The organism is Corynebacterium sp. HMSC064E07 (genome assembly GCF_001815745.1).
In the GTDB taxonomy this organism is placed as follows: domain Bacteria; phylum Actinomycetota; class Actinomycetes; order Mycobacteriales; family Mycobacteriaceae; genus Corynebacterium; species Corynebacterium jeikeium_D.
Map to the genome: position 1 here is coordinate 115344 of NZ_KV821815.1, position 44556 is coordinate 159899.

The 44556-nt window shown below is 60.1% G+C and carries 45 protein-coding genes and 1 tRNA gene (1 of these 46 cut by a window edge); 21 read left to right on the top strand and 25 right to left on the bottom strand.

Annotated features, from left to right (window positions below):
- Positions 1-1265, bottom strand: partial view of a type I DNA topoisomerase gene (gene topA, locus HMPREF3053_RS06275; protein WP_070767438.1) — the 5' end (the start) only. It extends 1696 nt beyond the left edge of the window; 1265 of the gene's 2961 nt are visible here — the first part of the coding sequence; it begins with the start codon at positions 1263-1265; its stop codon lies off the left edge, out of view.
- 270 nt (positions 1266-1535) lie between these two features.
- Here topA and HMPREF3053_RS11075 point away from each other — a divergent pair, with 270 nt between their 5' ends.
- Positions 1536-1685: a hypothetical protein gene (locus tag HMPREF3053_RS11075; RefSeq protein WP_168166693.1), complete on the top strand. Its 150-nt coding sequence runs from the start codon at positions 1536-1538 to the stop codon at positions 1683-1685.
- Between the two features lie 253 nt (positions 1686-1938).
- Here the strand turns inward: HMPREF3053_RS11075 and HMPREF3053_RS06280 are convergent, their stop codons facing one another.
- A complete protein-coding gene (locus HMPREF3053_RS06280; RefSeq protein ID WP_005511370.1) occupies positions 1939-2142 on the bottom strand; it encodes a cold-shock protein in 204 nt (67 codons plus the stop codon).
- Positions 2143-2457: 315 nt separating this feature from the next.
- Between HMPREF3053_RS06280 and HMPREF3053_RS06285 the strand changes: the two genes are divergently transcribed.
- On the top strand, positions 2458-4794 hold the full coding sequence (locus HMPREF3053_RS06285; RefSeq protein ID WP_070549775.1) for a DEAD/DEAH box helicase: 2337 nt from the start codon (positions 2458-2460) through the stop codon (positions 4792-4794).
- Here HMPREF3053_RS06285 and HMPREF3053_RS06290 read toward each other — a convergent pair.
- From HMPREF3053_RS06290 to HMPREF3053_RS06320, 7 genes are all read right to left on the bottom strand, one after another.
- On the bottom strand, positions 4778-5143 hold the full coding sequence (locus HMPREF3053_RS06290) for an Rv3654c family TadE-like protein (protein ID WP_016421937.1): 366 nt from the start codon (positions 5141-5143) through the stop codon (positions 4778-4780). The genes HMPREF3053_RS06285 and HMPREF3053_RS06290 overlap by 17 nt on opposite strands.
- Complete coding sequence (locus HMPREF3053_RS06295; RefSeq protein ID WP_016421936.1) at positions 5140-5493, bottom strand: TadE family type IV pilus minor pilin; 354 nt, start codon at positions 5491-5493, stop codon at positions 5140-5142. Before HMPREF3053_RS06295 ends, HMPREF3053_RS06290 begins: the two co-directional genes overlap by 4 nt.
- Entirely contained in the window at positions 5486-5758 is a 273-nt protein-coding gene (locus HMPREF3053_RS06300) for a DUF4244 domain-containing protein (RefSeq protein ID WP_016421935.1), read from the bottom strand. Before HMPREF3053_RS06300 ends, HMPREF3053_RS06295 begins: the two co-directional genes overlap by 8 nt.
- A 206-nt stretch (positions 5759-5964) precedes the next feature.
- Entirely contained in the window at positions 5965-6618 is a 654-nt protein-coding gene (locus HMPREF3053_RS06305; protein WP_016421934.1) for a type II secretion system F family protein, read from the bottom strand.
- A complete protein-coding gene (locus HMPREF3053_RS06310; protein ID WP_070429254.1) occupies positions 6615-7505 on the bottom strand; it encodes a type II secretion system F family protein in 891 nt (296 codons plus the stop codon). The genes HMPREF3053_RS06305 and HMPREF3053_RS06310 overlap by 4 nt, the downstream gene beginning before the upstream one ends.
- 66 nt (positions 7506-7571) lie before the next feature.
- Positions 7572-8717 (bottom strand): TadA family conjugal transfer-associated ATPase, encoded by a 1146-nt coding sequence (locus HMPREF3053_RS06315; RefSeq protein ID WP_080969542.1) that lies wholly within the window; start codon positions 8715-8717, stop codon positions 7572-7574.
- Positions 8710-10110 (bottom strand): CpaE-like family protein, encoded by a 1401-nt coding sequence (locus HMPREF3053_RS06320; protein WP_246815966.1) that lies wholly within the window; start codon positions 10108-10110, stop codon positions 8710-8712. The genes HMPREF3053_RS06315 and HMPREF3053_RS06320 overlap by 8 nt, the downstream gene beginning before the upstream one ends.
- Positions 10111-10776: 666 nt before the next feature.
- Here HMPREF3053_RS06320 and HMPREF3053_RS06325 point away from each other — a divergent pair.
- On the top strand, positions 10777-11676 hold the full coding sequence (locus tag HMPREF3053_RS06325; protein ID WP_083317225.1) for an HAD family hydrolase: 900 nt from the start codon (positions 10777-10779) through the stop codon (positions 11674-11676).
- Positions 11677-11700: 24 nt separating this feature from the next.
- On the opposite strand, the gene HMPREF3053_RS06330 is transcribed toward HMPREF3053_RS06325, so the two are convergent.
- A complete protein-coding gene (locus HMPREF3053_RS06330; RefSeq protein ID WP_083310812.1) occupies positions 11701-12708 on the bottom strand; it encodes a Fic family protein in 1008 nt (335 codons plus the stop codon).
- 204 nt (positions 12709-12912) lie between these two features.
- On the opposite strand from HMPREF3053_RS06330, the gene HMPREF3053_RS06335 reads away from it, so the two are divergent.
- Together HMPREF3053_RS06335 and HMPREF3053_RS06340 are read left to right on the top strand one after the other, a co-directional pair.
- Entirely contained in the window at positions 12913-13413 is a 501-nt protein-coding gene (locus HMPREF3053_RS06335) for a phage holin family protein (RefSeq protein ID WP_070767439.1), read from the top strand.
- A 93-nt stretch (positions 13414-13506) separates the two neighbouring features.
- Positions 13507-14484 (top strand): alpha/beta fold hydrolase, encoded by a 978-nt coding sequence (locus HMPREF3053_RS06340; RefSeq protein WP_070767440.1) that lies wholly within the window; start codon positions 13507-13509, stop codon positions 14482-14484.
- Positions 14485-14567: 83 nt separating this feature from the next.
- On the opposite strand, the gene HMPREF3053_RS06345 is transcribed toward HMPREF3053_RS06340, so the two are convergent.
- Genes HMPREF3053_RS06345 through nth form a run of 4 tightly spaced genes read right to left on the bottom strand, consistent with a single transcriptional unit; the run spans position 14568 to position 18337 of the window.
- The gene (locus HMPREF3053_RS06345) at positions 14568-15764 is read right to left on the bottom strand and encodes a MarP family serine protease (protein ID WP_070767441.1); all 1197 of its coding nucleotides are present in this window, start codon (positions 15762-15764) and stop codon (positions 14568-14570) included.
- Positions 15761-16633, bottom strand: coding sequence for an NUDIX hydrolase (locus tag HMPREF3053_RS06350; RefSeq protein ID WP_070767442.1), 873 nt, complete (start codon positions 16631-16633; stop codon positions 15761-15763). Before HMPREF3053_RS06350 ends, HMPREF3053_RS06345 begins: the two co-directional genes overlap by 4 nt.
- Positions 16630-17388: a TlpA family protein disulfide reductase gene (locus HMPREF3053_RS06355; RefSeq protein WP_070767443.1), complete on the bottom strand. Its 759-nt coding sequence runs from the start codon at positions 17386-17388 to the stop codon at positions 16630-16632. Before HMPREF3053_RS06355 ends, HMPREF3053_RS06350 begins: the two co-directional genes overlap by 4 nt.
- A 16-nt stretch (positions 17389-17404) precedes the next feature.
- Positions 17405-18337 carry an endonuclease III gene (gene nth, locus HMPREF3053_RS06360; RefSeq protein WP_370550406.1) on the bottom strand — a complete coding sequence of 311 codons (933 nt, stop codon included), beginning with the start codon at positions 18335-18337 and terminating at the stop codon, positions 17405-17407.
- Positions 18338-18837: 500 nt separating this feature from the next.
- Between nth and glxR the strand changes: the two genes are divergently transcribed.
- Entirely contained in the window at positions 18838-19521 is a 684-nt protein-coding gene (glxR, locus tag HMPREF3053_RS06365) for a CRP-like cAMP-activated global transcriptional regulator GlxR (RefSeq protein ID WP_005511668.1), read from the top strand.
- Positions 19522-20140: 619 nt separating this feature from the next.
- On the opposite strand, the gene HMPREF3053_RS06370 is transcribed toward glxR, so the two are convergent.
- The 4 genes from HMPREF3053_RS06370 to HMPREF3053_RS06380 form a co-directional block, all read right to left on the bottom strand.
- On the bottom strand, positions 20141-20956 hold the full coding sequence (locus HMPREF3053_RS06370; RefSeq protein WP_070432015.1) for an MBL fold metallo-hydrolase: 816 nt from the start codon (positions 20954-20956) through the stop codon (positions 20141-20143).
- A 135-nt stretch (positions 20957-21091) separates the two neighbouring features.
- The gene (locus HMPREF3053_RS06375; protein WP_070767444.1) at positions 21092-21568 is read right to left on the bottom strand and encodes a RidA family protein; all 477 of its coding nucleotides are present in this window, start codon (positions 21566-21568) and stop codon (positions 21092-21094) included.
- 135 nt (positions 21569-21703) lie between these two features.
- The gene (locus HMPREF3053_RS10995) at positions 21704-21865 is read right to left on the bottom strand and encodes a Sp36 family protein (protein ID WP_005511670.1); all 162 of its coding nucleotides are present in this window, start codon (positions 21863-21865) and stop codon (positions 21704-21706) included.
- 73 nt (positions 21866-21938) lie between these two features.
- On the bottom strand, positions 21939-22301 hold the full coding sequence (locus HMPREF3053_RS06380; RefSeq protein ID WP_038627417.1) for a WhiB family transcriptional regulator: 363 nt from the start codon (positions 22299-22301) through the stop codon (positions 21939-21941).
- Between the two features lie 370 nt (positions 22302-22671).
- On the opposite strand from HMPREF3053_RS06380, the gene HMPREF3053_RS06385 reads away from it, so the two are divergent.
- Complete coding sequence (locus tag HMPREF3053_RS06385) at positions 22672-25080, top strand: transglycosylase domain-containing protein (protein WP_070767459.1); 2409 nt, start codon at positions 22672-22674, stop codon at positions 25078-25080.
- An 80-nt stretch (positions 25081-25160) separates the two neighbouring features.
- On the opposite strand, the gene HMPREF3053_RS06390 is transcribed toward HMPREF3053_RS06385, so the two are convergent.
- Positions 25161-25622 carry a GatB/YqeY domain-containing protein gene (locus HMPREF3053_RS06390; protein ID WP_070767445.1) on the bottom strand — a complete coding sequence of 154 codons (462 nt, stop codon included), beginning with the start codon at positions 25620-25622 and terminating at the stop codon, positions 25161-25163.
- Between the two features lie 39 nt (positions 25623-25661).
- Here HMPREF3053_RS06390 and HMPREF3053_RS06395 point away from each other — a divergent pair, with 39 nt between their 5' ends.
- The 10 genes from HMPREF3053_RS06395 to HMPREF3053_RS06440 all read left to right on the top strand — a co-directional run bounded on the left by HMPREF3053_RS06395 (position 25662) and on the right by HMPREF3053_RS06440 (position 35080).
- Positions 25662-26597, top strand: coding sequence for a metallophosphoesterase (locus tag HMPREF3053_RS06395; protein ID WP_016421919.1), 936 nt, complete (start codon positions 25662-25664; stop codon positions 26595-26597).
- A gap of 171 nt (positions 26598-26768) precedes the next feature.
- Positions 26769-26845, top strand: a tRNA-Pro gene (locus HMPREF3053_RS06400).
- 764 nt (positions 26846-27609) lie between these two features.
- Positions 27610-30516, top strand: a complete 2907-nt coding sequence (locus tag HMPREF3053_RS06405) for a DUF4040 family protein (RefSeq protein ID WP_070767461.1) — start codon at positions 27610-27612, stop codon at positions 30514-30516.
- On the top strand, positions 30513-30995 hold the full coding sequence (locus tag HMPREF3053_RS06410) for a sodium:proton antiporter (protein ID WP_038627412.1): 483 nt from the start codon (positions 30513-30515) through the stop codon (positions 30993-30995). Before HMPREF3053_RS06405 ends, HMPREF3053_RS06410 begins: the two co-directional genes overlap by 4 nt.
- 23 nt (positions 30996-31018) lie before the next feature.
- A complete protein-coding gene (locus tag HMPREF3053_RS06415) occupies positions 31019-32560 on the top strand; it encodes a monovalent cation/H+ antiporter subunit D family protein (protein WP_070767460.1) in 1542 nt (513 codons plus the stop codon).
- Positions 32560-33042 (top strand): Na+/H+ antiporter subunit E, encoded by a 483-nt coding sequence (locus HMPREF3053_RS06420; RefSeq protein ID WP_016421915.1) that lies wholly within the window; start codon positions 32560-32562, stop codon positions 33040-33042. The genes HMPREF3053_RS06415 and HMPREF3053_RS06420 overlap by 1 nt, the downstream gene beginning before the upstream one ends.
- On the top strand, positions 33039-33329 hold the full coding sequence (locus HMPREF3053_RS06425) for a monovalent cation/H+ antiporter complex subunit F (protein ID WP_005511667.1): 291 nt from the start codon (positions 33039-33041) through the stop codon (positions 33327-33329). The genes HMPREF3053_RS06420 and HMPREF3053_RS06425 overlap by 4 nt, the downstream gene beginning before the upstream one ends.
- 24 nt (positions 33330-33353) lie before the next feature.
- Complete coding sequence (locus tag HMPREF3053_RS06430; protein ID WP_016421914.1) at positions 33354-33695, top strand: monovalent cation/H(+) antiporter subunit G; 342 nt, start codon at positions 33354-33356, stop codon at positions 33693-33695.
- 588 nt (positions 33696-34283) lie between these two features.
- Entirely contained in the window at positions 34284-34592 is a 309-nt protein-coding gene (locus HMPREF3053_RS06435; protein WP_016421913.1) for a hypothetical protein, read from the top strand.
- Positions 34593-34732: 140 nt separating this feature from the next.
- Positions 34733-35080 (top strand): hypothetical protein, encoded by a 348-nt coding sequence (locus HMPREF3053_RS06440; protein WP_016421912.1) that lies wholly within the window; start codon positions 34733-34735, stop codon positions 35078-35080.
- Between the two features lie 224 nt (positions 35081-35304).
- Here HMPREF3053_RS06440 and HMPREF3053_RS06445 read toward each other — a convergent pair whose 3' ends face one another.
- Positions 35305-36834: a catalase gene (locus tag HMPREF3053_RS06445; protein ID WP_070606866.1), complete on the bottom strand. Its 1530-nt coding sequence runs from the start codon at positions 36832-36834 to the stop codon at positions 35305-35307.
- Positions 36835-37195: 361 nt separating this feature from the next.
- Here HMPREF3053_RS06445 and HMPREF3053_RS06450 point away from each other — a divergent pair, with 361 nt between their 5' ends.
- From HMPREF3053_RS06450 to HMPREF3053_RS06465, 4 genes are all read left to right on the top strand, one after another.
- Positions 37196-38281, top strand: coding sequence for an efflux RND transporter periplasmic adaptor subunit (locus HMPREF3053_RS06450; protein ID WP_070767446.1), 1086 nt, complete (start codon positions 37196-37198; stop codon positions 38279-38281).
- A gap of 9 nt (positions 38282-38290) precedes the next feature.
- Positions 38291-39028, top strand: a complete 738-nt coding sequence (locus HMPREF3053_RS06455) for an ABC transporter ATP-binding protein (RefSeq protein WP_070767447.1) — start codon at positions 38291-38293, stop codon at positions 39026-39028.
- Positions 39015-40448: an ABC transporter permease gene (locus HMPREF3053_RS06460; protein ID WP_070767448.1), complete on the top strand. Its 1434-nt coding sequence runs from the start codon at positions 39015-39017 to the stop codon at positions 40446-40448. The genes HMPREF3053_RS06455 and HMPREF3053_RS06460 overlap by 14 nt, the downstream gene beginning before the upstream one ends.
- Before the next feature lie 102 nt (positions 40449-40550).
- Complete coding sequence (locus HMPREF3053_RS06465; protein ID WP_172954594.1) at positions 40551-41135, top strand: RNA polymerase sigma factor; 585 nt, start codon at positions 40551-40553, stop codon at positions 41133-41135.
- 58 nt (positions 41136-41193) lie between these two features.
- On the opposite strand, the gene HMPREF3053_RS06470 is transcribed toward HMPREF3053_RS06465, so the two are convergent.
- The 5 genes from HMPREF3053_RS06470 to HMPREF3053_RS06490 all read right to left on the bottom strand — a co-directional run bounded on the left by HMPREF3053_RS06470 (position 41194) and on the right by HMPREF3053_RS06490 (position 44059).
- Entirely contained in the window at positions 41194-41745 is a 552-nt protein-coding gene (locus HMPREF3053_RS06470; RefSeq protein WP_070767449.1) for a hypothetical protein, read from the bottom strand.
- On the bottom strand, positions 41742-42197 hold the full coding sequence (locus HMPREF3053_RS06475) for a hypothetical protein (RefSeq protein WP_049192916.1): 456 nt from the start codon (positions 42195-42197) through the stop codon (positions 41742-41744). The genes HMPREF3053_RS06470 and HMPREF3053_RS06475 overlap by 4 nt, the downstream gene beginning before the upstream one ends.
- Positions 42184-43272 carry an Asp23/Gls24 family envelope stress response protein gene (locus HMPREF3053_RS06480; RefSeq protein WP_016421904.1) on the bottom strand — a complete coding sequence of 363 codons (1089 nt, stop codon included), beginning with the start codon at positions 43270-43272 and terminating at the stop codon, positions 42184-42186. Before HMPREF3053_RS06480 ends, HMPREF3053_RS06475 begins: the two co-directional genes overlap by 14 nt.
- On the bottom strand, positions 43269-43466 hold the full coding sequence (locus tag HMPREF3053_RS06485; RefSeq protein ID WP_016421903.1) for a hypothetical protein: 198 nt from the start codon (positions 43464-43466) through the stop codon (positions 43269-43271). Before HMPREF3053_RS06485 ends, HMPREF3053_RS06480 begins: the two co-directional genes overlap by 4 nt.
- 65 nt (positions 43467-43531) lie before the next feature.
- Positions 43532-44059 (bottom strand): Asp23/Gls24 family envelope stress response protein, encoded by a 528-nt coding sequence (locus HMPREF3053_RS06490; protein WP_016421902.1) that lies wholly within the window; start codon positions 44057-44059, stop codon positions 43532-43534.
- Positions 44060-44556 lie beyond the last annotated feature (497 nt).

Sequence of the window (44556 nt, forward strand, 5' to 3'; positions counted from 1 at the left end):
TCGGCCATCTGCGAGGCGACGGTGCGCTGCCAGATTAGTTCGTAGAGTTTGAACTCCTCGGCATCCAGCGAGCCAGCCAGCTGCCCCGGTGTTGCGAACGTCTCGCCCGCCGGGCGAATCGCCTCGTGCGCTTCCTGCGAGTTCTTCACCTTGCGCGAGTACTGGCGCGGCGCATCGGCGACGTACTCCGAGCCGTAAAGCTCCAACGCCTGCTTACGCGCGGCGTCGATACCGGCCTTGGACAGCGTCGTGGAGTCAGTACGCATGTAGGTAATATGACCGTTTTCGTACAGACGCTGCGCCACACGCATCGTGCGCTCAGAGGTGTAATGCAGCTTGCGGCCGGCCTCCTGCTGCAGCGTGGACGTCATAAACGGCGGGTACGGCCGGCGGGTGTACGGCTTCTCCTCCACCGACGCGACCTTGAGCTCGGAGCCCACGAGGTCCGCCGCCAGAGTTTCGGCGAGCTGCTTATCGACGACCCGAATGCCCTCAGACTTCTTCAGCTGGCCACGGTCATCGAAGTCGCGGCCCTGCGCTACGCGCTGACCATCAACGCTGGTCAGGGTTGCGACAAATTCCTTCGGCTGGTTGGCATCAGCAGAAGCCGAGCCGGTGTCCAAAGTTGCGGCGACATCCCAGTACTCAGCGGAGATAAACGCCATGCGCTCGCGCTCACGCTCGACGATGACCCGCGTTGCCACCGACTGCACACGACCTGCCGACAGGCGCGGCATGACCTTCTTCCACAGCACCGGGGAGACCTCGTAGCCGTAAAGACGGTCGAGGATACGGCGACCTTCCTGGGCATCGACCAGGTTCTGGTCCAGCTCACGGGTGTTGGCAGCGGCCTCCAAGATGGCCTGCTTGGTGATCTCATGGAACACCATGCGGCGCACCGGCACCTTGGGCTTCAGAACCTCCAGCAAGTGCCAGGCAATCGCCTCGCCCTCACGGTCGGGGTCCGTTGCGAGATAGAGTTCGTCGACCTCCTTGAGCTTGGCCTTCAGGTCGGCGACTTTCTTCTTCTTATCAGCGCTGACGACATATAACGGAGCGAATCCGTTGTCGACATTCACACCCAGACGAGCCCAGGGTTCCTTCTTGTAACGAGCCGGAACGTCGGCTGCGCCACGGGGCAAGTCGCGAATGTGGCCCACCGACGCCTCCACGATGTAATCATCGCCGAGATACGGCTGAATCTTGCGAGCTTTCGTCGCCGACTCGACAATTACAAGGCGCTTGAGGCCGTCTGAATTCGCCATAGAAGTTTTTCTATCCTGCAACGTTGAATGTTTTTGACTGTTTAGATTCTTGTTTTCGTTTAAATCTTGGGGTTCTTGGCCGGACTCTGGCTGGGCTTCAGCTGTGAGAGGCCCGCAATCGGTTCCAACCGGTTCCGATCAGTGCAAATCAGTTCCCGGCCGCGTTCTCCCCGGAAGATTATCTGGAAAGAATATGAAGAATATAAGGAATACCGTACACACAATCTAGTTTGTCGCGTGGATTCCTCAAGTATCGGGCGGATTTTGGGTGTGACTGAAGGGGCTGCTGTGGGGGATCCCCGGTGGCCGGCAGTTGCCGACCCGACGACTGCTGTGCGGCTGGCCATGATTATCCCAGTGGCTGTCAGTGGCTGGCCACGACAGGCCACAGCGGGCGCAGCCGCCGCAGCGGCCGCGTGATTGCGGGCTGCAAATGTGAAACTGTATGAGTTTATGACACTTTCAAGCCATTTTTCGGGCCATTTTTGTCATAAACGTAGTCAGTAACTCGGATTGACCCACTGCCCCCAGAAATACAAAAATCCCACGCAGAAATCACTTTCCACGTGGGAGAATCAAGGCTCACCCCATGAACACAACATGGACCTTGAAAAGCCAAAAACTCCGCGCGACAGACTAGGCAAAAGCCCAGTTCAACCCGGAAACGGTTGACTTACAGAGGCTTCACGTCCAGAGCCTGCGGACCCTTCTGGCCCTCACCAATCTCGAACTCGACTGCCTGGTTCTCTTCCAGCGTCTTGAAACCAGTGCCCTGGATCTCTGAGTAGTGAACGAACACGTCGTTGCCACCGTCAGCTGGGGCGATAAACCCGAAGCCCTTCTCCGAGTTGAACCACTTCACAGTACCCTGTGCCATTACAAAACTTCCCAACTTCAGGATTCGATAAAACAAGTATTCGCCACGCACATCCGGCCACACACGATGGGGTAAACACGGCCAAAGCACCCTTTCGCCTCGTGCGAGTTTTTGCTGGGTGCCCGTTGGCGGGCGATACACTCAAAAAGTCTGCCACGTTTGGGGCGCGAGCGCCGATTAGGAACAGCTTCTTGCCACCCCCGTAAACCCGTGTTCGGAGTCCGGAGAAACTGGGGTGTCGAATAGCGAGAATGTGGCTGATAGGAAGCGTCGTCAAGCATATGAAGTGCGCGTTTACAGGAAAGGGTGGTGTCGGTGGAGTCGTTTGGGCGGGAGCTGCTGGGGCCGGTTATTCGTGCGCATCCGCGGGCGACGGTGACGCACATTGCGGATCTTCCTGCACGCGCTGGCGTGACTGCGCCTTGGCCTGAGTGGGTGCTAAGTTGGCTGAGAGAAGTGCTGGTAGATCGCGGAATTGAGAACCTGTGGACTCATCAGGCGACAACCGCGAACCTCGCCCGCGAGGGCGTGCACTGCGTCGTCGCGACGGGCACGGCGTCGGGTAAATCGCTCGGCTACCTGCTGCCCGTGCTCACAGAACTGTCCGCCACCCCCGCGGCCACCGCGCTGTACCTCTCCCCGACCAAGGCGCTGGGCGCCGATCAGCTGGACACTGCACGCGCGATGGCACCGGCGTCACTGAGTTCGCTGATTTCGCTTTACGACGGCGACACCCCACAAGACGCCCGGCGCGCCATCCGCGACCACGCCCGTTGGGTGTTTACCAACCCCGATATGCTGCATGTTTCGGTGCTCGGCAACCATGTTCGATGGACGCGGATGCTGCGCAACCTGCGCTATATCGTCGTCGACGAATGCCATGCCTATCGAGGCGTGTTCGGCGCCAACGTCTCCCAAATTCTGCGTCGCCTCCTGCGGCTATCCCGCGAGTACGGCGCCTCGCCGACCGTGATTTTTGCCTCTGCGACGACCAACGACCCCGCTGACCAGGCTCGTCGCCTCATCGGCGAGCCTGTCGAGGCCATCACCGAAGACGGCGCCCCGGTCGGCGAGCGAACTATCGCCCTGTGGGAACCCGGCCTGCTCCCCGACCTCCAAGGCGAGAACGGCGCACCCGTGCGCCGCCCCGCCCCGACCGAGGCCGCGGATATCATGGCCGACCTGCTTGTCGAGGGCGCCCGCACCCTGACCTTCACCCGTTCGCGAAGCAGTGCTGAGAAGGTAGCGCTCGGCGTGCGCGAGCGCCTGGAGAAGCGCCACCGCAGCGATATCGCCGAGCGCATCGAGTCTTACCGCGCCGGCTACCTGGCCGAAGAGCGCCGCGACATCGAGCGCATGCTCGATGACGGCACCCTGCTAGGTGTGGCCACCACCAATGCACTGGAACTGGGCATTGACGTCGGCGGCCTCGACGCGGTGGTACAGGCCGGTTTCCCGGGCACGGTCGCTTCATTCTGGCAGCAGGCCGGCCGCGCGGGTCGTCGTGGTCAGGGCGCACTGGTGGTGTTGGTGGCTCGCGATGACCCCATGGACACGTACTTGGTCCACAACCCGTCCGCACTGCTGGGCAGGCCGGTGGAAAAGACCGTCTTCGATCCCCGCAACCCGCATGTGGTGTGGTCACATCTCTACTGCGCGGCTGTGGAGAAACCCGTAACCACCAGTCAGCTTCAAGCGTGGGGAACCATGCCCGTAGCCGAAGACATGGTGGCCGCGGGATGGTTGCGCAAGCGCACCTGGGAAGGACAAGAGCCCGTCTACTACCCAACCGACCGCGATGAAGGGCCGCGTATCGCCACTGCTCACGATGCCGTGAACGTCCGTGGCGGCGATGGTCAGGAAGTGGCTATCGTCGACCAGACCGATGGCCGACTGCTTGGCACCATCGATCTTGGCCGTGCGATGCAGCAGGTTCACGACGGTGCCGTCTACTTGCACCGCGGCGAGTCCTACCTTGTCGACCAGCTGGACTTCGACAGCCTCGTCGCCCTGGTCCACCCCGAGCAGCCGCGCTATTCCACCAGCTCACGCATGGACACCACCATCCGCATCCTCGATGTTGACGATATGCGCCACTACCAGGGCCTACAGGTCGCTTCCTGCCAGGTCGAGGTCTTTCACCAGGTCACCTCCTATCTTCGTCGCCTGGATACCGGCGAGATTCTCGACAGTGTTGAACTTGACTACCCTCCGCAGCGTTTGGTCACGCGCGCCGTGGCCTACACAATGCCCGAGTCCACCCTGCGCTCCTGGGGCGTGGGCTCCGACATCGCGCCGGGGGCTCTTCACGCAGCCGAGCACGCGGCTATCGGCATGCTGCCACTGATTGCCACCTGCGACCGCTGGGACATCGGCGGTGTTTCCACGGTCATGCACGCCGATACCCAGCAGCCCACCGTTTTTGTGTACGACGGGCACCCTGGTGGTGCGGGGTTTGCCGACCGTGGCTACGAGGCCTTCGCTCAGTGGATTCGCGCAACCCGCGATGCCGTCGCCGCCTGCGAGTGCGAATCCGGCTGCCCATCGTGCATCCAGTCGCCCAAGTGCGGCAATGGCAACGATCCGCTGGACAAGGCCGGCGCAATCAAGGTGCTCAGTGGGGTGTCGCGCGCGCTTAACGACGGCCAGTAGCAGCATCCTCCACCGCTACCGGCCCTGCCCTGGACGTGGCTTTTCTCTCCTTTCGTTGGACGCTGACCTGCACGTCCTCCCCATCAATCTCGCAGGCCACAATGCGTGCATGATTAGCTTTTGCGATTGACCCCGCAGCTTTGCAGGCGTCGTCGCTCTCTTGCGCAGCCACGGCGCCGGCCACCGCGGCCAGATCCGCTGCTACCGCTGCCTGCCGCGCCTGCACCACCCTCACCCCGGCCGTAACTCCGACCAAAGTCAGAACGACGAAAGCGGCGATGAACAGTGCGGCTGCGACTGTGGTGGAACCTTCTTCTTCGCGGAGAAGGCGGGCTGTCACGTTTCTCATGACGATGCCGCTCTCTCCCGCAGTGCAACCGCGCGTGCTTCCAGCGAAAATGGCCCCGCTGAGCGCCGAATGGTCACGCGCACGGTACCGGAGGTTTCCGATATCGCGACCTGCCCATCTGCGTCGGCGCGGAGCTCGGCTACTGTCTCCGCATCGCCCCGTGCCTCAGCCCGTGCGATGGCTCCGGCTGCGTCGGTAAGCCCTAGGTACATTGCGATGGTGACCAGCCCGGACAGAGCCGTGGCCATGACCGTGACCAGTGCCGCGAGACCGAAAGCGGTTTCTACCGTGGTTTGGCCTTCGTCGCCGACGCACAGGCGATGAAGCGTAGAGCGGATGCGGCTAGACATCGGTGTTGAGCGCCCTTTCGATGATATCGGTGAGCGCCTGGGTGATATCGCCGCCGGTCACGACGGTGTAGAGCAGGGCTCCGAAAGCTGCGGCCGCAATAGTTCCGAGAGCATATTCCACGGTTGACATGCCGTTTTCCTCAGTTGCCAGAGCGTGCAGACGCTTGTGCAAATACGAGCGCAGCTGGGACTGCGCAGCGGTCAGCGGATTGGTTGAAGAGTTGGTTGGAAGGTTGGTCGGATGGTTGGAGTTTTGAGTGGTCATGAGTGTTTCCCCCTGTGTGGATGTCGAGTGACAGGTCAGTTGTGAGGTGTGATGTGCATTGACGCGCGTTGATGCGGGTTGATGCGTGTTGGAATGCGGCGCGGCAGGCGGACCACGCGCACAACCGAAGTCACAGCTGAGAGCGCAACCAGCACTGCATCCGGCGCGTGCCAGCGCGCGGGGCTTGGCGCAGAAGTGTCCACGCTTCATGACGGCATCAGTCCTGCAAACATTTCGTCGGCAAGCCCAGCGATGGTGGGCACCAAACCCAGCACCACAAACGCGGGTAGAAAGCACAACGCCAGCGGCCCGGCAATGAGGACACCAGCCTTTTCGGCGACGGCTTGCGCCGCATCGTGCGCTTGACTGCGGTACATGGCAGCGGTGTCCTCCAAGGCCTGCGCCAGAACGGTGCCGGATTCGCTTGCTCGGCGCCCAGCTGTCGCCAGGGGCACGAGCGCGGGTGTGGCAGCAAGGCTTTCCCAAGTGGAGTGCGCGCCCACGGACAACCTGGCGGAACACTGTCGAAGTGGCTCGGCCAGCTCAGGGTTTGCACCATCGGCAGCTGCTGCCATGGCCTGTGACAACGGCATACCGGAGCTCAAACAAGCGCCAATGATGTCGAGGGCCGCTGCGGCATCGAGCAGCACAGCCGAGCTGATGCGCTCACCTCCAATGAGAGTTCGCACACGTTCCCGCACCTGTGCGGCAATCTGCGACACCCGATTGGTCACCTGTCGACGTAGGCCTCCTCGCACACGAGCATCCGACTCGGCTACCAATTCGGGCAGTCGGCTGCGGACGGGATTGAACGTCGGCAAGCAGAGGTAGACGGCGATGAGAAGTGCGGCGGCAATCATTGTCCGGCCTCCGCACGATCGATGATGGCGACCGCCCATTCGATGCCCGCGCACACCAGCCCGACACCGATGACCAGCACAATTCCTCCGATACCGCGACTGAGGAACTCGAATGGGGACGCTCCGAAAGCTTGCCCCATGACCAAACCGAACACCGGCAGCGATGCCAAGATGGCGATCGTCATGCGCGGTCCCGCCAGCGCGGCAGACGTCTGTGAGCGATGCGCCTGACGAGCCTGCAGATCACCCCGCGCGCAGTCCAGCAACCCAGCCAAACTCAGACCGTGTTGCTGCGCCACCGTCCACATACGCCCAATCCGGCGCAGTTGCTCCGAAGATTCTTCGCCCTCCCACGGGTCGGCGAAGTTCGCGCGATGCGCCGCGTGCGCGAGATGATCAGCCAACACAGTCTCATCCCCTGACCTGCGCAATTCCGCTGCTGCCGCGTTGAGCGCTCGTGAAGCCGCCGCTCCTGCGCGCAGCCGCGCGGTCAAAGTTTCCAGCGCTACCGCAGCGCTGTCCGCTTCCCGACGTTCACAGCGCCTCTCCCCCACAGCGCGCACTACTGCCCCTGCGGTGCGACCCAGCAACAGCCCGGCTATGACACCTGGAATCCCGGCGAGCCACAGCAACACGAGTGCTGGGCCTGCAACGATGAGGATTGATAGTCCTGCAGTTCGATTCGCACTGCCAGTGCTTACTGCACTCGACCCCGTGGAACCAGCACCAAGTCCAACCATGCGCTGCAACCACTTCAGCCCGCCGGACACCTCGCGGCCACGGCCTGCCAGTGCTCGCGAGCGCACCGCCGCCGAGCTGTCCGGCCAGATAGCGACCGCCGCAGCCGCTCCCCCAATGAGCATCGCCACGCTAAACCCTTCCCCCATAGCTGTTAATCTCCCCGTCTAATCCCCTGACTTTTCCTCTAGTCATTCCATCGGGTATTCCACCGGTTATTCCCCGCCGACCAGCAACTTCTGCAACGCTTCCCAACCCGGCCCAGGCCCATCCCGAGCAGTCCAGACCTCCACCACCTCCGGTGGGTTACCGCGTAGCAGCCCGATCTGTGCCAGCCTGCGAACATCAGCGCGTTCGACCACCAACACCACCTGCACCGCCGAGACCAACTGCGCATGTAGCCCGGCGCGACCAAGGCCACCGATCAACCCCAGGGCCTCAAAGCGCGCGACGACATCCCCAATCCGGTTGGCGTGAATTGTCCCCGCCCCACCGCGATGCCCCGTATTCAACGCTGCCAGCAGATCCACCACTTCGGCGCCTCGAATCTCACCGACGACAATGCGGTCGGGACGCATGCGCAGCGCCTGCTTCAGCAACTCCTGCTGCCCAATCGCACCGGCACCCTCCAGGTTGGCGGCCCTGGTCACCAGCTTCACCACATGCGGGTGCTGCGGTTGCAACTCCGGAGTGTCCTCGATACACACAATGCGCTGGTCAGGATTAACTTCTGAAAGCATCGCCGCCAATAGCGTGGTCTTTCCCGCACCCGTGCCACCGGCGACAATAAACGAAAGCTGTCCCGCCACGATTCCCCGGAGCACCGGCAGAATCTCCGGTGGAAATAGCCCGACATCGCATAGCTCCGCAAGTCCGCGACGAGCCGGACGCAGCACCCGCAGGCTAATCTGAGTGCCGGTCGCCGACGGTGGGGAAAGCACCGCATGAACTCGCACACCACAGCCGCCGACACCACCAGGAATATGGCCGTCGGCCCAGGGTTGCGCGTCGTCAAGCCTTCGTCCACACCGCGACGCGAGCCGCACCGCATACGCGCGCACCTCGCCCTCGTCCGTGAAGGAAATCTCGGCCCGCTCCAGTCCGTTGCCAGCGTCGACCCAGACCTCGCCCGGCGCGGTGACCAGCACATCGCTGACACCCGGGCGTCGCAACAGCGCATCCAACACACCCGCGCCCACTGTTTCCTCGCGAATCGTGCGTAGAATCTCCAGCACCTTCACATCGGAGACAACCCCCGAGGTCTCTGCTCGAATGATGTCGGCGACCTCGCTATGCGATGCCACCCCAGGCCGCTCCGCAAGCGCCGTCCGCACCGCCGCCAACAGCCTGACGTCATCCATCGCCACCACCGCCGACAAGGGCAAACATCGCTTCCAATCCCCGCGTCAGCTTGCCGACGGTTCCAGCGAGCCCGCCCACATCTATCTCGTGAGCTACCTTCTTGCAGTACTCAATCTCACCAACAATAGGCAGGTCGAGAGCGTATTCCACCTCTTCGACACTGATATCGCGGTGCTGCTGGTACCTCACTGCAAGATTTGGGGTGAACCCCGCCTGTGCACAGATGCTCGCCAAGTGCCCAGCGGCTGCGATGGCTCGAACGGAGGTGGGCAGGACTATGACGGTGTCATCGGCAAGTGCGCCGAGAGTGGTGACGTACTCCACCTGCTTCGGGCAGTCCACGATGACCGTAATTCCGGCATGAATAAGGCAACTAATGGTGCTGGCAATGTGCCGGACATCGTCGGGCCTGTCGGTTCTGTCGGCGCTGTCGAATTTGTTGTTCGCCGAGGCGTGGTTGTAAGTCGTCTCGGGCGTGCGACTGCGAGTCCACGTCAACACTTTCAGAGCGGGTGATCGCGGGCAGGATGGCAGTGCTTCGTAGAGTGCCGCTCCGTCGAGACGACCATCAGCAGCCGAGAAGTCCTGCCACCTCAATCCCGGTTCCGTTTCCATCCCGAGCACCAGATCAATGCCTCCCGCGAGCACGTCCGCGTCCACCAAACAGATGGGCCTTTCACGGGAAAGAACCAATGCACTCGCCGCCGCGGCAATGGAAGCCCCGGCACCGCCGACCGCAGGAACCAACATCAGGCACGTTGCCGTGGAATCGGTTGTAGTTGCCGGCACGTTCGGTACGGGTTCTGTACCCGGTGCTGTAATCACGTCTGCGAAGGCAGGTGACGCTGGGTTCTGATGGTGGTTCAGGTGGTTCGAGCGGTTTTGGCAATCGGAGGGCTTCGGAGCATCCGGGCGTACGTCGCCACGGCCGAGCAGCTCGACAATATCGACGTTGTCCGCGGGCAAACTGGCGCTGTAAACAGGAGCTAAAACCTCCGCTACCTGCGCATCTTCCGCCTCAGTATCACTGCGGACCAGAAAGATCGCTCCCTCACTATGAGGCCGTCCGGCTAATCTTCGGGCTGCCGGTGCATCGACGAACACCGCTGGTGCCCGACGCCACAGGGCCGATGAAACTCCCGCTCCTGTCGATACTGACGATGGGGAAGGCTCTGGGGCTGATGATGATAGTGATGCTGGCGGCGAAGCAAATGTTTGTGCGGCCACTGACGCTGCAGCCACAGGTGGCACGGTCTCCTGCACACAGTCACGACCGGTAGCAGCGACTATGAGCGCAACCTCTTCACGCAGCGCCTCATCATCGACGGCGTTGACTACTGGATTTGCTGAAGCCTCGGTTCGCTGAGCCATGGACAGTTTCTTGATTGCCATGGCCATAGCGTGCACTACAGGGCGGATTCAATGATGCCCGCAAGGGGCCAAAACCTCGCTGTCTGTGGATAATTTTCAGACTGTGGATAACTGCAGAACGCCATGTCGCCTTTGCCTTATGGCTACTGCGCGGCCTGACCAATGCAAGTTAGTGACTACGTTTATGTCAGGTGGCGTTGGGTCGATGCGAGTTAGTGACTGTGTTTATGACAAAAATGGCACGAAAAATGACTTGAAAGTGTCATAAACTCATACAGTTTCACATTTGCAGCCCGCAATTTTTACTACGTACCCCTCAACATTGGGCCAAAAAGGGGCGACGCCCCGCGCCGGGGGGGGGATTGGCGCGAGGCGTCTTTAACCGGCTCGGGGGGGGATTGAGCCGGGGCGGCCTCGCAGTCTGTTTCTAAAAAGAACAAGAAGGGGCCAGCCACGTCCAAGTATTACATATCCCAAGGAATCTGCAAATACCTTACAAAGGATTTAATGCCCAATATGTTCGATGTCACGTTTCCTCGATTAATCGCGCCCAGGAAATGCCGCGCCCCAATCGCCGCCAAGCCCCCCACGACCGCCACCGGCCCAATCGCCCCAGTCCCCCACCCAGCAGTTAAACACTCATAATGCTCTCCCCGGGTCCGACATCCATGGGTAAGCTCGGAGTCTATGAACACCGGCGAGAACAAGGCGTCAACAACGCCGCAGCCTCACGCTTCTACGGACACGAGCAGCTCTAAAAATGCCCAAATCGCTGCAGGCCTCCACGCCACCGCTGACTCTCGCGTCGCTGCGTTCTTTGACCTGGATAAAACCATTATTGCCAAGAGCTCGGCATATGCGTTCAACAAGCAATTCCTCGAGCGCGGCATCATTTCGCCGACAGACATGCTGCAAATGGCGCTCAGCCATGCCCTATACATGTCGCAGGGACACGATGAGGCGCAAATGGAGGCCACCCGCGAGCAGTTTTCCGCCCTTATCGCTGGTCACAGCGCCAGGGAGCTGCGCCAGGTCGCCATCGAAACCCTAGAGCAGAACATCACGCCGTACATCTACGCCGAGGCATTGGAGCTCATTCGTGAACACCGCGCACAGGGGCATCAGGTGTTCATTATCTCGGCATCGGCTCGGCAGATTGTTGAGCCCATTGCGCAGGCGCTCGGTGTCTACAACGTGGTGGCCACCGAGCTGGAGGTCCGCGATGGGCTCTTCACGGGTGAAACGGAGTTCTTCTGCCGAGGCGAAAACAAGGCCGTGCAGATGCGTCGGATAGCGGAAAAGCGCCAGTTCGACCTGGCCGAATGCTTTGCGTACTCGGATTCCATCACTGATGAGCCCATGCTGTCTGCAGTCGGCCATCCCGTTGTGGTCAATCCCGATCGCGCCCTGCGCAAGATTGCGACGGAACGTGAGTGGCCTGTGCGCCAATTCCGGAATCCCGTCCCGCTGTTTCGCGCGCCGTCGAAACGCAATGCTGCAATTCTTGCCGGCGTCACACTGGCGCTTGGCGCGGGTGCGACGCTGTTGGCACTGCGCAACAACGACGACGAGTCAAAGGCCGACTAACCCACCATCCGGCAGCCGGCCCGCCTACACCGCTTCGGCGATACCGCGCGCTTCCACGGCACCGGCCTTCAGCCCCTCCAGGTGCAGGAGAATCCACGCACGCAGGCCATCGGCGCTTCCCGACGCAAACCCCTCTGCGGCCTCGACATACTCCTGGCGGTGGCGAGTCCAGTAGACCTCGGGCACGGCCAAGCCACGCGGATCCAGGCCGGTTGCGACAGTTGTCAGTCGCGAGGCGGCGCGGGCGATGATGCCGTTGTGATACTCGAAGGGGCGCAGAGTCAGCAGCTCACCGTGCACAATCGCCGAGAGCACACCAGCATGAATCTGGCTGCGGCCAGTGATGAAGTCACCGAGCACGTGCAGACGCTGCTCCTTCATCGCAGACGAGAGCTTGTCGTCACCGACCGGACGGCCGGCCTTCATCCGCGCCTCGGAACCGTCTTCAGTTTCACCTGCGGGCGATGCGTTCAACGCAAACTTGGCCAGCACCTGCTGCGGAGCGCGCTGCCACACGCGGGTGGTCTCACCAATTGACTCCGGGGAAATGGTGTCGGCAACCCGCAGGGCTGCTGCGAGTACGGGATCGGTGATGTTGCCGTCGTCGGGAAGCGATGGCTCGCCGCCTTCTAGCCACGCCGATGCCCGAGCGCCACGCAGGACCGACTCGGAGCCGGTGACGTTGTGCTTGCGCAGGTTGGCTTTGTGCCTATGGACGGACTGGATGGCCTTGGCCGCGACATCAGCCGCGTGTGCAACGCCGTCGAGCTGCCACAGGGGCGCGAGGGGGTCCTTGGGGTCAAGCTGCGGAATAGCAGCGGCGGGAGCACTGTCAGCGCGACCGGCACCCGATTCAGATGCCTTCGCCTGCGCTGCCTCACGCTCTGCGCGCTTCTTCGCCGACACGGAGGACACACCCAGGCTCATGCCAGCTAGGCCACCCTTTCCGACACCGGCGCCATTGCCGTCACCCTTTCCGACACCGGCACCAACTCCATCGGCTCCACGCACGTTCTCAGGCTGATTGTTCATATCCCACACCCTAATTCTTCACCGCTAAGTAAGTGACAAACTTATATAGAAATGGTCAAAGATGAGAAAAACTTCAACGAGTTCTTGGCTTTTTCGCCCTTATGGCGCGCCCTACCCACAATCAGAGGTAGTATGGCAGTTTGTAACTGCAGTTTTAAAGTTTCCAACCATCTTTTCCAACCATCTGCGTAGGAGGAAGTACACGTGAGCAACGACGATACGAAGGGTCTCTTTACCGACGGCACCGAACCGCGTGTTACCGCTATCCCGCTGAGTGATGTGGATAGCAACGCATCGGGTGATGCTAGCATCGGCCAGCTCGTGTCTAATGCTTCTTCGCAGATTTCCGCTCTGGTTCGCTCTGAGATTGAGCTGGCCAAGGCTGAAATTGCTGGCGAGGCTAAGAAGGGTGCAGTTGGCGGTGGCTTCTTCGCGGTTGCCGGCGTCGTCGCGCTGTACTCCTCGTTCTTCTTTTTCTTCTTCCTCGGCTGGCTGCTGGATCTTTGGCTGCCGACCTGGGCTGCATTCCTCATCGTTTTCGTTCTGATGCTGGTCATCGCCGGTGTCGCGGCGCTGCTGGGTCTGAAGAAGGTCAAGTCGATCCGCAAGCCGGAGAAGACCATCGAGTCGATGCAGGAGCTGAAGGGGGTCGTGCCGTCGGGGTCGGCGAAGAAGTCTTCGCAGTCGAACGGTATGTACACCTAAAGGCTTAAAAAGAAATTGGGCGGGACTTGTTGGTCTCGCCCTTTTGTCTTATTCAGTCCCGGTTTAAGCCCTTCGGATAAGGTATTTCCCCTCATGACCTCCCTCAGCGATTCTCTTACCGGCCCCTGGCGTCATCGTCTCATTCACGTCCGCGGCCAGCGCCTACACATCGCCGAGTGCGGCCGCCCCTCCGATCCGCTCGTGTTGTTTATTCACGGCTCGACTGGCGGTTGGTTTGAATGGCGCGAGGTTTTGCCAATGCTTAACGACGACTCGGGCGACCCCCTCCCCGTGCACGCTGTGGCTATTTCTATGCGTGGCTACGGTCAGTCCGACCGAACACCGCATGGCTACGATCCGTTTGAGGCGGCCCAGGACATCGCCTCGTCGATTCGCTCGTTGGGGCACTCGACCGCACTGCTGGTCTGTCAGGGGTTCGGCACGTGGGTGGCATGGACGCTGGCCTCGCGGCAGCCGAATCTTGTTACCGGAATTATTGGTTGTGGTGCTGCACATCCGAAGGTGTGGCTCAACCAGTTGAAGAGCCCGTGGTCGGAGGACTTCCGCAATAGCCTTGCCCCGCTGCTGCGCCGTTCGTGGTGGGACTCGCGGCCACGGGTACCGCGGTTGCGTCGCAATAAGTTCAGCACGCAGGCAGCTGAGGCTCGCCAGCAGCGGCTCATTGACCGCATCGTGCGCGAGTCCATGTCCACCGCCGGGGAGGGGTTCGCCGAGACCCCTGAGGGGAAACAGACCGCGGAACTCATGGCTGACAGCCTGACCAGTGGTGCACTCCGCCCTGCACTGGCTCACATGAATTGGTGGACGCGACCGGCTCCGGTCGCTTTCCGCAAGTGGTTGGGTGCGATGGAGGGCTCGTCGAAAAACGATGAGCACACGGTGCTGCTCGTCGGCGAGCAGGACACTCGTACCCCACCTGCGCTGGTGGAGCTCAGCTCCACCCACGTGCGCGTCATCCCGGGCTGTGGGCACTTCCTGCCGGTAGAGAAACCGCAGGCTGTGGTGCAGGCAATCAGAGATCACCTGCACTGGTTGCCGGAGGGATCTTAGGCTCCGGCACGGCTGAAGCCAGCCAGAACTCTCCTGCGGCTGGGACTAGGGGCTGCCCTGCCCACAGACACACAACTTGCCGCTTACCCCGCCACGCACTCCTGCGTGCTGATGGCCCCGTAGTGATTCATCGCCTCATCAATGTGTGGCTGGACCTCGGCGTGCGTCAGCGCGTAACCAGTCTGGTCATTGTTCACACCGGCACCGAAGACCAAGCCCAGGATCTGCCCCTGTGGCGTAATCAGTGGTCCGCCCGAGTTGCCGTGGCGCACATCTGCCTTCAGAACATAGGACTGGCGCTCGTGTCGAGTCGACGAATAAATATCCGGGCCTCGAATAATAATGTTCTCCGTCACGCGCGCAGGCGTGGCTTTAAAGGGGCCGGACTCGGGAAAGCCCAGCACTACCGCGTCATCACCCGGACGAGCTTCCTGGTCCGCCCACTGCATGGGCTCCAGGGGTAGGTCGGTGGTCCGGAGCAAGGCGACGTCGTCAAGCGGATCGTAGTGCACGACGTTTGCGTCAGCCATGCCGACCACAGTTTCCAGCCGAACAGTGGTGGCGCCGGCGACCACGTGCGCGTTGGTGAGAATCAGATCCGGTGCGATGACAAAGCCCGTGCCCTGCAGCAAGCGTTCGCACTGCGGGGCCTCGCCCAAGACGCGGACGATGGACGGTCGAATACTGTCGACGACACCTTGTGAAATCACATTGGGGTCGGCGGGTTCATCGGGGACGTTCTGCTTGTAGCCGAATGGCGGAGCGATGGCGGGCATTCCATCGTCGCGGAGCTGACGGAGGATGCCACTGAAGCCGTCACTCCATTCGTCGGGCGCGACCTGGTCAATGAGGTTCATGCCCTTGGACTCACGCACCCAGTCGGCGAACTGCCCGGGCACGGCGGTGGCCAGGGGTACGGCGATCATCCATGTCACTACCAGCGCAGTCACGGACTGCACGATGGCACCAAGGCTCGAATCCAGGCCGACTGCCAACGGCGAGCGAATGGTATTCCGCAGCGACTGCCCCGCCACTGTTCCCACCGCATGACCAATCAGGGCGAACAGAATCACCGTGCCGAGGCCCAGAAGAACCTTTCCCGACTGGTTCTCGACCTGCGCCATAGCTAGCGGCGCCAAGGGCACACCAATAACCAAGCCCAGGACAACGCCCAAAATGGCCATAATCGACGAGACGGCGCCCTGCTGCCAGCCAACGACGAGCGCGAAAATGAAAACCGCCAGCAGCACAACGTCAAACACAGCGATTGCAGGCATCATCGTCGGCCTCCCTTCAGTACGGACAGTTTTTCACCATTAGCGGAACGCGCGAGTACCGGCAAAAGTTTCTGCACGTTGGTGTCGTCCCACGGTTCCGACCAGCCGGCCACATCCAGCAAGTAGGACAGCACGCCGCCGGTAAAGCCCCAAACGACGAAGTCACCAACCTTAAATGCCGGCCCTGTCCAGCCGTGATACCCCAGCATCATGCGGTTGTCCGGATTTGTCAGGTGGCTAATTGGCACATTGAGCACCGATTCCGTCTCCCCCGGGTCGACTACACGCAGCGGATGCGGTGCGTGCCAATACGCCAATACCGGATTGACCGCGAAGCCCGTTCGCGAAATATCAATCGAGTCCAGCACCCGCACCGGCGTCACCGTCTTTCGGTCCAGCCCGGTTTCTTCCTCTGCTTCACGCAGCGCGGTATCGACCTCGTCCACGTCCCCGGGGTCGATGTGACCGCCCGGAAACGCCATCTGACCTGCATGCTTACGCAGCGTTGTCGCCCTGTGAATAAGCACCACACTGGCATCCTCCGGCCGCTGATGCGCCTCCGCATCACCGCTGAGCAGCACCAACACCGCCGACCGCGCAGGATTCCGCAACGGTTTCTCCTGCGTCGAGGAGTCTCGCCGCAACTTCGCAAACGCGCGCTTCACGCTTGACGACGAATCGGAGCGACCGGCCACCTTCTGCTCCGAGTGATCTGTTGCGTCGTGGCTAGCGCTGCTGGCGTGGCCTGTTGCGTCGAGCCCTGCCGCGCCATGATCAGCGCTGACCAGGTGCGGCGGCAAACTATTGGTCAACCACTTCGGCAGATACAGCCCCGAGCTTGCGTCGCGATTCCACGACTGTCCCTTAGTCACTTCAACGCACCTCGCACGAGATCAGTAATCTGCTGCGCATCGGTGAATTCACCGGGATGAATGGTCGCCACTGTGCCATCTGCCTTAAACACCACGGTAATGGGCACAACTCGCGGTAGATTCAACGCTGGTCCGACCACATCGACCGTGTCCGAGTAGGTCGGTAGATTCACTCCGATTTCCTGCAGGAAGGCCTGGCCACGCCCCGCCTCGCGAGCCGCATGCACCGTCACCACCTGCACATCTGGGTTGTCCTTGCCCCATTGCGCGATAAGCGGCAGCTCTTGGCGACACGGCCCACAGTTCCACGCCCAGACATTAAGCACGGTTGGCTTGCCCTCGACGACCTGGCCCATGTCTACCAGTTCCGTTCGGCCAGCCTCGTTGCTCTGATCCGCTGAGCCTCCCGACTCCGCCAACAGCGGCAAGCGCACACCGGCCAGCGAGCCACTACCCGCTACCGCCGCGATCTCGTCCTTCGACATCGCTGGCGCCGCCGATGCACCATCCACCTCATCATCACTGCCGGTGCCATCACTGCCAGCGCCATCCACACCGGCACTCACACCAGCTCCGGCCCCACCATCATCGGCCTCGTCATTGCCACCAGTGGTATTCACAATCGCGAAAACCACCAGCCCCACAATGCTAATTCCCGCGATGAGCAGTGTAATCAGCGATGCCGAACGGTTAACGTCCGCCTGCCGATCCCCAATGTGGCCACCATTGTGACTACGACCGCCCTGCTCATTCACGAAAAGTGCTCCTCGACTAGTCCTGTGTCGCTGTGGTGTTGCGTGCGCTATCCCCGTCGTCAAGCGCGGAAAGTTCCTCCCCACTGTAGCCGTCATTAAGACCGGCCAGGTAGAGAAGCCATTCCCTGTCGTCTGACTTAATCAACTTCTCCGCCGTCTCCGGCTCCGCCGGACCCGCGACGCCATACGACGGGCAATCCGCCGCCAAGAAGCACGCCCCGCACGCCGCCCGGCGCGAATGGCACACCCGGCGCCCGTGGAAAATCAGGCGATGCGAAAACCACGTCCACTCTGCGCGCGGCAGCACCTCCATCATCTCGTGCTCCACGCGCACCGGATCTTCCTGCTCCGTGAGACCCATGCGCCGCACCAGACGTCCAAAATGCGTATCGACCGTCAACCCCGGCACCCCAAAAGCATTCCCCAGCACCACATTCGCTGTTTTTCGCCCTACGCCCGGCAGCTTCACCAGCTCCTCCAACGTGCCCGGCACCTCGCCGCCGTGCTGCTCCATCAGCCCCTGCGCAAAACCGATGATGTTCGCAGCCTTATTCCTATAGAAACCCGTCGGCCGAACGAGCTCTTCAACCTCCTCCTGGTTCGCAACCGCCAAATCGGCTGGACTGGGGTACCTAGTGAACAGCGCCGGCGTAGTCATATTCACCCGCGCGTCCGTACACTGCGCCGACAGAATCGTCGCCACCGCGAGCTCATACGGATTACGAAAGTCCAGCTCACAGTGCGCATTCGGGTACGCCACCGCCAGCGTGCGGTTAATCCGCCGCGCACGCCGCACCATGCCCAGGCGCGTCTCCTTCCCCCGCGCCGCCGGATGCGCCCCCACCGCCCGACGCTTCTTCGACGTCAGGGATCCCTGCGGGTGCGTGGGTTGGGGTTTGCTCGTCGCCTGGTGCTTGCTTATCGACGATGCCTTGCCGGTCGTATCCATGGTCGTAGTGTATCGGCTACCCCGGATTGCAATTCGCGTGCGCACCTTTCGCGGGCCGAATCCTTCGATTCGTCCGGGATGCGGATGGAACCGGTAGCAGCTCGGGCATATTCGGTCAAAAACCAAAGAAGTCATGCCCCACCACATCTTGGAACACCGTTAGCGAATTATTAGTTATAAATACACAGTTCAGCGGCTTTTCACCAGAATTCCCCACAGGCGCAGTGGCTCTTTTGCTACAGTGGTGCTTATCACATCTTGGTGACGGCGTAGTTTTGGGATGCATCTGTAGAGGCGATTTGTCGTGAAATTCGCCCAGGGATGAACCTGCCTTGAAAGCTGGCAGCGGCGTTACCGGGAAAGACCGAAAGTAGTGGGACTAGTGGGACGGGGTAGTTTCTCTTCCTGTTTGGCCACTGCAATCTGTAGTCGAGTGCTAATTTGGCGGCTGCTGGCCTGTATTTACGGTGGTTAGTGGCCAAAGACAGGAGATTTTTACCGTGGATGACGTCAAGGAGATTCTCTCCCGGGCCGGTGTATTTCAGGGAGTCGACCAGGAGGCTGTGCAGGCCTTGCTCGGCGAGCTCGAGACGGTTCGCTTCCCGCGTGGAACCACCATCTTCAATGAGGGTGAGCCGGGCGATCGGCTCTACATCATTATTGATGGCAAGGTGAAGCTGGCTCGTCGCTCAGCCGACGGTCGTGAAAACCTGTTGACCATCATGGGCCCGTCCGACATGTTCGGCGAGCTCTCCATCTTCGACCCGGGCCCGCGCACCTCTTCGGCGGTCTGCGTCACCGAAGTTTCCGCCGCGTCCATGAGTGCCGATCAGCTGCAGGAATGGGTTGGTTCACACCCTGATGTTCCAGCTCAGCTGCTGCGCATGCTGGCCCGCCGTCTGCGCCGCACCAACAATTCACTGGCTGACCTCATTTTCACCGACGTCCCAGGTCGCGTTGCTAAGTCCCTGCTTCAGCTGGCCAATCGCTTCGGTGTTCAGGAAGGTTCTGCTCTCCGCGTGAACCACGACCTGACTCAGGAGGAAATCGCACAGCTCGTCGGTGCCTCCCGGGAAACCGTTAACAAGGCTCTGGCAGAGTTCGCCCACCGCGGCTGGATTCGCCTTGAGGGCAAGTCCGTGCTCATCTCCGATACGGAGCGTTTGGCCCGCCGCGCACGTTAGCTTGTTGCGCACGTTAGCTTGTGGCGCACGTTAGCTTGTGGCGCTTGCGGCGCTGCCCAAACGACTCACATCCCGCAGCCTCTGCTTTTGGATCCTCGGTTCCCGTAGGAGCACATGAAACGCATGAGGCTCGCGGGATTTTTGTTGTCTTCCCCCGCTGGCCTGGCATGCTGACCTGGTATGCCGGCCTGCCATGCTGACCTGGCATGCCGGCCAAGTTTGGCGCACTTATCGATGCTTTTCTGCCACTTATCGATGCTTTCCCGGCACCTATCGATGCACCATTCACCGATTTCTCCTTGCATCAATCACTTATCGATGCGCTGTTCACTTGTGCGCGCGCTATAGCTCATCGACAAGTGGATACCTCATCGATAAGTGATTGAGCTGGCCCCGACGAGGCCAACCCACCCAACCGGCACTAGCCCACCCCAACCGGCACTAGCCCAAACAAAAAGCGCGCAACCCGCAAAATTGCAGGTCACACGCTCTTTTCATGCGGTGAGTCAAGCTCAGCTTCACTCAAGCTCGGCTTCAGCCCAGTCTCAATTAAGCCCAGCCCAGACCAGCCCAGCAACCGGCCGAAGCCCAAGCCGAAGCCAAAGCCGAAGCCCAGCAATTACTCCCCGTGATCGCGCAGGTAGCGCAGGGTCACACGAGTCGACTGCTCAGCAGCATGACGCAGCACCGGATCGACATCCGTGTAAATCTCATCCACAATCTGGTCGACCGTAGCTTCGTCGCCCAGCTTGGCAACGGCATCCTTCACCTGCTGCAGGCGCAGCTTACGACGCTCAATGTACTTCTGCGTCATTACAGTGATGTCCGGCAGGTCAGCACCATGACCAGGCAGCAGACGAACACCCTTGCCGCGCGAATCCAGCATTTTCAGGGTTTCCATGTACTTACCCAGGTCGCCGTCGGTCTCCGAAATCATAGTGGTGTGGCGGCCAGCGATCGTGTCACCGGTAACGATGCCTTCAACATCATCCTCGCCATCACCAGTGTGGATGAAGTAGCAGACAGAATCAGCGGTGTGACCAGGGGTTGCCACGACCTCAATCTGCGGAGTCACTCCGTCGAGGACGATACGTTCGCCGTCGACAAGCGGATCCTGACCTCCCGCGCAGTACTGAGACTCCAGCTCACGAATCGGCGCGCCGGTGAGCTGACGGAAACGTGCGGCGCCATCAGCATGGTCGCCATGACGGTGCGTCAGCAGAATCAACGCAACGTCGCCGGCATAGCGCTGGAGGACGTTCAGGTGTCCCTCGTCCTCCGGACCCGGATCGATGACAATGCTGCGGCTATCCCCCTCAGCCTTAATAACGTAGGAGTTCGTACCCTCCAGCGAAGAGTAGCTGGGGTTCGGGCACAGAACGACGCCCACGGACTGAGAAATCTGACGCAGTTGGCTATACGCAGGATGCTCCATGTCCTCTATCCTACGTGGTTGTGCAATCCGGGGAGCGGGCTACGCCCTCCAATTCGGCTCATTTGGGTGTAAGCACGCTTCACGACGTCCCGGAGAACGCAACATCCCCACTGGTCACGACAGCAAATACAGCATCTACTGGGTTACTTCAACGATGATCTCGACTTCCACGGGTGCGTCCAGCGGAAGCTGATTCACACCCACTGCGGAGCGGGCGTGCTGGCCGCGTTCGCCGAAGACGTCGCCGAAGAGTTCCGAGGCTCCATTGATAACGCCCGGCTGACCAGTGAATCCGGCGGCGGAATTGACGAAGCCGACGACCTTCACGATGCGGGTGACATTATCGAGACCGACCTCGGCATCGACTGCGGCCAAAGCGTTGAGAGCGCAGGTGCGGGCGGCCTCCTTGGCCTCCTCAGCAGTGACTTCCGCGCCGACGTGGCCGACGTGGGTGAGCTCACCGTTTACGAATGGGAGCTGACCGGAAGTGAAAACAAGGTTGCCCGTGCGCGTTGCGGGTACGTAGGCCGCAACTGGCGCGGCAACGGCAGGCAGGGTAAACCCGAGGTCCTCGAGGGCTTGGGAAGGAGTGCGAGATTCAGAGTTGCTCATTTAAGTTAAGCCTTTCCACGGCGGCTAGGGCCCGGCGAATAAAGCCGGCCAAAGAAAGATGGCAGCCAACCGTGAGTCAGCTGCCAATCGAAAGCACAACCGCCGTTGCTAGTTAGGTGCTAGACACCGAGGTAATTAGTCAGCCTTTGGGCGCTTGAAGTAACCAACGTGGTTTTCGCCGGTCGGGCCTGGGAGAACGGTGACGAGTTCCCAGCCGTCCTCACCAAAGTTGTCCAGGATGGCCTTGGTGTTGTGAATGAGCAGCGGTGCGGTGAAGTATTCCCATTTAGTAGTCATGGGAGCTACTTTATCTGTCCCCCAGCCTCGCGCGCTGGGGGTTCAGTTTTACTTCGGCCTAAGTTCGGTTTTTTTACTTAGCCAGCTTTGCCTTGCGCTGAGCTGCGTACTGCTCAGCGTAGAAGTCGGCCCACGAAGTAATTTCCGGGTGCTCACGCAGCATTGCGCGGCGCTGACGCTCGGTCAGGCCACCCCAGACGCCGAACTCGACGCGGTTATCCAGAGCGTCGGCACGGCACTGCAGAACCACTGGGCAGTGGCGGCAGATAACTGCGGCTTCGCGCTGTGCGGCGCCGCGAACGAACAACTTATCCGGGTCAATATCGCGGCACTTAGCGCGCGGGACCCACTCCTGGCGATCGCGGAAGCTCTCTACACCGAGCTCGTATTCTGGCGTAGTAGCAGTGCGGTTGCGATCTGGAATCGTGGCGGTCATTGTAGCCTCCTCGTGCCTGCGATTTTCGTTATTTCGAAATAGTTTCAACTAAATAGTGCTGAAATTTTGTTGTAAGTCTATTCACACCACCCAAATAATGTCGATTGGGTCACACTAGAAGGGTGGACGTGGCGCAGCTCTAAATATAACGATGCAGGTGGGGCAACTTTTTCCAACAAAAGCACGGGGGTGATTTGCGTCACTATGAAAATCTTTTTCCAGAAACCACCACACGACGAGTTGCGCGGTGTTGTAAGGGCATTCGTAGCACCCCTCCCCCGCTCGCCAGGCGTTTTTCTGGGCTCGCCTGGCATGTCACTAGGTGGATTTTCGAAAACCCACTTCGGCTCAATCCGCCCTACCTTGTAGTCTGATTGCTGTGAATAAAGGTTCGACGCTGTTCAAGCTCTCCGTTGCCACTGTGTTGGCAGCGTTGATTATGGCCAGCGCCCTCTTTCCTCTTGTGGGCGGCTCGGCCTACCTCGTTGCGCGCACGGCTGATGAATTCGCGTCGGCGTCGCGGTCGGTGATTTCTAAGGACGCACCGGGGGTCACCACTATTACGGATCGTAATGATCAGCCAATTGCGTGGCTCTATGATCAGAGGCGGTTTAATGTGCCGTCGGAACGCATCTCGCCAGCTATGAAGGACGCGCTGGTCAGCGTGGAGGATAGGCGCTTTTATGAGCACTCTGGTGTGGACTGGAAGGGTACTGCTCGTGCGGCGGTAAAGAACTTCATGTCTCAGTCGGTGCAGGAAGGCGCCTCCACGATTGAGCAGCAGTTGATTAAGAACCACACGCTGCTCGTGGACGCGCAGTCGGAGTCGGAGCGCCGCGCTGCTACTGCCACGGATTATGGCCGCAAGATCCGCGAGATTCGCATCGCGTTGGATCTGGAAGATGAGCTGACGAAAGACGAAATTCTGACTAAGTACCTGAACTTGGTCCCCTTCGGCAATGGCGCTTTCGGTGTGGAAGCTGCAGCTCAGACCTACTTCGGCATTCCCGCGTCCGATCTGAATGTCCCGCAGGCCGCTCTGCTCGCGGGCATGGTTCAGCAATCTTCCGGGCTCGATCCGTATACAAATCCGGAAGGTGCGCATGCACGGCGTAACGACGTGCTTGCGGCTATGGAATCCACGGGGGCAATTGGCCCGCAGGAGGCTCAGGACGCCAAGGCAGCTGATCTCGGTATTCTTCCGGAGCCTCAGCGCCTGCCGCAGGGTTGCATCGCGGCGGGCGATCGCGGTTTCTTCTGTGACTATGTGGTCTCTTACCTGGAGAACCACGGTATTGATGCCGAAAAGCTGAAGCGCGGTAGCTTCCATGTGAAGACCACACTGGACCCGCGTGTGCAGGACAGCGTGCAGGAGTCTCTGCGTCAGCAGGCGTCACCGACGGCGGATGGCGCAGCTGAGGTTATGAGTTTGCTTGAGCCTGGGGATGACTCCAGGAAGTTGCTCGCGATGGCGTCGTCACGCGTATACGGCCTCGATGCGGAGCAAATGCAGACCGTGCAGCCGCAGCCATTTACGCCGGTAGGCAATGGCGCAGGCTCGATTTTTAAGATTTTCGCGGCGACGTCGGCAGTGGAAAAGGGGCTGGGTATTGACACCCACTTCCCGGTGCCACGTCGTTATGAGGCCTCCGGGCTGGGCACCGGTGGCGCAGAGGGCTGCCCGCCGGGCCTGTACTGCGTGGAGAACGTAGGCAGTTTCCCGCCGTCGATGTCACTGCGTGAGACGCTCGCGCGATCGCCGAATACTCCTTTTATTCAGATTTCGGAGCTGGTCGGCGTTGATGGCGTGATGGACATGGCGGTACGCCTGGGCATGCGCTCATACACGGAGCCGGGCAGTTTTGATGGTGAGTCCTCGGTGGCGGACTATGTCTCGGAGCACAAGCTCGGCTCGTTCGTGCTGGGGCCGACGTCAGTGAATAACCTTGAGCTGTCCAATGTCGCTGCCACCTTGGCCAGCAATGGCCGCTGGTGCGAGCCCTCTCCAATTGAGTCGATTACGGACTCCAAGGGCAATGCGGTCAAGCTGAATGTGCCACCGTGCGAGCAGGCAGTGGAGCCGGGGGTCGCGCACGCGATTGCTAATGCGCTCAGCAATGACGCCACCGATGGCACGGCGAAGGATGCCGCGAAAGAGCTGAATTGGGGCGGCCCAGTCGCGGCTAAGACCGGTACCACCGAGTCGAACCAGTCCGCGGCATTCCTGGGCTTCACCGGCGGTCTGGCCGGATCGGTGTACGCCTACAATGACACCCCGACTGTCACGGAGCTGTGCACGTCACCGCTGCGCCAGTGCCCGAGCGGCAACCTCTTTGGTGGTCGTGAGCCCGCGCGGACATGGTTCGGCGCAGTCGGCCCAATTATCGAGGACTACGGCGGAAAGAATCTCCCCCCATTGGATTCGGACTACGGCCTGGGCACCTCTATCACCCAAATGCCGAATGTGGTGGGCATGCAGAAGGCCGAGGCTCGGGAGACCCTTAAGAAGGCTGGCTACAAGGTAGAGGAACGTACAGTGTCCCACACGGGTGAGTCGCGCGGAATCGTGGTCGGACTGGATCAGCCACCGCTGCTTCTCAAGGGTGGCACCGTCACAATCCGCGTGGCCGATGGCACGCGTCGTCCGACCCCGCCACCAGCGCCGTCGCCGCGACCGGAGTCGACGACGCCCCGACCGGATCCGCTACCGCAGTTCCCTCGGCCAAACACTCCGCCGGCGCCGAGTTTGCGGGATCTGATTCCGCTGCTGCCGTTCTAGAAGCTGCCGGTTTAAAAAAATGGCCGCGGCAACTTGCTAAAAGTCACCGCGGCACTGGAAAGAACCCCGAAGGGTCGTGGTTAGCCCTGCAGGGCAGCCTTAACGGCCTCGGAAAGCCGCTTGCCATCGACCTGGCCAGCGGCCTTTTCCTTAGCCACCTTCATAACCTGGCCCATAATCTTCATGCTCGGCGCGTCATCGCCAGCAACCTCGGCCACGGATTCTGCGACGAGGTTCTTCACGGCGTCGTCGTCAAGCTGTTCCGGCTGGTAGCGGGCGAAAACCTCTGCTTCGGCGAGCTCGGCGTTGGCAAGTTCCTGGCGGCCGTTCTCGGCGTACATCTCAGCGGACTCGCGACGCTTCTTGACCTCCCGCTCAATCACACGCAGCACCTCGTCATCGGTGAGCTCGTGCTTGGAGCCGGAAACCTCCTCGGTCTGGATGGCGGCCTTCAGCATGCGCAGCGCCGCAACGGTTTCCTTGTCGCGGGCCTTCATCGCGGCGGTCATATCGGAGACAATTGTGTTCTTCAGTTCACTCATACGCCCTAGATTACCGCTGTAGTTGATAGTGTCTCTGTCATGACATCGCGCGCTTTTTCCAACCAAATTCTGCGGTCTGCCGCAGCTCTCGCCACGCTCGGCTTGACGACGTTCCTCTACGCGAACCAAATCGAATTGCGTGCATTTAAACTCCACCGTGTGCAAGTTCCCGTGCTGGCACCCGGCACGCTCGCCCGGGTGGGAAAGCGCGAGGGTGAGCCTTTCCGGATTCTGCATGTCTCCGACTTCCACATGCTCCCCGACCAGAAGTTGAAGCAGAAGTGGGTTGCCAGCCTCGATGCTCTGAACCCTGACCTGGTGATTAATACCGGCGACAACCTGGGCAGCGACAAGGCCGTCCCCAGTGTCCTCGCAGCGCTCGGCCCCCTGCTGAACCGTCCGGGTGCCTTCGTGTTCGGCACGAATGACTACTTCGCGCCGCGGCCTGTCAACCCGTTGAAGTACCTGACGGGCAAGAAGCGCAAGCCCTCGCGCGTAGAGCTGCCGTGGCGCGGCATGCGCGCTGCGTTTATCGAGCACGGTTGGCAGGATGCCACCCATGCCCGGCTGGAGTTTGTGGCGGGTGGCGTGAAGGTGGCGCTGTCCGGTGTAGATGACCCTCATCACGAGTTGGAGGATTATTCGCAGATCGCCGGTGCTCCGAATGCGGATGCCGACATCGCTATCGGCCTGTCGCACTCGCCAGAGCCCCACGTGTTGGATGCTTTTGCGGAAGACGGCTACGACCTGGTGCTTTCTGGTCACACACACGGTGGCCAGGTGTGCCTGCCCGGCGGGAAGGCCATTGTGACCAACTGCGGTATCGACCGCTCGCGGGCCTCGGGGTTGTCGCGCTGGACCGAGAAGACATGGCTGCATGTCTCCAATGGCCTTGGCACTTCCCCTTACGCTCCGGTGCGCTTGTTCTGCCGCCCATCCGCGACCTTGATTGAGGTTGTGGAGCGGGATTCGTAGTTCGTAGTCCGTCGGGGTGCAGTTCGTAGTTTGTAAGGGCGCGGCGGAGACCGCGGCTTGTTCCCACAGCCCGTTAAGCAGGCGTTTTGCATTCTGACTCAGCGTCGGGCTAAAGTAAGTCCTCGCAAGCACAGCACTGAGACGTATGTTCCCAGTTCGTGTCTGCGGCCTCGGGGTATGGCGCAGCTTGGTAGCGCGCTTCGTTCGGGACGAAGAGGCCGTGGGTTCAAATCCCGCTACCCCGACCAAGTAGAAACCCTCTCTCACCTGGAGTTATCCGGGCGAGGGAGGGTTTCGTCGTTGGCTGCTGAACCCTACTTTTTGCCGCGGTTCAGGGTTGATAGCCAAAGAGTGCGTCCAGTTCTCAAGGTAGCGACTAGTCAGGCCCCAACTGCGGCAGCACCACAGCCCGGAGTTACGTGGCAAAACTGTCAACCCGAAAACTCCGGGGCTGCAAATGTGAAACTGTGTGAGTTTATGACACTTTCAAGCCATTTTTCGGGCCATTTTTGTCATAAACCTAGTCAGTAACTCGGATCAATCCAACGTCACCAGACATAAACGCAGTCAGTAACTCCCACCGACGCCCCGTTCATCACTCGTTCCTATGTATTTTCACTACTGGATCCACAGAGACTTTCCCCGCTCCCCCAAATGCCCCTTTCACCCCGCGTGGAGCATTTTCGTGGCTGTTAGTCTGTAGAAGTACGAACCTTTTTAACAGCAATGTGAAAGTAGCCCCCAAGTGACGCACCTGGCAACAGCTCTGGCATCAGCCAGCTCCTTTACAGCCAGTCCGCCGTCGGCGACCGCACCACCAGACCAGACATTGGCTTCTGAGTTTGCGTCCGGCGGCGTATCGGCAACATTGAATTCTTTAGATTCCGTTCTTTCTGCCCCGGCAACGATTACCCCCCAAGCAAGCAGCTCCGCAGAGCACGCAACAACGCTCGCAGCTCAAGCAGCTCAAGCAGTTCAAGCCACCCAAGCAGCCCAAACTTCCGCCAACAGCCTGACCCTCCTTTCGGTTTCGCTGTTGGTCGCGGTTGCCCTGGCGCTGACCCCGCTGTTTGTGAAGCTTCTTGGTCGTCACGCAGGCTGGCCCATCGTCGCGTTTTTTCTCGCGTCGGTGGTCCAGCTTTCGCGTGTAACGGGCGATATTCTCGACGGCACCACCTTCACCTGGTCCCGCGTCTGGTCCCCGGAACTGAACGCGGCGTTTGCGCTGAAGCTCGATCCCCTCTCCATGGTGTTCAGCTTCTTGGCGCTGTTGGTGGGCTCGATAGTCTTCATCTACTCCACCGCATATTTGCCGCCGAAGAAATCCGCGATGAGCTTCTACGTCCTGATGACGGCGTTCATGCTGGCGGTTTTGCTCCTCGTGCTTGCCGACGACATCATGCTCCTCTTCATTGGGTGGGAGCTGGTCTCGATGGCGTCGTTCCTGCTCATTGCAAGGTCGGGCTCATCGGGCGAGTTGGGCTCGTTGCGCACACTCCTGCTGACCTTCACCGGCGGCCTGCTGCTTCTGGCCGCCCTCGGCGGTGCTGTGTGGCTGACCGGTTCCACGAACCTCACCGAGGTTTTGGCTTCGCCTGAGTGGGAGGCCAACCCGGCAGCACGCAGTCTCATTGCCGCGCTGGTGGCCCTGGGTGCTTTCACGAAGGCAGCTCAGTTCCCTTTCCACGCCTGGCTTCCAGAGGCCATGGCGGCAGCAACTCCCGTCTCGGCTTTCTTGCACGCAGCGGCCGTCGTCAAGGCGGGCGTTTACCTGCTGATGCGTTTTTCCACGGTCTTCGCGGACGTGCGCGTGTGGCAGTTGCTGCTGATTGTCATGGGTATGTGGACGGCTGTTGCCACGGCCTACTTTGCGTTGCAGCAGACTGACTTGAAGAAGCTGATTGCGTACTCGACGGTCTCGCAGTTGGGTTGGATTGTCGCCACGATTGGTGTGGGCACGAAGTTCGCCATTATGGCTGCGGTTGTGCACACCATTGCGCATGCGATGTTTAAGTCTTCGCTGTTCATGATGGCTGGCGTGGTTGATCACCAGGCGGGCACGCGCGACATTCGTCGCTTGGGTCCGCTGTGGAAGCAGATGCCGTGGAGCTTTGGCTCGATGATTTTCGGTGCGGCATCGATGGCGGCAATTCCGCCGTTTTTCGGCTTCATGTCGAAGGAGGGCATGCTGACCGCATTCGAGGGCGCACCTTTGACCAACACCGGCGTGGTCATCCTGCTGACAGTGGCGGCAATTGGTGCGATTGGTACTTTCGCGTACTCGGCACGTTTGGTGTTCGGTGCGTTCGTGGATGGTCCGCGCAACGTTGACCACATCACTGAGGCCCCGATTTCGCTGTGGCTTCCGGCTGCCATCCCTGGCGTGCTTAGCCTTCCAGCCGCCTTCGCTGCCGGCGCTATTTTGAACCGCCCGCTGGACCGCGTGGCCGATACGGTCGGTCAGCTTCCGGCTGGCACGACTCAGGAATCGCACTTGAGCCTGTGGCACGGCGTGAATGTGCCACTGATCATCTCTGTGGTTGTGCTGGCTGTCGGCGTGGGCTTCATCTTCACTCGTGCCCGCGTAGGCGCCGTCATGGCAGACCGCAAGCTCTTCCCGTTCACTGGCGTGGAGGCAATCAATGCGTCGCTGAGCGTCTCGCAGCGCGTGGGTCGCGCGCTGGCGAAGATGGCGCGTTCGCATCAGCCGTCGCGTCACCTGTTGCCGCTGCTTGGTCTGCTCGCGGTGTACGCCCTGGTCATTGCAATCGCTCCGGGTGTCGGCGGTGCTCCGGTGCTACCGAAGATCGACGACATCGACCACCTGACCGATATGATTCCGCTGGTCGTTGTCCTGATTGGTGTGTGGGCCACGCTTCGGGCAAAGAACCGTCTACAGGCGGCTGTGCTGCTCAGCGTCACCGGTGTTGGTGTCACGTTGCAGATTCTCCTGCTGGGCGCACCGGATGTGGCATTGACGCAGTTCATGGTGGAAATCCTGACTGTCGTGCTGATGATGCTGGTGCTGCGCTTCCAGCCACGTGCGTTCTCTGAGACCTCGCAGAACCGCCGTGCCTCGGCGGCGGTTGTGGCAGTTGCCGTGGGCTTGGCTACGTTCGGCGCGGTGTGGTTCCTCACTGGCCGTCGTCAGATGCCTGAGGTCGCGCAGTGGTACATCGATAACACTGAGAAGGTCACGGGCGAGACCAACATTGTCAACGTGATCCTGGTTGAGTTCCGTGCTTTCGATACCATGGGTGAGCTGGCGGTTCTCGGTATGGCGGGTGTCGCGATGGCGGCGGTTGTCACGTCTATGCCTCGCTTCCCGCACCTGCTCGATCAGCCTTCCCCGCTTGCGGAGCCCGCTCTGAACTCCATCATGATGCGTTGGCTGGTCCGCTGGTTGGCTCCGCTTCTGTTCGCCCTGTCCGCTGTGGTTCTCTACCGCGGCGGTACCGCTCCGGGCGGCGGCTTCAACGCGGCGCTGATTGGCGCCGCTGCCGTCATGCTGATTTACCTGTCCAAGGACCGCGACGAGCTGGTCTTTGGCGAGAAGATCCCGGCAGTGCTCAGCGCTGCGGGTGTCATCACGGCTATCGGCACGGGCTTCATCGGTTTCGCCAAGGGGTCGTTCTTGGCACCGCTGTACGGCGAGTTCCTGGGTCAGCACCTCACCACGGCATTGCTTTTCGACGTCGGCGTGTACCTGGCCGTCATCGGCATTGTGGCAACCGCGCTGAATCTCCTGGGCGGCCCGAACCGTCCTGGTGTGACTGGGTCGGACGATGTGCTGCAGGATCTCTACTCAGACCGCTCGAGCTTGCGGGTGCCGCCGGAGATGGGCGTGTTCGCCTCAGAAACGGAGAGCACCTCCGCCCCCGCCCCAGCTCATGCCACCGTTGAGGAGGCCAAGAAGTGATTATCGCCATCATGGCTGCCGTCCTCGCAGGCGGTGGCACGTATCTGGTGCTACAGCGCGGCATGCTACGCACCATTATCGGTATGACTCTGATTTCGCATGCCGCCAACCTGATTATTTTGTCCACGGGCGTCGGTGCCTGGCGCGGCGAGCCGCTGCTGGGCAACGAAGCCACTGCGGGCGCTGGCGCTGCCGAGCAGATGGCTGACCCGTTGCCGCAGGCATTCGTGCTGACGGCCATCGTGATCACCATGGCTGTGACCGCCTTCATGCTGGCACTGGCTGGTTTGGGCCGCGATGACGACACTCGTATCCATGAGGACCGCGAGGCTATGCGGCAGCTGTCGACGGCTGGTCGTCGTGCGGGTAAGAATGTTCCGGCGGACTCGGACTCCACGGTCACCGGTACCCCAGGGGTCTCTTCGGCTCCGAACAAGTTCCCGCGCGAGACTCCTTTCGGCGGTGACGAGAAATGGTAGAAGCCTCTGCAATGACCTCTGCAATGTCTCCTTCAACTCTGTCTTCACTACTGCCACTGTTTGCGGCACTGCCGCTGATTTTGTCGGCAGTCACAGCCATCCTGCCGAAGCTGTGGATGCGCGCGACGATGGGCATCGCCGTTCCGGCACTGTCGTCGCTGGCTGCGTTTTGGGTGATGTTCTACGTCGCTGACAACGGCCCGGTCGGCCACGGTGTGGGCGCGTTCCCCGGTGGTATCTCGATTCCTTTCTTGGCGGACACGTTCTCCATGCTGATGCTGGGTGTGGCCGCGGCTGTGGTTGCCATCGGTAACTGGTTCGCCCACGTCGCGGGCGAAAACACTTCGCGGTTCTTCCCCTCCCTGACGCTGATGATGTTGTCCGGTATGTCGGGTGCTTTCCTGACTGCCGATTTGTTCAACTTCTTCGTGTTCATGGAGGTCATGCTGCTGCCGTCCTATGGCCTGATCGCGGTAACCGGTACCTGGCACCGCCTGGCTGCTGGCCGTAACTTCGTGCTGGTCAACCTCTTGACCTCCACGGTGCTGCTGATTGGTGTCGCGCTGATTTACGGCTCGGCGGGCAATGTGAACATCGCAATGCTGGCCGACATGGCCAGCGAGGGCGGCCCCGGCGGCACGGGTGTGGTCGCGCTGGGCATTGTCATCATTGCGCTGTGTGTGAAGGCTGGTTTGGTTCCGGCGCACACATGGCTGCCGAGGACGTACCCGTCGACAAGCCCTGCGGTGATGGCACTGTTCTCTGCGGTGCACACGAAGGTTGCGGTGTACATGCTCTTCCGCATTTACGTCGTGATTGTGGGCATGAATCCCTCCTGGCACTGGCCGATCATTATCATCATGGCGATCTCGATGCTGGTCGGCGCGTTTGCTGGTCTCGCGGAGAACACCATGCGTGAGGTGCTGGCCTACCAGATGGTCACGGGTATGCCGTTCATTCTGATCGTGTTGGCGTTCACGGACGCTAACGACGGGGGCAGCGCCAAGGCTGCCCTGGCTGCGGGTATTTTCTACGCAATCCACCACATGGTGACTGTCGGCGCCCTCATTCTGGGCTCCGGCGCGGTGGAAGAGACCTACGGTACGGGTACGCTCTCTAGGCTTTCGGGGCTTGCTCGCCGCGACCAAGCGGTTGCCTGGGTGATGGCGGCAATGAGCTTCTCCATTGTGGGCTTCCCACCGTTTTCCGGCGTGTGGGGCAAGGTGGGCATTGTCTTTGCCTCTGCCGCCACTGGCGATGCTCGCTCGATTGTTGCGATCACCGCAATCATCGTTGCCTCACTGGGCTCGCTGCTGGCCATGATTCGCCTGTGGCGCGCGGTCTTCTGGGGCCGACCCATGCAGGGCGTGGATGATTCGGTTCGTGTTCCGGGAACGCTGGTTGCGCCGTCCGCCATGCTGGCAATTGTTTCCGTGGCCATGTTCGTCGCGGTCGGCGCCGTCACTTGGGCGACCACCGGCGCGGCCGATGCGCTGCTGAATATTGATGGCTACCGCGAGGCCACACTCGGCGGAGTTGAAAACGCCATCGGAGGTATTTACTGATGAAGTTTCTACACGTTATCCGCTATTCCCTCTGGCTGGTCTGGCAGGTTGTTGTAGCTGCGACGGACGTGGTGCTCGATACTCTGCGCCCGAACCAGAAGCAGCAGCCGGTGCTCATTGGACTGCCGCTGCGTGTGAAGTCTGACCTTGAGGTCACTCTCTTTGCCGAGTCCATCACCATGACCCCGGGCACGCTGGTCTGCGGCGTCCGTGAAACCGATGCGGGACGGTTGTTTATCATCCACGCGATCTTCGGTGCCGACCTGGACGCGCTGTACGACTCCCTCTACGACATGGAGGAGCACCTCGTCCCCCGCCTCCGCGATGTCCCCCGCCCGAAGGCATTTGTCTTCGAGGAATACAACGCAGACCAGTTCATTGACCCGGATGCCGTCGTCGGTGTTGCCGCTGAGGTCGACCATGGTCTGCCACTGCCGGATGGCATTGCCTCCAATGGCGAAGACAAAGGAGCACGCTCATGAATGACACATTGATCGATCCCACCGCAGTACAGGTAATTAGCGGCATTGGCATTGCTCTGTGTTCAGTGGCGCTGCTTGTGGGCGTGGTGCTGATCTTCCGGGTCAAGGGCAATGTCTCACGCGCAGTGCTTTCCGACGCCGCCTTCTACCCCATGGTGGGAGTGTTCCTCACAACTGCCATGCTGCGGACTACAGCCATTACTTTCGATATTGCAATGCTGGCGGGCTTGCTTGGCATTTTGTCGACCGTGGGCCTGGCCCGAGTTATTTCCCGTGGCCGCCGCTAAGACCGATTAAGGACGAATCGCACTATGAGTATCGCTTCAATCCTTGTAACTATCTTGTTTGCCGTGCTGGTCATTGGCGGATCTCTGTACCTGCTCCTGGCGGGCGTGGCCATGTGGCGCTCTAAAGATGCCCTGAGCCGGTTGAACCAACTTTCCGCCGGAATCATGGTGGGCATCCCCGCGCTGGTGATTGCCAACTTGGTCTTAGAGGCCGACCAGGGCGATCTGACGTGGGGCAAAACCCTCACCGCCATTCTGGCCATTGTTGCTGTCCTGGTCGTCGCTACCGTCGCCTCCGAAGTACTTGGACGCGCGGTGCTGGGTGCCCGTGACGGCTCCGCTGAGGACTACGTCCCGGAGCGGTAGCTAGCGGCGCGGGAAACGTCCTGAACACACCGTTAGCGGCCAGTTTCACAGCGACCCCTCAGCGCGCTCCGACACCCCCTTTAGGCCACCCGGCCTACCCAAAAGGGGGTATATTTCCCCACACTTTTGGCCTCCCACAATGTGATGTACCTCTCATGGGCTATGGCCCGCTCGTTAACCCCGCTTATGCCCCTAAATTGAGTGGCAGTTTTTGCCATTTACTAAACTTTGGTTTCCCTTACTTAGGGAACCCTTAGTTATCATTTGTGATGAATTTGCCGTTTGCCTGCACCTTTGTGACACCAAGAACAAAACAATCAATGCAATCCCGGTAAATTTTAAGAAAACAACGCTTTTGTCATCCGATATTCAGGCAGAGGCCGGAGTCGTCACAGACACCACAAAACCGCCCTCTTTCCAATGTTTTTAGGCGAATTTGAGCGAGCTTTGAGGGACGCAACCGACCGAAAGCGGATCGAGGCACTTATTTTTTCATTGCAGCCCCTTGCCCCATCGGTTAACTTAATTTCTGTGAGTCAGCCAAGAGCGACTCAAAATCTTTACCCCCGAGAACCTAAGGATTTTCTCATGTCCTGCTCCGCAGAAGATATCGCAACCATCCTCGAAGCCCTTCCGGCCGTCACCGTCGAGAGCCCGCTGCCGGCTTTCGAGCAGCTGGCTGGCAACGACGTCAACTTCGCTAACGTCGGTGGCGACCTGAACCTGCCGTTCGGTAACGACTTCCTGGACATCTCCGTCACCGACGACCACTCCACCCACGACTCCCACGACGTCGAGGTTTCCGACTTCCTGAACCCGGAGACCACCGTCGACAAGTCCGACCAGCGTAAGTTCGACTTCCTGAACCCGAGCATCTCTGGCATCGGCGCCAAGTAAGCTCCTGGGCTTCATGGCAGGACAATAGCTCCGCCAATCCTTGACACAATAAACCGCCAGTCTCTAATAAAGACTGCGGTTTATTGTTCAGTTAAAACCGATATTCTTCATTTCGTTACTGTCTAAAAGGAACACCAAAAATGGACGTCACTCCTATCGTTGAGGTTCTGGAAGCAATGCCTTCCGGCCCGACCGTCAACGTCACCTTCGAGATTAACCCGACCATCGATGGTGACCTGACCCTCCTGGAAACCGGTGACTGGAACGCTCCGTTCGGCCGCGACTTCATGGACATCAACATCACGAACGATCAGTCCACCCACAACGACAACTCCACCCACGTCTCCGGCGTTGAGGCTGATAGTGTCTCCGACGCTGCCGAACAGGGTCGAGAGGTGTCCGAGTCCGCCGAAGAAGCCGACGAGGCTGCAGCTGCTCCGAAGTCGCTTTTCAACGGCTCCCCGAGCCTGCCGGGCATCGGTGCCTAAAACAGCTCACACTTAGGGTTGTTCCTTAGCCGCCCAAACCGGGCCGGCGTGCAGGCAACCACAAAGCCGTGGCTGTCATGCACAGACAGAAGTTTTAAATAAAGCGTTAGCCCTGCAGATGGTTCAACCATTTGCAGGGCTAACGCTTTTCTATTTACTTTGATCTACCGCGTGACTGTGCAGCTCTACTCTGCGGTTTTACTGCACAGCCCTACGCGGTTGCTTTACTTCGTTGCCTTAAAGCGCTTTTCCACCTCGGCACCGAGCCAGGAATCAACGTTGGCCCAGTACTGATAGACACGCTGCTCCACCTCTGGGGAGACACCCTGCATGGCACCGACGATGTTGTTTGCCAAGCGATCGCGCTCGGTATCGTCCATCACGTTGCGAACAAGGTCGCCTGGCTGCGAGAAGTCATCATCCTCAGGGTGCTGCACGTAGGCGCCAGCGTAGAACTCTTCGCCCACGCTCTCCCACTGACCAAAGGCACCAGCATCGACCTGGCCGGCGTGACCGGAGCGCACTGGGCAACCAGCAGCCTTAGCTGCAGCCGCAGTATCGGCCTCCGGACCGCGAGCAGTGGCGTTGGAGCCGTGAACCGGCAACTTCGGATCCGAGTAGTAGTACGTGGCCGCACCATCCTGCGAGAAGGAATTCACTGGGCAGCGAGACTGGTTCACCGGCAGCTGATCGCTGTTGACGCCAAGACGGTAGCGGTGCGCATCAGCGTAGGAGAACACACGCGCCAGCAGCATCTTGTCCGGCGAGAAGCCGACACCCGGGACCGTATTCGACGGTGCGAAAGCGGCCTGCTCAACCTCAGCAAAGAAGTTGCCCGGATTGCGGTTCAGAGTGAAGTGGCCGACCGGAATCAGCGGGTAGTCCTTCTGAGACCAGGTCTTGGTCAGGTCGAACGGGTTCACCTTGTAGCTGGCGGCCTCGTCGTAAGGCATGATCTGCACCTTGACGTCCCAGGTTGGGTAGTCGCCGCGCTCAATCGCCTCGAAGAGATCCTGGCGAGCGTGGTCGGTGTTTTCGCCAACCAGCTCGGCGGCTTCATCATCCGTCAGGAACTCCCAGCCCTGGCGAGTCTTAAAGTGGTACTTAACCCAAAAACGCTCCCCTTCAGCGTTAATCCACTGATAGGTGTGAGAACCGAAGCCATCCATATGACGGAAGTCCTTCGGAATACCGCGGTCACCCATCAAGTAAGTGACCTGGTGAGCGGACTCCGGAGAGGCAGTCCAGAAATCCCACTGCATATTGGCGTCGCGCAAACCTGTGTCCGGCAGGCGCTTCTGAGAGTGGATGAAGTCCGGGAACTTAATGCCATCGCGGATGAAGAACACTGGCGTGTTGTTGCCCACGATATCGAGGTTGCCCTCTTCGGTGTAGAACTTCAGTGCAAAGCCGCGCACGTCACGCCAGCCATCCGGGGAGCCCTGCTCACCTGCGACAGTGGAGAATCGCGCCAGCATCGGCGTGACCGTGTTCGGCTGGAATACTGCAGCCTTGGTGTACTTGGAGACATCCTCGGTGATGGTCAGTTCACCGAAAGCACCTGCACCCTTAGCGTGAACAACGCGCTCCGGAATGCGCTCGCGGTTGAAGTGCGCGAGCTTCTCCAGCAGGTGGATGTCGTGGAGGTTAATACCTCCCTGTGGGCCATTGGTTAGCGAGTGCTGCTCTGTAGGAACCGGCGCACCGTTGAGGCGAGTGGTCGGACCATTGGAACCTTCATAGAGATTGGACATGGGGATTTCCTCCTAAAGACAGGGGCTAGATGGCAGTCACAACATGCCCTGACGTTTTCCACCCTACACGAAGTTTCATATTTTTCCTATTAGTCTCCCGCGATTGATATGTGGCCTTAATTATTAGTCCGATTAGGTTCGCTGTATCAGCCGCAAACACTCGGCCCTAAAAAGGGCAAAATTCCCTCCGCGAAAACCACACGCGATGGCCGTCGAAAAGCACTTACCGCGCTTTCATGCAATACCTATCAGCACTGAATAAAAGGTATAGCCAGCACTACCACTGCCCACGGGGGTTAAGGGTAGGATTTCACGCGTACCACGCTGTCAATTTGGATTCTGATCGGATACTTCTGCAGACATGAAAAAACAAGGGAGGGGCGCAAAAGCGCTCACAGTCTTCAAGTACACGCTGGCGTTGCTGGCGACCGTTGCGCTTCTCAAGATCGCATTCTTCCCCGCTAACGACGAGGACTATGCGCAAGCAACCGGTGATTTCTCCCAGCCCACCACGGAGCTATCCCCTCAGCGGATCAATAACACGCAGAAGCTGTCTGCCACCATCGTCCCGGACGAGCCCACCGTGATCCGCGCCAACGCTTCCGGTGAAATCACTGACGCCTATGTCAACAGCGGCGGCAACGCCGTAGAGGGGCAAAACCTGCTTCAGGTGAAGAAGACCTCGGTATCTGAGACTGCCAGCACCTCCGGCGGCGCGGATTCCGATGAAGAAAACGCCGCAGCCGCCGCACCCGAAACTACCGTGACTTGGGGAAACATCACCGCTAAGGCTTCTGGCACTGTGCAGTGGGATATCGTCATCGGCCAGACGGTTGAGATCGGCCAGGAGATTGGCACGATTTCGCCGAACAGCTTCCACGCCGTAGCACCTATTAAGCCGAGCCAGCTGTACACGCTGGGAGACTCGATTAACAATGGCCGCCTCGCTATCACCGATGGCCCGGCACCGTTTTTGTGCGATTCGGTGAAGACCGTCACGGGAAGTAGCGCGGGCTCGCAGAACACTGGCGCCGGGGATGGCGCTGGCATGGGCGCCGCCGCTGCTGGAAATTCCTCGGGCGGCCCACAGCTACGCTGCGATATTCCCGCAGATCAGACCGTCTACGAAGGTGTTCCTGCCACGCTGATTCTTGGCAGTGGCACCACCTCGGAGGTCCCGGCACTACCGGTGACCGCAGTGGAGGGACGCTTCCGCGAAGGTGTCGTCTACGCTCCAGCTAAGGATGGCGGCAAGCCCACAAAGATCAAGGTTGAGCTGGGCGCCAACGATGGCACTTTCATTGAGATCAAGCGCGGCCTGAAGGAAGGCCAGCAGGTCTTGGAGTACGTGCCTTCCTACAAGGACGAGTCCGCCGGCGACGGCACTGGTGATGGCAGCGACACTGGCTTCGATGAGTCCGGCGATGACGCTGGCTCTGAAAAGTAGGCCCGCGCCATGCTTAGTTTGACCGCAGTCACTCGAACAGTGACGCTCCCCAACGGCGAGGAGCTGCCTATTTTGAAAGGCATCGACCTCGACGTGCCACGCGGCGAGCACCTCAGCATTGTCGGCCAGTCCGGTTCGGGTAAGTCAACGCTACTGAACATCATTGGCATGCTCGATTTGCCGGATTCCGGCACGTACACGTTCGACGGCACTGATATTTCCACTTTGTCGGACAGGAAACGCGCTGCTCTCCGGGGCGATAATTTGGGATTCGTCTTCCAGCAATTCAACCTCTTCCCCTCCCGCACCACGCTGGAAAACGTCGAGGTTCCGCTGATGTACGACCGGGGCGAGAAGTTTTGGAATCGCACCGAGCTCGCCGCCGCGATGCTGGAGCGCGTCGGCCTGGGCGATCGCCTAGAGGCCACGCCTTCCCAGCTTTCCGGTGGTGAACAGCAGCGTGTGGCTATTGCCCGCGCGCTCGTGCGCCAACCGCAACTCATTCTTGCCGATGAGCCCACCGGTGCGCTCGATGTCGACACCGGCAAGATCGTCATGAATTTGCTCGAAGAAGTCGCGGCGGAAAACAACGCCGCATTGATTCTGATCACACACGATTTAGAGGTCGCCGAGCGCGGCGATCGTGTGCTTGAGCTTCGCGACGGTCAGTTGCACGCCGACTCCGTCCTGCTATCTGCTGCCAACGTCATGCACGGCTCCGAGGAGGTTGCTGATGACGACGAATAATGAAACCGAATCGAAGTCACGGCCTTCCTTCCTCTATGCAGCAACGCCTTATCTCGGCGCTCTGCTGGAAGCGTGGCATGAGCTGCGCATTAACCGTGGCCGCATCATGCTGTCGCTGGTCAGTGTGGCCGCCGCAGTGTGGGCGATGACTACGGTTATCGCACTTGGCAATATTCTCACCAGCTCTCAGGATGCGGTCACCGCACAGAGCACGGGTGTCGCCGGAACGGTCACGTTGACGGCCGGAGCGGGTAATTCCGATTCCGAGGAAGGCGGTAACTTCGGCGACGGTGGCTTCAGCGGTGACGGCAGCGCCGGCACAATGGCCGATAGCTTTGGAAGCTTCGGCGGCGAGGGCACCGGCGGAAACGGCCCGGACGATTTGAGCGTCATCAACCCAGACGGGTCTATCAACGACGCCTTTTCCGCTGCCACCCACCGCCTGGTGGAGACCACTCACGCCAACTTGTGGTCGCGAGTTCGAATGCAGCCAGCGACTCCCGAGCAAAATATGGATGACTGCGCCCCGGATGATTACGAGTGTTTTTCGCCAGGTACTCCCGAGCTGATCGCCGCTGACCCGGGATGGTTCGACATCTACGCCCGCACCATCGTGCAGGGACGCCGTTTAGAGGATGCCGATGGCCAGCGCTTGATGAACCCCGTCGTGATCAACGACCAGTTCTACGAAAGTCTGGGCAACCCAGCACTAGCCGACCATCCAACCTTCAGGTTGAAGGAAACGGGCAACACCACGTTCACCGTGGTGGGAGTGTATAAGTCCCTCGGATCGTGGGACGCCCCGAGCATCGTCACGCACTACGATTCCTTCCTCAACGCCGGCTACGAGGGACAGGTGGGTGAGCCGCAGCTTCTCGTCGCAACGCCTGAAGAATCCGCAAAGGAGAACCAGAAGGCGCTGCACAACATTTTCCAGGCGGAGCTCGGCCCCAGCTGGAAGGTGAATACCTCCCTGTCGGAGAAGGACACGCAGATTTCCCAGGAGATGAATAACACCATCACCACTGCGCTGGGCATTATCGGTGGCATTGTGATTGCGCTTGGCGCATTGGGGCTGCTCACGGTCTCGATTGTCACCATTGGCCACCGCGTCCGTGAGATTGGTATTCGTCGCGCAATGGGCGCGTCGGCAGGCAGGATTTTTATCTCTGTGTTCCTGGAGTCGATTGTCGCCACGACGGTGGCGGGTGTGGTTGGCGTGATTGCCTCGATCATCACGGTCAAGCAGTTGCCACTGGATAAGATGCTGGCGTTGCCGCTGGAGACCGGTGCCGTGGCCTACCCCGTCACGGCCGCTGTCATCGGCGTGCTGGTCGCGACATTCGTGGGCGCACTGGCGGGCATCATCCCCGCCACTATTGCCGTTCGCGTCAAGCCCATCGACGCCATCCGCTTCTAGCATTTCAGGCCCTAGTTCGCCTGGCTGCGTCGCCGCCTGCTTTTTGCAGGTGAGGCCACGTACAGCCAGGCGAATTATCTTTAGGTTTTAAGTTGCTAAGCTATGTCCATGACTCCCGCACGCCTCGTCTCTAATGACGAATACATCACGCAGCTGGCGCTGAAAGCCGGCCGCGGTGATCAGGCTGCGCTGACGGAGTTCGTGCGGCTGACCCAGAAGGACGTGTGGCGTCTGGTCGCACATCTGGGCGGCGTTGATGCTGCGGATGATTTAACGCAGGAGACGTACCTGCGCGTGATGGGGGCACTTCCCCGCTTTGCGGCGCGTTCTTCTGCCCGCACCTGGCTGTTGTCGCTGGCCCGGCGCGTGTGGGTGGATTCGGTCCGCCATGATTCGGCACGCCCGAAGAAGTCCGCGATGGAAGTGGAAAACGCTGCCGAGCAGTTTACGACCGGCGAATCGTGGTCAGAGCTCGCTGATGCCCGCGTGCTGCTGGAGCAGCTGCCGGAAGAACGCCGCGAGGCACTCATTTTGACGCAGGTGCTGGGTTACTCCTACGCCGAGGCCGCGGAAATCGCAGGGTGTCGTGTGGGCACCATTCGCTCGCGCGTCGCTCGTGCGCGCCGCGATTTGGTTGCCGCGCTTGACGACGGCGACAGCGCCAACGGCGACTCTGCAGCTGTGTAAACCCGCTCCGGCCAGGGGACGTAGCCAGCCGTTGTAGGTTGTGGCCTCTCGAAGCTGACTAACGGTCCAGTTCGATTTTGTAGGTCGAGGCGATATCCGCATGGCCGAGGGCATCACGCATTTCACGCTCCGCGTTTTTCAGGGCAGCTACAACGGCGGGGAGGCTCGCCTGCGGTGGCATTGCCACAGTCACTTCCAAGGTGGGTATTCCATTATCCCGGTAGACCCGTGAATCCGCCTGGTTGATGTGGGCGTTGCGCTCTAGATCGGTGCACACCGCATCGGCAACATCGGCGACCGGCAGCGAAACCTCTCCTAACTTTTCCTGTGATTCCGATGCGGCGACCGTGCTGAACCGGTGCGATCGCAGATTAGCGACCACCAGGCTGCAGCCGACCACCGCTAGAATCGCTGTGATTACACCGAGGACGGGAACATACCAGCTTTGCTCAGGTAGTTTTCCCCAGGATTCCATCCGCCCGGTGTCATGAAGCCACTGTGCAGGAGCGACATCGAGGTAGCTAGCAATCGCCCATGTTGCTACCAGTAGTAACAGCGCTGAGAAGAGGAACAACACAATTCGGTCGAATACGCTTACTGATGTTTTCACTTGTCATCACCTTCGTATCCGCCGTGAGTTCCGGAAGCAAGTGCCGTGCCATTCTGGATTTCTTGGTAGTCAGACTTATGCATCCACACTGGCAGGTTGCCATCGTCATCGACGCGTACATACCGGCGCGGGGCGGGAAGAAACACCGCGATGAGCTGTCCCAGCCCATAGATTGCAGCGAGGATTCCGACGAGGAGCAACACCCATGACGCGGCTGAGCCCTGTGGGTTGCTGAACCAGTCGAATACCGGTTGTAACCATGAGGTGTCACCTGAGCTATTGGCGCTAATGATTGCTTCTCTACCTGCGACAATGGCCGCTGCAATCATCAACAGACCGGCGAAAACTCCCAGCCCGCGGACCTTTGGTGATTGACGCGGGTCACGTCCCTGGCGAGTTTCGACTGACTCGTCCGAGACCACCGCGGCCGATGACCTCTCAGTCGGCGTCATAGGGTGTCACCTCAATCTTTTTCAGTGGGCGCGGCTCTGGCGTGCTTACCACCACGGTACGTGGTTGTGGCACGGATACCGGGCGCAGCTGCTCCTGTCGTGGTGCGCGAACCTGTTTCAACCGGGTTGGACGCGGCACTTTAACCGGCCGTAGTAGTGCTGGTCGTGGCGTCTTAACGTTAATTGTGCGTGGCGACGGCACTCGTACCGGACGCAGCTTTGGTTGCCGGGGGACACTCACCTGCACCAAGGACTTCGGCTTTGGTGCTGCGACTTTTCGCAGCTGTATTGGCCGTGGAGTTGGTGTGCGACGCACCTGTACCGGCTTCGGCGCCGAGGTGCGAGTCACTGGTAACGGCGGTGGCGCAACAACGCGACGGGCCGGTTGCGGCTTTGGTGCCTTAATAGCCACAGCTGGTTGCGGCTTCGGCTGCATGACAAAGCGCATCGGTTGTGGAGCAGGTGCTGGGACACTGCGTACTCGTTCTGGACGCGGCGGAGTAACGCTGCGTACCAGCTGCGGTGTCACCGGCTGAATGCTACGCACTGACTGTGGCTGCGGTACTGAAATACTGCGCACTGGCTGCGGCGTCGGCACGGCGATAGACCGCACTTCTGGGACCCGCCGCACCTGCGGTGCGGTTACTACCTGCTGGTTCACCCGGACAGGTGTCAACTGCGGGTGATCTGAAAAGTACGCTAAGTCCTGTCGGGTGACACGCACGTGCCCGGGTTCGACGCTGTCGATGTCAACATCGACGGTGACATTTTCAAGACCGGCCATATCAGCGAGCCAGGCGGCGACGCTTGAACGAATGCGCACCGCAATTTCCGCTGTCGGCGCCGGCCATGATGCAACGGCGCGAACTGCGACTCGAACTGCACTAACGGCATTGGTCGTGGCAGAACTAGGGGCAATCGCACTATCGATAGAGACAATTGGATAGTCGCGCCCTAGCACACGGGATTGGTCGAGGGTGCCGGGAACCGCGCGCACGGCCATCTCTACGATGCGGCGGATTGCCTTTTCGCTTACGACGGTGGTGCCACGCGTTGCTGGAACGTGGATAGTCACCGTCGGCGGCCTCCTCGGTTGAACTTACGGTTGAGTTCGGGCGCATCGATTTTGCCATCGAGTACCGCACCGGCTGCACCGGCCAGAACTCCGAAGGCAATAACCGCAAGAAAACCCGTGAAACCACCAATCATTGCGGCGAAGCACAGGACAACGGCAATCGTCGCGAAGGTCTTTGTGTAATTATCGAACATGAAATTCCCCTTTATACGGGCCTAACTACCCATCCTGCCCTGCTCCGACGCGCAATAGTTGTCAACTACTGGACGCGTGGCTGTTCCTTGGGCTCGTTAGCAGCCGCGATGGCCTTGCGCTGCTCTTCGCGCTGCTTAGCGGCCTCTTCTTCGCGCTCCTGCGGGGTCTGGTAGTCGGTGTGAACATCGGAAACATCGACATTGACTTCAGTGACCTCGAGGCCGGTCATACGCTCAACGGAGCTAATGACGTTCTGACGGATAGCCTCAGCCAGTTCATGGATGGCAACGCCGTACTCGGCAATGATGGTGACGTCGACTGCAGCCTGGCGCTCGCCGACCTCAACAGCAATTCCCTGGGATACGTTGGCGCTGCCGCCGGAAACAAACTCACGGACGGAGCCAGCGAAGCGATCCATGCCGCCGCCAAGGTCATAGACACCGGAGACCTCGCGGGTAGCGATACCGGCAATCTTGGAGACGACGCTGTCGTCGATAGAAGTGTGGCCGTGGCCGGTTCCCTTATTCGCGGAGTCCGAGCCAGCCTGAGTTGCCGGGGTGTTCTTAGCAGTGTTCTTTGCATTGTCAGCCATGATGTGCCGTTCCTGTTCTCAGTGTTGTAGACGAAATGTCTGGACAATGCCGATGCTATAGCCGCCACAGGCAATCTGCAGTGCGGCTAGGAATACATGACTGCGAGAGAGCCCCTCCAGCAGGGATTTCGTTATGAAAGGCTCTTAGAAAACTGGATTACAGACTTGATGTACCCTTCTTCCCCGGCATCACGGAGAGCTCTGTAATTTCTAGATTATCCCTGCTTGACGGCAGGATATGACCTCTCATTTCCCGTTCTGGCATCACGAACGAACCCCACGTGCCAGCCGTTTGCTAACAAATTCGACAACTTTGTATAACGAGTGGCAACTTACAGCGAGATTCCACGTTTCAGCGGTGTGTTAATGCCGACCACGATCGGAACTCGTGCGCACCGCGATTTGGTTGCCGCGCTTGACGACGGCGACAGCGCCAGCGGCGACTCGGCTGCTGTTTAGCCCCGCCCGTTACCTTGTGAGTGTCCCCGATAATGGGG

Excerpts from the sequence above, each read along its gene's own strand:
- HMPREF3053_RS06280 (WP_005511370.1), bottom strand. The coding sequence starts at position 2,142 with ATGGCACAGGGTACTGTGAAGTGGTTCAACTCGGAGAAGGGCTTCGGG.
- HMPREF3053_RS06290 (WP_016421937.1), bottom strand. The coding sequence starts at position 5,143 with ATGAGAAACGTGACAGCCCGCCTTCTCCGCGAAGAAGAAGGTTCCACC.
- HMPREF3053_RS06295 (WP_016421936.1), bottom strand. The coding sequence starts at position 5,493 with ATGTCTAGCCGCATCCGCTCTACGCTTCATCGCCTGTGCGTCGGCGAC.
- HMPREF3053_RS06300 (WP_016421935.1), bottom strand. The coding sequence starts at position 5,758 with ATGACCACTCAAAACTCCAACCATCCGACCAACCTTCCAACCAACTCT.
- HMPREF3053_RS06305 (WP_016421934.1), bottom strand. The coding sequence starts at position 6,618 with ATGATTGCCGCCGCACTTCTCATCGCCGTCTACCTCTGCTTGCCGACG.
- HMPREF3053_RS06310 (WP_070429254.1), bottom strand. The coding sequence starts at position 7,505 with ATGGGGGAAGGGTTTAGCGTGGCGATGCTCATTGGGGGAGCGGCTGCG.
- HMPREF3053_RS06315 (WP_080969542.1), bottom strand. The coding sequence starts at position 8,717 with ATGGATGACGTCAGGCTGTTGGCGGCGGTGCGGACGGCGCTTGCGGAG.
- HMPREF3053_RS06320 (WP_246815966.1), bottom strand. The coding sequence starts at position 10,110 with ATGGCAATCAAGAAACTGTCCATGGCTCAGCGAACCGAGGCTTCAGCA.
- HMPREF3053_RS06325 (WP_083317225.1), top strand. The coding sequence starts at position 10,777 with ATGAACACCGGCGAGAACAAGGCGTCAACAACGCCGCAGCCTCACGCT.
- HMPREF3053_RS06330 (WP_083310812.1), bottom strand. The coding sequence starts at position 12,708 with ATGAACAATCAGCCTGAGAACGTGCGTGGAGCCGATGGAGTTGGTGCC.
- HMPREF3053_RS06340 (WP_070767440.1), top strand. The coding sequence starts at position 13,507 with ATGACCTCCCTCAGCGATTCTCTTACCGGCCCCTGGCGTCATCGTCTC.
- HMPREF3053_RS06345 (WP_070767441.1), bottom strand. The coding sequence starts at position 15,764 with ATGATGCCTGCAATCGCTGTGTTTGACGTTGTGCTGCTGGCGGTTTTC.
- nth (WP_370550406.1), bottom strand. The coding sequence starts at position 18,337 with ATGGATACGACCGGCAAGGCATCGTCGATAAGCAAGCACCAGGCGACG.
- HMPREF3053_RS06370 (WP_070432015.1), bottom strand. The coding sequence starts at position 20,956 with ATGGAGCATCCTGCGTATAGCCAACTGCGTCAGATTTCTCAGTCCGTG.
- HMPREF3053_RS06375 (WP_070767444.1), bottom strand. The coding sequence starts at position 21,568 with ATGAGCAACTCTGAATCTCGCACTCCTTCCCAAGCCCTCGAGGACCTC.
- HMPREF3053_RS10995 (WP_005511670.1), bottom strand. The coding sequence starts at position 21,865 with ATGACTACTAAATGGGAATACTTCACCGCACCGCTGCTCATTCACAAC.
- HMPREF3053_RS06380 (WP_038627417.1), bottom strand. The coding sequence starts at position 22,301 with ATGACCGCCACGATTCCAGATCGCAACCGCACTGCTACTACGCCAGAA.
- HMPREF3053_RS06390 (WP_070767445.1), bottom strand. The coding sequence starts at position 25,622 with ATGAGTGAACTGAAGAACACAATTGTCTCCGATATGACCGCCGCGATG.
- HMPREF3053_RS06395 (WP_016421919.1), top strand. The coding sequence starts at position 25,662 with ATGACATCGCGCGCTTTTTCCAACCAAATTCTGCGGTCTGCCGCAGCT.
- HMPREF3053_RS06415 (WP_070767460.1), top strand. The coding sequence starts at position 31,019 with ATGTCTCCTTCAACTCTGTCTTCACTACTGCCACTGTTTGCGGCACTG.
- HMPREF3053_RS06420 (WP_016421915.1), top strand. The coding sequence starts at position 32,560 with ATGAAGTTTCTACACGTTATCCGCTATTCCCTCTGGCTGGTCTGGCAG.
- HMPREF3053_RS06425 (WP_005511667.1), top strand. The coding sequence starts at position 33,039 with ATGAATGACACATTGATCGATCCCACCGCAGTACAGGTAATTAGCGGC.
- HMPREF3053_RS06430 (WP_016421914.1), top strand. The coding sequence starts at position 33,354 with ATGAGTATCGCTTCAATCCTTGTAACTATCTTGTTTGCCGTGCTGGTC.
- HMPREF3053_RS06435 (WP_016421913.1), top strand. The coding sequence starts at position 34,284 with ATGTCCTGCTCCGCAGAAGATATCGCAACCATCCTCGAAGCCCTTCCG.
- HMPREF3053_RS06440 (WP_016421912.1), top strand. The coding sequence starts at position 34,733 with ATGGACGTCACTCCTATCGTTGAGGTTCTGGAAGCAATGCCTTCCGGC.
- HMPREF3053_RS06445 (WP_070606866.1), bottom strand. The coding sequence starts at position 36,834 with ATGTCCAATCTCTATGAAGGTTCCAATGGTCCGACCACTCGCCTCAAC.
- HMPREF3053_RS06450 (WP_070767446.1), top strand. The coding sequence starts at position 37,196 with ATGAAAAAACAAGGGAGGGGCGCAAAAGCGCTCACAGTCTTCAAGTAC.
- HMPREF3053_RS06455 (WP_070767447.1), top strand. The coding sequence starts at position 38,291 with ATGCTTAGTTTGACCGCAGTCACTCGAACAGTGACGCTCCCCAACGGC.
- HMPREF3053_RS06460 (WP_070767448.1), top strand. The coding sequence starts at position 39,015 with ATGACGACGAATAATGAAACCGAATCGAAGTCACGGCCTTCCTTCCTC.
- HMPREF3053_RS06465 (WP_172954594.1), top strand. The coding sequence starts at position 40,551 with ATGTCCATGACTCCCGCACGCCTCGTCTCTAATGACGAATACATCACG.
- HMPREF3053_RS06475 (WP_049192916.1), bottom strand. The coding sequence starts at position 42,197 with ATGACGCCGACTGAGAGGTCATCGGCCGCGGTGGTCTCGGACGAGTCA.
- HMPREF3053_RS06485 (WP_016421903.1), bottom strand. The coding sequence starts at position 43,466 with ATGTTCGATAATTACACAAAGACCTTCGCGACGATTGCCGTTGTCCTG.
- HMPREF3053_RS06490 (WP_016421902.1), bottom strand. The coding sequence starts at position 44,059 with ATGGCTGACAATGCAAAGAACACTGCTAAGAACACCCCGGCAACTCAG.